Below are 44,584 nucleotides of genomic sequence, written 5' to 3'. Positions count from 1 at the left end.
GGCGGCCACGGCGTAGCGCGGGGGCGGCGGCCGCGCGTAGCGGCGGGGGCGCGTCCGGGAGCGTTCGGACCGCCGGAACCAGGTTCCGGACAGGGCACCGCGGAACGGCACGGTGCGGTGTCCGGAACCTGGTTCCGCGGCGCCGGCCTGGAGGCGCGGATCGCCTAGACCGCTCGGCGTGCGTGCCAGCGGCCCTCCGTGCGCACGATGGCGAGTGGGAAGTCGAAGGCGTGGGACACCGCTGACGACGTGATGACCTCGTCCGCGGTGCCCTGTGCGACCGCGCGGCCGTCGCGGAGCAGCATCGCGTGCGAGGTCGAGGTCGGCAGGTCCTCGAGGTGGTGGGTGACCATCACGCTGCCGAGGTCGGGATGCCGGTGCCGCAGCGCATCGACGGTCTCGAGCAGGTGCTCGCGCGCGGCGACGTCGAGCCCGGTCGCGGGTTCGTCGAGCAGCAGTAGCCGCGGTTCGGCCATGAGGGCCCGGGCGATGAGCGCGCGACCCCGTTCGCCCTGGGACAGCATCGGCCACTGAGCGTCGCGACGTGCCGCGAGGCCGACGTCGGCGACGTGCTGCTCGGCGGCGGCGATCTGCTCGGCCGTCGGGTTCCACCGGAGCATGAGGTCGGTCGTGCCGGTGATGCCGGTCAGGACGGTCTCGAGGACGGTCAGCGGCGACGTCATCCGGTGCCGCGGGTCGACGTGGCCGATGCGCTCGCGGAGTTCCCGGACGTCCACCCGACCGAGTCGACGTCCGAGCAGCTCGACGGTGCCGGCCGTCGGGTGCCCGGTCGCGCCGAGCACGGCGAGCAGGGTGGACTTGCCGGCGCCGTTCGGCCCGAGCAGTGCCCAGTGTTCCCCCTGCCGGACGGTGAGGTCGACGTCGTGCAGGAGGTCACGGCCGGATCGCGTCACCCGGACGCCCGTGGCCTGGATGAGCGTGTCGGTCACCGTCGAGGGCCGATCGTCAGCGCTTCTTCCGACCCTGCTGCGCGAGTGTGCTCTCGGTGGGAGCGACGTCGCGGATGTGGTCGGTGTGCTCCTCGACGGTCGTCGTCAGCGATCGGATCGATGCGCCCGCCGCCTCACCGTCACGCTTCTTCACCGCTGCCCGGAGCGGATCGATGAAGTGCTTGACGTCCCAGAAGACACCGGTCGGGTGCGTCAGCGCGAGGAAGTTCGTGCGCGGCAGGAGCGACGTCGACAGCTGCACGAGCAGTGCGTTGTCCGTCGCGCCGATGAGGAACGTGACGATCGCGCCGACGTGCTGGTTCATCGCCGATCGGTCCTCGGCGGCGGCTGCGTTCCGGAGGGCCTCGAGCATGTCGAGGAGCTGTTCGGCGGCGGCGTCGTCGAGGTTCGGCACGGCCCAGCGTGCGGCGAGCTCGGTGAACCCACCGAGGACCTGCAGGGTGTCGTCGAACTGCTGCAGCGTGGGCGAGGCGATGCGCGTGTAGCGGTTTGCCTCCATCTCGACGAGGCCGTAGTCGACGAGCTTCGCGATGGCCTCGCGGATGGGGGTGCGACTCACGCCGAGCCACGCCACCAGCTCGTCGTCGTTCAGGCGCTCACCGGCCTGGAGCGTGCCGTCCTGGATCGCGGCGAGCATCTTCTCGAGCACCACGTCCCGCAGGAGCTTCCGCGGCGAGTTCTCGACGGTGGACTTCGGGACCGGCATCGGTGCTCCTCACGGATCAGGCGTGTTGTACTCAAATCCTAACGTGTCAATGTGCAAACGTTTGTGAAATGATGGCGTAGCAGTATTCTGCACGTCACGGCGAGGTCACGTCGACGACCGTCCGCCCGTGCACCCGTCCCGCGACGACCTCGCCGGCGACCTCGATCGCGGCGGCCAGGGACACCGTCCGGGTGACGTCGGCGAGCAGCGCCGGGTCGAGGTCGGTCGCGAGCCGGTCCCACGCCCGCTGCCGCAGTGCGTGCGGTGCCTCGACCGAGTTGATGCCGAGCAGCGAGACCGCGCGCAGGATGAACGGCATCACGGTCGTCGGGAGTGCGGAGTCCTGGGCGAGCCCGCACGCCGTCACTGCTCCGCCCCAGCGGGTGGCCGCGAGCACGTTGGCGAGGGTCGCTCCTCCGACGCTGTCCACCGCTCCCGCCCACGTCGCGCGCTGCAGCGGCTTGCCGAGGTCCGACAGGGTGGCCCGGTCGACCACGTCGCTCGCGCCGAGCCGTCGGAGCGACTCCTCGTTCGACGGTCGACCGGTCGATGCGGTGACCGAGTACCCCCGGGCCGCGAGCAGGGCGATCGCCACGGTCCCGACCCCGCCGGAGGCGCCGGTCACGAGCACTGGCCCGTCGTCGGGCGCGACCACCCGTTCGAGTGCGAGGACGCTGAGCTGCGCCGTGAAGCCGGCTGTTCCGATCGCGGCGGCGAAGGAGTCCTCGATGCCGTCGGGCAGCACCACCAGGGAGTCGGCCGGCACCACGGTGTGCGAGGCCCAGCCGCCGTGGCGGGTCTCGCCCAGGCCGGCCCCGTTGCACGTGACCCGGTCGCCGATCGCGACGCCGTGCACACCCGGTCCGAGTGCGGAGACGGTGCCGACCACGTCGATGCCGGGCACGAGGGGGTCGACCCGTGCGACACCCGGGTTCCCGGCGAGCGCGAGCCCGTCCTTGTAGTTGACACTCGACGCCGAGACGTCGACGAGGACCTCGCCCTCGGCGGGGTCCGGGAGGTCGACCTCCGTGACGGCGGGCGGGGTGGAACGGGAGACGAGGACGGCGCGGGTCACCTGTCGGACGCTACCCCGTGCCTCCAGGCCGGGTCGCGCGGCGACGTCCACAGGACGTCAGCCGAACATGATGGCGGCTTCGCACGGGGTGGGCGCAGCCCGGTCCTGCGGCACTCAGCCGAACATGATGGCGGCTTCGCCCCGGGTGGGCGCAGCCCGGTCCTGCGGCACTCAGCCGCGGCACTCAGCCGAACATGATGGCGGCTTCTTCGTACCGGTCCTGCGGAACGGTCTTCAGCTCGCCGAGCGCCTCGTCGAACGAGACGTGCACGATGTCGGTCCCCTTGAGCGCGACCATGCGGCCCCACCGCTCCTCGACGACCGAGTCGATCGCCGCGAGCCCGAGTCGGGTCGAGAGCACCCGGTCGTACGCCGTCGGGGTGCCACCGCGCTGGATGTGGCCGAGGGTCGTGGCACGGGTCTCGATGCCGGTCATCTCCTCGATGAGCGGGGCGAGGCGCTCGCCGATCCCGCCGAGCCGCGGCCGCCCGAACGCGTCGAGGCCGCGCTCGGTGTGCGCGTTGTCCTCGTGGTCGGGGACGAAGCCCTCCGCGACGACGACCAGGGGCGCACGGCCGCGGTCGTACGCGGCGCGCACCCACTGCGCGATCTGCTCCATGCTCGTCTTCTGCTCGGGGATGAGGATCGCGTGCGCCCCGGCCGCCATCCCCGAGTGCAGGGCGATCCAACCGACGTGGCGACCCATGACCTCGGCGACCATGCAGCGCGAGTGCGAGTCACCCGTCGTGCGGAGGCGGTCCATGGCCTCGGTCGCGATCGCGACGGCGGTGTCGAAGCCGAACGTGTAGTCGGTGGCACCGAGGTCGTTGTCGACGGTCTTCGGGACGCCGACGATCTTCAGACCCGCATCGGTGAGGCGCTTCGCGGCGGCCAGGGTGCCCTCGCCGCCGATCGCGACGATGGCGTCGATGCCGTGCCGCTGCAGCGTGCGCTCGATGTTCTCCACGCCGCCGCGCTCGCCCTCGAACGGGTTCGTCCGGCTCGTGCCGAGGATCGTGCCGCCCTGCTTCGCGATGCCCTGGATGTCCTTGCGTCCGAGCGGCACGATGTCGCCGTCGACCACGCCGCGCCAGCCGTCGCGGAACCCGACGAAGTCGTGACCGTAGATCGCGATGCCCTTGAGCACGATCGCGCGGATGACCGCGTTGAGGCCGGGGCAGTCGCCGCCGGAGGTGAGGATGCCGATGCGCACGGGAACTCCATCGTCGGTGGTGGTGGGACACGCCCATCATGACTGACGGTGGTTCCGCATTACCATCCTGGGGTGTCCCTCGCTGCGTCCGCCGTCCCCGTCGGTGGTGTCGACCACGCGGCCGGACGGATCGACACCGTCTACCGGCCGTCTGGTGCGGTGGACGTCCGCGCGACGCTCCGACCCCTGCAGCGCGGCTCCGGAGACCCCGCCTTCCGGGTGGTCGGTGCGGACACCTGGCTCGCGCTCCGGACGCCCGCGGGACCGGCCTCGGTGCTCGTCCGCCGGACCGGACCGGACGCGATCGCCGTCTCGGCGTGGGGCGACGGCGCCGAGTGGGCCGTGACGCACGCCCCCGAGATGCTCGGCCGCGGTGACGACTGGTCGGACCTCGACGTGTCCGCGCACCCGTTCCTCGCCGACGCCCGGCACCGCCAGCCCGGTCTGCGGCTGCTCCGGACGAACGCGGTCGTCGCGGCCCTCGTGCCGGCGATCATGGAGCAGAAGGTGACCTCGCGGCAGGCCTGGCGCGCGTGGCGGTACCTCCTGCGGCGCTTCGGGACACCCGCACCGGGTCCGGCTCCTGCGGACATGTGGGTGCAGCCGACCGCGGCCGGCTGGGCGGCGATCCCGAGCTGGGAGTGGCACCGCGCCGGCATCGAGCCGGGGCGCTCGGCCACCGTCATGCGGGCGATGCGGGTGGCGCCGGCGCTCGAGCGGACCCTGGCCCTCGGTCGCGGCGGCGCGATCGTGTCCGAGCGGCTGCGGTCGGTGCCCGGCATCGGCAGGTGGACCGCGGCCGAGACGGCTCAGCGGGCGCACGGGGACCCCGACGCTCCGAGTGTCGGGGACTACCACGTGCCGGCGCTCGTCGGGTGGGCGCTCACCGGAGGCCCGGTCGACGACGACGGGATGCTCGAGTTGCTCGAACCGTACCGCGGTCACCGGGAGCGGGTCGTGCGGCTCATCGGGGGCTCGGGCTTCCGGAAGCCGTCGTTCGGGCCGCGCATGACGATCCAGGACCACCGGCACCACTGAGGGTCGCTGACGCGACCAGCGGACGGACTGGAGGCCCGTGGCGGCGCCGCCACGGGCCTCCAGTCCGTCCTCGGCCGGGGCGGGCGCGCCGCCGCACGTCAGGGGTGGCGCGTGCCCTCGCCCGCGAGGACTGCGCGGTACCCCTCACGGAAGGTCGGGTACCGCGGTGCCCAGCTCGTGGAGCGCAGGAGCGCGTTCGACAGCCGCTTGTCCCCGCCGGCCTGCCGCCCGTCGCCGTCGCCGCGGACGGGTTCGTCGACCCCGAGCTCGGCGGCGAGGAACCGGAGCACCTCGTCCAGACGTGCCGGCTCGTCGTCGGTCCCGAGGTAGGTCGGCGCGGGGTCCTCGACCGACGCGAGGTGGACCAGCGCCCGGGCGGCGTCGTCCCGGTGGATGCGGTTCGTGTGCGGTGACGTGCCCGGCGCGAGTCGGGCGCTGCCGGAGCGGACCTGGTCGACGAGCCGCTCGCGACCGGGTCCGTACACGCCCGACAGGCGGAGCAGCACGGCACCGGGCGCGCGCTGTCGGAGGAGTTCCTCGGCCTCGACGAGCACCGCGGCCGTCGGGGTCCCACCGCGGACCGGGGTGACCTCGGTGACCTCGCTCCCGTCGTCGACGTCGTACACCGCGGTCGAGGAGACCACGACGATCCGTGGCGCGGCACCGGAGGCGTCGACCCCGTCGAGGACGTTCCGCAGCCCGTCGACGTAGGTCGCGCGGTACTCGTCGACGTCCCGGCTGCCCGCGGCCGTCGCGACCACCACCACCGTGGTGTCGTCCGGGATCGTGGGGACCTCGTTCCGGAGGTCCGTGCTCCGTCCCTCGAGCGGCCACGGCAGGAGTTCGCCGCGCCGCCGCAGGCCGATCACGTGGTGGCCGAGGGCGGCGAAGCGGAGACCGGCTTCGGTCCCCAGGTCGCCGCAGCCGGCGATGACGACGGTTCCGTGGTGCTGCACGCGTCCACTGTGCCAGGCGGGGGCCGTGCGCCGTACCCGCTCACACGGGCTGCAGCGGCTCCTGCGCCCCCTCGGGCAGCGCCACCCGCACCGCATCGCCCGGTCGGACGGTCCCGCCCGTGAGCACGACGGACATCACGCCGCCCTTCCGCTCGACGGTCCCGTCGTCCGCGCGACCGAGCACCGCCTTGAGCAGCCCCGGCTCGAACCCGCTGATCTGCTGGCACGGGTTCCGCAAGCCCGTGACCCGCACGCTGGCGGTCTCGCCGAGGTGCAGGACCGTCCCCGTCGGCAGCCCGAGCAGGTCGATGCCGCGCGTGGTGACGTTCTCACCCATGTCGCCCGGAGCGACCTCGAACCCGGCGCCCGCGACCTCGTCGAACAGCTCCGCGTGCAGCAGGTGCACCTGGCGGAGGTTCGGCTGCGAGGGGTCCCGCGCGACGCGGGAGCGGTGCTGCACGGTCGTGCCGGCGTGGGCGTCCCCCTCGATGCCCCACCCGGCGACGAGCACGACCTCGTCCACGAGCGGCTTGCTGAAGTGGTGACCCCCGTCACGGGCCACGGCGACGACGATCGGTGCGTGTGGTTCCACACCGCCAGCCTGGCACGGTCCGACACGCCGATCGAGCCCGGGTGAACGATCTGTCCGGCTGTCTCGTCGTGAAGGGTATGGGACTCCGCACACGCACCAAGGTCATCATCGGCATCGCCTCCGGCGTCGTGGTCGTCGGCGCCGCCGCAGCGATCGCCGGCCCGGTCATCTACGCGAACACCGTCAACGCGCAGGCCGAAGCCGCCCCCTCGCTCAGCGCCGCACCGTCCGGCGGCACGGGGAGGCTCTCCGCCTCCGAGGCCGACGGCAGCTGGAAGTCCACGGGCGACTCGTTCGCGGGCTACCGGGTGCACGAGAAGCTCCAGGGCCAGGATGTGGACGTGGTCGGACGCACGAAGGACGTCGAGGGCACCGCCGAGGTCAGCGGCGGCTCCCTCACGAAGGCGACCGTCACGGTCCAGGTCGCGAAGATCAGCACGCCCGAGGCCGCTCGCGACGAGTACTTCCGCGACACCGCCCTGCAGACCGACCAGCACCCCACGGCGACGTTCACGCTGACGAAGCCCGTCGACGTCTCCGGTGCGCTCGACGGCTCCACCCAGGACGTCACCCTCACCGGGACCATGGACCTGCACGGCGTCGAGCAGCCCGTCACCGCCGACGCCCAGGTCGCCGTGGCGGAGGACGGGACGGTCCAGGTCGCCGGCAGCATCCCGATCACGTTCGAGGACTACGGCGTCCAGGCGCCGTCGCTCGGCTTCGTCACGGTGGACCCGAAGGGCTCCGTGGAGTTCTCCCTCGACCTGGAGAAGTGATGGTCACCGGACGGTCCGCCGACGAACTGCTCGCGACGCTCCACCGTGAGCACGGCGACGCGCTCACCCGGTACGTCCGCCACCTGACCCGCGACGGCCACACCGTCGAGGACGTCGTGCAGGAGACGATGGTGCGTGCGTGGCAGCGACCGGCCGTGCTGGAGCGGACGCCCGACAGCGTCCGAGCGTGGCTCTTCACGGTCGCGCGGAACCTCGTGGTGGACGACGCCCGCTCGGCACGGAACCGACGCGAGCACGGCACCGAGCACCCCGTCGACCGTGCCGAGGCCGACCGCACCGACGCCGTCCTCGACCGGATCGTGGTCGCGGACGCGCTCGCGTCGCTCAGCCCGGAACACCGTCGAGTCGTGGTGGACGCCTACTGGCTCGGGCACACCGTGCCGGAGATCGCCCGTCGGCACGACATCCCGGAGGGCACCGCCAAGTCGCGGCTGCACTACGGGCTGCGCGCCCTCCGGCTCGCACTGCAGGAACGAGGAGTGACCCGATGAGCGACGACCGCTACGCCGACTGGGATGCTGCGTACGTGCTCGGCTCGCTGCCGGCGGACGAGCGGCTCGAGTACGAGCGCCACCTCGAGACGTGCGACCGCTGCTCGGCCGCCGTCGCCGAGCTGGTCGGCCTGCCCGGTCTGCTCGCGAAGCTGCCGGCCGACCAGGCGGTCGAGATCGCGGAGCCGGACGGGAGGCCCGACACCGGTTCCGAGAGCACCCTCGCCTCCGTGGCGCACCGCGTCCGCCGCCGTCGGCGCCGTCGTCGGGTCTGGGTCACCGCCACGGCGGCGGCAGCAGTGCTCGCCGCGGTGCTCGGAGGGCTCGCGGTCGGGACCGCCCGGATCGACCCGGGGTCCGTGCAGGCCGCCTCGCAGAGCGCTGCCGACCGGTACTCGTTGGTCGGTGCCCGTGGCCTCGACGTCGACCTGGCCGTCAGCGGCGAGCCGTGGGGCACGCGCTTCGACTGGGGCTGCTCGTACGGCGGGAGGTCGTGGGCGGCCGACGGCTCCGTCCAGTACGACCTCGTGGTGGTGCGTGACGACGGAACGGCGGAGACGGTGGCCTCGTGGTCGGCGGCGGGGGAGGACGCCCGCGGGCTGTCCGCCTCGACGACCGTGCCCCGAGCCGACATCGCGAGCGTGCAGGTCCGACTCCGCGGCGACGACCGCGTCCTCGCGGACGTCGACCTCTAACCGGCCTCGGCGTCCACGTCCGCCGGACCGATCGCGGTGTGGACGCGCTCGCTGACGGACCGCAGCGTGCCCGCGTCGGTCCCCACGGGCCTCCAGAACAGGTCTTCCAACGCCGCCGTGTGCGCACGGATCCCGGACAGCACCGCGCGGCGGCCGTCCGGGGTCATCGACACCCAGCTGCCGCGGCCGTCGGTGGGGCAGTCGGCCCGCTCCACGAGGCCCCGGACGACCATCCGCGTGACCTGGTGGCTGACGCGGGACTTCTCCCAGCCGATGCCCGCGGCGATGTCGCGCACCCGCAGCCGGTGGTCCGGGTCGCGGTGCAGCCCGATGAGGATCTCGAACTCCGGGATCGAGATGCCGGCACCCTCCTGCACGGCGTGGTCGAGCGCCCGGTCCAGCCGTCGCCAGGCATCGTGGTAGGTGTCCCACGTGACCCAGTCGTGCCCCTCGTCGTCCTGCGTCGCCATGCTCGACAGCGTATCCACGGCGAGCCTCGACGCCGTCGGTTTTCATCCGCACAGACCCTCCGGCGCCGCCGCGTTCATCCGTCCGGATGACTCACCGGTGACGTGCGGCGCGCTCCGAGGTGGCGTCGGTGCCGCCGCATACGATCGGGTCATGCCCACCCCTCGCATCGCCGACTGCACCGACGACGCCGTGGCCCTCGTGCGTCGCTGGCTGGCGACCTCGGCGGGGACCAAGCCGGACCCGGGCGCCGCGCGGTTGGCGGGGGTGCTCCGCGACGAGCGCGGGCTGGACTTCACGCGCGGCTTCGTCGACCGGGTGATCCGGCCGGAGGACCCCCGGGTCGCCGCCCGCAACCTCGAGGAGCTCAGCCAGGACGTCCCCGAGTTCCTCGCCTGGCACCTCCGCGGCGCGGTCACGCTCGGCGGCGGCTTCGCGACGATGGCGCCGTGGGCCGTGGTCCCGACCGCGCGCCGGATCCTGCGTCGGATGACCGGGCACCTGGTGATCGACGCCACCCCGGCGAAGCTCGGGCCGGCGCTCGCGAAGATCCGCGGCGAGGGCATCACGCTCGACGTCGCCCCGCTCGGCGGAGCCGTCCTCGGAACCGCAGCGAGCGATCGCAGGCTGCAGGGCACCATGGACCTCCTCGCTCGTGACGACGTCGACCACGTGTCGATCACGGCGCGCTCGGTCGTGCCGCAGATGTCCGCGTGGGCGTTCGACCAGACCGTCGAGCGGGTGGTCGACCGACTCGTCCCGCTGTACCGGCTCGCCGCCGCTCCGCTCGCCGAGGGGCGCCCGGCGAAGTCCATCACCCTCGACACGGAGGAGTACCGCGACCTCGACGTCACGCTCGCGGTCTTCACGACGCTGCTCGACCGCGACGAGTTCCGCGGGCTCGAGGCCGGGATCGCGTTGCAGGCGTACCTGCCCGACGCCGCCGGAGCCCTCGACCGCCTGACGACCTGGGCGCAGGCGCGCCGTGCCCGGGGCGGCGCACCCATCACGATCCGGCTCGTCAAGGGCGCGAACCTCGCGTCGGAGCACGTCGACGCGATCCTGCACGAGTGGCCGCTCGCGACGTGGGGCAGCAAGCGCGAGACCGACAGCGCCTACCTCCGGCTGCTCGACACCGCGCTGACGCCCGAGCGCACCGAAGCCGTCCGGGTCGGTGTGGCCGGCCACAACCTCTTCGACCTCGCCACCGCCTGGGTGCTCGCTCAGCGCCGCGGTGTCATCGACGCGGTCCACGTCGAGATGCTGCTCGGGATGGCGTCCGCCCACGCCGACGCCGTGCGCGCCGACGTCGGCCGGCTCCTGCTCTACACGCCCGTCGTGCAGCCGGAGGAGTTCGACTCCGCGATCGCCTACCTCGTGCGCCGCCTGCAGGAGACCGCGAGCCCCGAGAACTTCGTCTCCGGCGCCCTCGACATCGACCGCGACGCCAGCGTCTTCGACCGCGAGCACGGCCGGTACCTGGCCTCCGTCGCCGCACTCGACGAGCCGGTCCCCGCGACGCACCGCACGCAGGACCGCCGTCGACCGCTCGGCGAGCCCGAGCACCGCGACGGCTTCCGGAACGCCCCCGACACCGACCCGTCGATCGCCGCCAACCGCGCCTGGGCGCTCGACGTCCTGCGACGCGTCCCACGGTCGCAGCTCGGGGCGCAGACGATCCGGAGCGCGAAGGTCGTCGACCGCTCGACGCTCGAACGCATCGTCGCCCGGACCGCGCAGGCGGGGGTGAACTGGGGACGGCAGGACCCGACCGACCGTGCCGAGCTCCTCGACCTGATCGGCCACGAACTCGAGACCCGCCGTGCCGACCTGATCGAGGTGATGGCCGCCGAGACGGGCAAGACCTTCAGCGAGGCCGACGCCGAGGTCACCGACGCCGTCGACGCCGCCCACTTCTCGGCCGAGAGCGCGCGTCAGCTGGCCACGCTCGACGGCGACGGGGCCCGGTTCGTCCCGCCTCGGTTGACCGTGGTGGTCCCGTCGTGGAACTCCCCGGTCGCGATCGCCGCCGGTGGGGTGCTCGCCGCGCTCGCCGCGGGCAGCGGGGTCGTGCTCAAGCCCGCGCCCGAGGCCAAGCGGTGCGGCGCGCTCCTCGCCGACGTGCTCTGGGACGCCGGGGTACCGCACTCGCTCCTGCAGCTGGTCGACCTCGACGAGGACGCCCTCGGCCGCGAGCTCGTCGCGCACCCGGCCGTCGACCGCGTCCTGCTGACCGGTAGCGCCGACACCGCCCGCTCCTTCCGGTGGTGGCGCGCCGGCCTCCCGCTGACGGCCGGCACGAGCGGCAAGAACGCGATCGTCGTCACGCCGAGCGCCGACCTCGACCTCGCCGTGCAGGACATCGTGCAGTCGGCGTTCGGGCACGCCGGCCAGAAGTGCTCCTCCGCGTCCCTCGTCGTGCTCGTCGGCTCCGTCGGGGAGAGCGAGCGCTTCCGACGCCAGCTCGTGGACGCCACGCGGACGCTCCGGGTGGCGTGGCCCGACGACCCCAGCGCCGAGGTGGGACCGCTGATCGCCGAGCCGACCGGCACGCTGCTCGCCGGGCTGACCGAGCTCGGCCCGGGGGAGTCCTGGCTCGTCCAGCCGGCACCCCTGGACGACTCCGGACGGCTCTGGTCGCCAGGGATCCGCGACGGCGTCCGACCCGGCAGCGACTTCCACCAGACCGAGTACGCCGTCCCGGTGCTCGGCATCATGCGCGCGGAGACGGTCGAGCAGGCCGTGGCGATCCAGAACGGCACGGACCACGGCCTCACCGCGGGCATCCACTCGCTCGACGTCGACGAGGTCGCGGACTGGCTCGCCACCGTGCAGGCCGGCAACCTGTACGTGAACCGGGACATCACCGGTGCGATCGTCGGCCGGCAGCCGTTCGGTGGCTGGAAGCGGTCCTCGGTCGGCACCGGCACGAAGGCCGGCGGCCCCCTGTACGTGGCGACGCTCGGCCGGTGGGAGCGCACCGAGCGCACCGTCCACAAGAGCATCCAGCTGCACGGGCTCCCGCCGCGGGTCACGGCGCTCGTCGAGGCGGCCCGGAGCGGACTCTCCTTCGAGGAGTTCGACCAGGTGCGTGCCGGCGCCCTGAGCGACGTCCGCGCCCGGGAGTCGCGCTACGGCCGATCGCACGACGACTCCGGGCTCGTGGTGCAGCGCAACGTGCTCCGCTACCGCCCGCAGTCGGTGATCGTCCGGCACGCCGAGGACTCCGCGACGGGTGACCTCGTCCGCGTGCTCGCCGCCGCGACGGCAGCCCGCGCCCACCTCATGCTGAGCACGTCCCGACCGCTGCCCGGACCGCTCACGCAGCTGCTGGCGTCCGCTCGATCCCCGCTCGACGTCGTCGACCACGTGGTCGAGAGCGACGAGGAGTTCCTCGCGCGGGCAGCGTCCGGTGCGGTCTTCGACCAGCGGTGGAGCGACCCCGACGAGGAGCCGCAGGACGCCCTCGACCAGGTGCTGTCCCAGTCGGACGACCGGCCGCGCCACACGGCCTTCGGCGGCCCCGGGAGCCGCATCCGCCTGCTCGGCGGCGACCCGCTCGCCCTCGAGGAAGCCCTCGGCATGAGCGTCGACACCGCGATCCACGACGCACCCGTGGTCGAGTCCGGGGTCATCGAGATGCTCCCGTTCCTGCGCGAGCAGTCGGTGTCGATCACCGCACACCGCTTCGGCGACCTCGACCCCGACTTCCAGGAGCTCCGTGTCTGACGACCGCACGCTCCGCGTCGACGGCCTGGTCAACGCCCGCGACCTCGGCGACCTCCCGCTCCGCGACGGCGGTACGACCCCGCGCGGCAGGGTCTTCCGGTCGGAGAGCGTCGACCGGGTCACCACCGACGGCTGGCGGACGCTCCACGACGCCGGGATCCGGACCGTCGTCGACCTCCGTGCACCGTCCGAGCGGGCGAAGGACACCGGTCCCCGCCCGGAGTGGCTCACGACGGTGGTCGTCGACCACGACGGGCTCGACGACGCCCCGGGGTTCTGGGAGGCCTACTGGGAGACCGGGCTGGTCGGGACGCCGCTGTACTACGGGCCGCACCTCGCGGAACTGCCCGAGCGCACCGGCCGCGCACTCGCCGCGATCGCGGAGGCGCCCCCGGGCGGGGTGGTCTTCCACTGTGCGGGCGGTCGCGACCGCACCGGCATCGTCGCGCTCGCGTTCCTCACGATCGCCGGCGTCGAGTCCTCCGCCATCGTCGACGACTACCTCGTGACGGTCGAGACCGCGCCGGCGTTGTACGAGTCGATCGGCGTGCCGCTCCCGGAGGGGAAGATCGAGGCGCTCTGCGCGGAGCACGGCACGACCGTCGCGAGCGCGTTCCGCGCCGCGGTGGACGGGTTCGACGTCGTCCGCTTCGTCGAACGTTCCGGTCTCGACGCGGACGGCCTGGAGGCACTGCGCACGTTCCGCGCGCACGTCGCCTGACCGACGGGCCGGTTCAGCGGCGGCGTCGCCCGCTCCCGACGGCCGAGATCTCCGCCGCGGTGAGGACGGCGGCGAGCAGGACCTGGACCGCCGCGTAGCCGCGGAGACGCCCGCCGAGCACCGCGACCGGGACCATCGACGCCCCGTGCAGGACGTCGACGAGCGCACTCGCGGTATGGGCGTCGGCAGAGCCCGTCCGTCCGACGAAGGCGGCCTGCACGGTCTGGCGGACGGCGAGGACCCCGTCGAGCACCGGCGTCCCGCTCCGCGTTGCCAGTCGGACCGCGTGCCCGAGGCCGACCGCGAGGCGGAGCGGCTCGACGGTGCTCACTTCCGGCGTCCGGCCGTGAGCGCCACTGCCCCGGCGAGACCGAGCGCCGCGCCGATGATGCCGTTGCCGAGCCGGCGGTGCTCGACCCACCAGGTCTGCGGTGACCAGGCGTGCGCCGAGTCGTCGAAGACTCCGTGCGCACCGTGGTCGCCCGGGATCGGCTCGTAGAGGTTGACGCCGAGAGCGGCACCGTCCTTCTGCGGTGCCTGCTGCCCGGACACGAGGGTCTTCGCGGCGTACCAGTCGGCGAAGCGTCCGCTGATGCGGTTGCCGAGGATCGTGTAGACGGTCGACTCCCCGACCCACGTGCGACGGCGGGGTCGCTCGGCGGTCGCAGCGATCGCCCGTGCGCCCACCTCGGGCTGGTAGATCGGCGCGACCGGCTGCGCCTGGTGCGGCAGCTTCGACTTCACCCACTGGAACTGGATCGTGTTGAGCGCCGGCATGTCGACCCGCGAGATCGCGACCTTGCTGCCCTGCTCCTCGAGCTCGGACACGACGGACTCGGTGAACCCGACGATCGCGTGCTTCGCGCCGCAGTACGCAGCCTGCAGGGGGATCCCGCGGAAGCCCAGTGCCGAGCCGACCTGGATCACCTGGCCGCGATCGCGCGGGACCATGCGGGACAGTGCTGCCCGGGTGCCGTTCACGCAGCCGAGGTAGGTGACGTGGAGCGCCCGTTCGAAGTCGTCGGGGTCGGTGTCGAGGAACCGTCCGAAGACGCCGACCATCACGTCGTTCACCCAGAGGTCGATCGGCCCGAGCTCGGCTTCGACGCGGTCGGCTGCGGCCTCGAGGGCCTCGCGCTCGGAGACGTCCACCAGCACCGCCAGCCCCCGGCGTCCCGCTGCCTCGACCTCGGCGACCGCGGCGTCGACACCGTCCTTCCCGCGGGCGAGGACCGCGACGTCCCACCCCCGGGCGGCGAGCTCGCGCACCGTCGCCCGTCCGAGTCCAGCCGAACCACCGGTCACCACTGCCACACGAGTCATGACCCCGTTGTACCGACACCCGTGCCGTGCCCCACCCAGTTCGCCGTCCCCCGGTCGGCGCTCGGAGAGGTCAGAAGCTCAGGGCCCGGGCGCCGGTGGCGAGCAGGATGGCGGGATGGAGACCCGAGACGAGGACGCGACTGCGGGGATCGAGCCGCGGTGGCTCCGGCGGACGCCGATCCGTCCGGTCGAGTGGTGGGGGCCGCCACTGGCGCAGCTGATCGGCTCGTTCGCGGTCGTGGTGCTCGGGGTCTGGCTCCGACGTGTCGGCGTCCCGGGTGCGCTCCCCGCCGCGGTCCTCGCCGGCGGGGTCGGGCTGGTGGGCGCGGTCGCCCTCGGGCTCGTCGGCCGCGTTCGCCGTCGTGGCGCTGACCGTCCCCGGCGTCCACGAACCCCGCGCGTCGCGCTGGATCGGCTGGGGCATCGTGATCGTGCCCGTCAGCGTCGTCGCCGCCGTCGTGGACCGACGGGCTGCGTCGAGGATCACCGACCCCGAAGTCGACGAGGACCTGCTCAGCGCCCCAGACCGAACCGCGTCGTGACCCCCGGCGCGTAGAGCACCGAGTCCGGCTCGAGCTCCGTCAGCGCGAACGGCAGCCCCGCCGCCGCGACGAGGTCGTCCCGCAGGTGCACGATCGACGCCCGGTGCAGCGGCCACGTCTCGTGCTCGTTCGGCCAGAAGCGCGTCCGGCCGGCCCGGTGCACGTGCATGCCCCAGCGTGCGGTGAGGAAGGTCTCCAGCGCCGTCGGCTCCTCGATCCGCGAGCCGATCCGCACGTCGATCATCGACCGCGTGTGGGTGCCGTGCCGGCGCATCGCGTACGCGGCTCGGTCCGGCTCCGGGCGGCGGAACTCGGCGTGTGCCCACCAGTACGGCAGCGCCGTCGCGGCCCGGGCTCCGAGGGTCGGCAGGAGCTTCCCGGCGTCGAGCGACAGGAACACGACGCCGTGCCGGCCCTGGTCGTCGACGGTGTAGACGCGGACGTTCACCTCGACGAAGTCGCCGACACGTCCGACCCGGACGGGCGGGAACGCGGTCTCGGTGAACCGGAACGCGATGAGCCCCACCCACGTGGTCACGCCGTCGTCGACGCCGTCCGCTCCGAGCGTGTCGGGGCGCACACCGGCCGGCAGGTGCGGGGCGACCGCGGAGACGTCCACCCGCCAGTGCACGAAGACGACGTCGAGCCAGTCCTGCTGGATCCACGGGCGGCCGGGCAACCGCGGCGCGACCGACGAGATCGCGGTCACCGGAGGTCCGCTCCGCCGGTGGGAGCGACGTCGTCCCACCCCTGCTGCGGGGTGTCGCACGTGCCCCGGAAGACGTACTGCGACGGCCGCTTCCGCTCGCTCGACGTCCAGTCGATCGCGGGCCGTCGACGCTCGGGCGGCAGGTACCCGATCCGGTACACGGCCATGAGCTCCAGCGACGGCGGGACCCGGAGCAGCCCCTCGATCTCCTCCCACGCTCCCGGGGTCTCCATCGGGAACGACACGAACTGGATGCCGAGACCGAGCTCGGTGGTGGCGAGCCAGATGTTCTCCATCGCCGCACCCATGCTGAACACCGAGTAGAAGCCGGACAGCTCCTCCTTCCGGTACTCGTGCCGGTCGAGCATCACCCCGAGGAGCAGCGGCGACCCGGCGACGAGCTTCCGGTTCTCCTCACCGAGGGTCTGCGGCACGCGGAGGGTGTTCATGAGCAGCTGGCCGCGCTTCGTGAACACCTGCTTCGTGAACGGCTTGAGCGGCCCGGGGAGCTTGTCGAACAGCATCCCGTCCCGACGTTCGTCCATCTCGGCCTGCGAGAACCGGAAGTACGGCTTGTACCGCTCGAAGAACGTCCCCTCGGCCATCGTCCGCGTCATCGACGACCCGCTGATCTGTGCCACGCGGTCGATGGTCTCGCGCTCCTCGACGAGCACGAACCGCCACGGCTGGCTGTTCAGCTGCGACGGAGCGCGACCTGCGAGCTCCATCAGCAGCCGCTGGTGCTCCTCGGACACGGGGTCGGGCAGGAAGGCACCGTTGGTCGTGCGTCGGCGTCGGATGGCTTCGAAGAGCTCCATGCTCACCTCTCTCGTCGTCCGCCCGCGAGCAGCGCCCCCAGGTAGGACGGTGCGGCGGCGACCGCGACCCTCCAGTGTGCTCCGGCGCGGGGGTTCGTCCTCGGAGCGACGGCCAGCGGCACGAGCGCAGGCAGCAGGAACAGCGCGCTGCGGTCCCGGGTCCAGACCGGCGTGGTGGCCGCGACCCCGGTCAGCGTCGCGGTCACGACGAACAGCCCGTGGTGCACGACCCGGAGCTTCCTCGTCCGGATGAGGCGCACGGCCACCGCCGTGCCCCAGAGGCAGTTGGCCGCGTACGCGGCGCTGGCGGCGGTGACCATCCGCCGGGCCGTCACGGACCGTCCTGGAGGCACGCCGCGCCTCCAGGCTGTCGTCTTCCGTCCCACAGGGGCGAACCTACGCGCCGGGGGCGACCCGCTTCAGGCGGATTCGCGGGTGACCAGCTTCGAGAGCACGATGGCGCTCCTCGTGTGGTCGACCTGCGGCGCGAGGCGCACCTTGTCGAGCGCCTCCTCGAGCGCGGGGAGGTCGCGCGACCGCATGTGCACCACGGCGTCGGCGCTGCCGGTGACCGTCCCGGCGTCGATCACCTCGGGCACGCTGTCGAGCAGGGAGCGCAGTTCGTCGGGGGAGACGGTGCCGCGGCAGTAGAGCTCGACCCAGGCCTCGGTGCCGCGGTCCTCGACGGCGGGGTCGACCTTGATCGTGAAGCCCTGGATGACCCCGTCGGCGACGAGCCGGTCGACGCGACGCTTCACCGCGGAGGCCGAGAGTCCGACCACCGACCCGATGTCGCCGTAGCCGGCACGGGCATTCTCCCGGAGTTGATCCAGGATGCGGTGGTCGAGCGAATCCATTGCACCAATGCTACGCGGACTTCTTGCACGCCAGGTGGGTCCCGCGCACGAAACGTGCGTCACCCGAACGGGTGCCACCCCGTGACCACCTCGTGACTGCACCGGGCGGACTGTCTGTGCCAGACTGCCGAGTGGCGTCGACCTGGTCCGCTACGGCGAGTGAGCCTGCATCTCGCCGGAGCTCTGCAACTCGTCCAGTGGTGGTTCCTGGCAGGCTCGGGCCCCGGTCCCCCAGGAGGACTGATGTCGAACACCGCTCCCGAATCCCTCGCCACCCCGGCCCGCGTCGCCACGAAGCGCACGATCCTCATGTGCAAGCCGACCCACTACACGGTCAGCTACCGGATCAACCCGTGGATGCACCCGGAGGAGCCGACCGACACGTCGAAGGCCGTCGAGCAGTGGCAGTCGCTCGTCGACGTCTACGAGCAGCTCGGCTTCGACATCTCGTACATCGAGCCGATCGAGGGCCTGCCCGACATGGTCTACGCGGCCAACGGCGGCTTCGTGCTCGACGGCGTCGCGTACGGCGCGAAGTTCCAGTACCCCGAGCGCCAGCCCGAGGGTCCCGCGTACATGGACTGGTTCCGCAGTGCCGGCCTGACCGTCGCCGAGCCGGAGGAGACGAACGAGGGCGAGGGCGACTTCCTGCTCATCGGCGACACGATCTTCGCCGGCACGGGCTTCCGCTCGGACAGCACCTCGCACGAGGAGCTCGCGAAGATCTACGGCCGCGAGGTCGTCACGCTCAAGCTGATCAACCCGAACTTCTACCACCTCGACACCGCGATCGCCGTGCTCGACCCGGAGCCCTCCTCGGACGGAACCAGCAACATCGCGTACCTCGAGTCGGCCTTCGACGACGCGTCGCTCGCGATCCTGCGCGAGCGCTTCCCGGACGCGATCATCGCGACCGAGGAGGACGCCGCGATCCTCGGGCTGAACTCCTACTCGGACGGCTACAACGTCGTGATCGCGTCGCGCGCCACGACGTTCGCGGAGCAGCTGCGTGAGAAGGGCTACAACCCGATCGGCGTCGACCTCTCCGAGCTGCTGCTCGGCGGCGGCGGCGTGAAGTGCTGCACGCTCGACCTGCACCCGGTCGGCACCGGCAACTCGGTCGCGCGATGACCACCGCGACCGGCACCGCCACCGCGGCTGCGCTCGCCGTCGAGGACCGTTCCCTCGCCCACAACTACAGCCCGCTGCCCGTCGTCATCGCGTCCGGTTCCGGTGCCACCGTCACGGACGTCGACGGCAAGCGCTACCTCGACGGACTCGCCGCGTACTCCGCGGTGAACTTCGGCCACGGGAACCCCCGGCTGCTCGACGCCGCACGTGCCCAGCTCGACCGGGTGACCCTGACGAGCCGGGCGTTCGTGAACGACCGGCTCGGGCCGTTCGCCGCCGCGCTCGCCGACCTGACGGGTACCGACATGGTGCTCCCGATGAACACCGGTGCCGAGGCCGTCGAGTCCGCGATCAAGGTCTCCCGCGCCTGGGGCTACCGCGTGAAGGGCGTCCCGGCCGACCGAGCCACGATCATCGTCGCGTCCGGCAACTTCCACGGCCGCACGACGACGATCGTGTCGTTCTCGGACGACCCCTCGGCCCGGAACGACTTCGGACCGTTCACGCCCGGGTTCCGCACGGTGCCCTACGGCGACGCCGACGCCCTCCGCGCGGCGATGGACGAGACCGTCGTCGCCGTGCTGCTCGAGCCGATCCAGGGCGAGGGCGGCGTGGTCATCCCGCCGGCGTCGTACCTGCCCGCGGTGCGCGAGATCTGCGACGAGTTCGGCGCGCTGTTCGTCGCCGACGAGATCCAGTCCGGCCTCGGTCGGACCGGGCACACCCTCGCCGTGGAACGCGTCGGCGTCACGCCCGACCTCATCACCCTCGGCAAGGCACTCGGCGGCGGGATCGTCCCCGTGTCCGCCGTGGTCGGTCGCCGCGAGGTCCTCGGTGTCCTGCGCCCGGGCGAGCACGGCTCGACCTTCGGCGGGAACCCGCTCGCGGCCGCCGTCGGCTCCGAGGTCGTGGCGATGCTCGGTGAGGGCACGTTCCAGCAGCGAGCCCTCGACGGCGAACCGCTGCTCCGGGGCCTCCTCGACGACCTTGTCGGGCAGGGCGTCGTGACGCACCGCGTGGCCGGGCTCTGGGCGGGGATCGACATCGACCCCGCGCTCGGCACCGGCAAGGAGATCGCGCACGACATGGCCGACCGCGGCGTCCTCGTGAAGGACACCCACGGGTCGACGATCCGCTTCGCGCCGCCGCTCGTCGTCACCGACGACGAGGTGCGGCACGCGGTCGACGTGCTCGGCGAGGTCCTGCGCGGCCGCAGCTGACGGGGCGGGCGCGCGCCGTGCCTCCCGGCCGGTCGTCCTGGTGCGCGCCCTCCGCACGTTGCACCGCGAAGGCGACATCGAACCAGGTCCGCAGCCCGGTTCGATGTCGCCTTCGTGGTTCGACGCGTCGTCAGCCGCCGCCCCGCCACCGTCACCGCCCCGGGTCAGACCGCCAGCGCTCCGCGAGCTCGTCCATCAGCGCGTCGAGCCGTTCGTCGACGACCTGCTCCTCCGGGTGCGCCTCGTACCAGGCGATGACCTCGCGCACGCCCTGCCGGTAGGGGATCCGCGGCCGGTACCACGGCACGAGCGACCGCACCTTGCTGTTGTCGAACACCGAGCTGTTCGCCTTGTCGCCGAGGAGCGCCGCGCCCCACTCCGGGTCCACCGCGTTGATCGCGTCCGCGGGCACGTGCACGATCTTCAGGTCGGACACCCCGGCCGCGACAGCGATCTCCTCGGCGATCTGGTTCCACGTCGGCGCCTCGTCGCTCGTGATCGTGAAGGCCTCGCCGATCGCCTCGGCCCGGTCGAGCAGCCCGGTGAACCCGACCGCGAAGTCGCGGCTGTTCGTCAGCGTCCAGAGCGACGAACCGTCACCCGTGATGATGACCGGCTTGCCGGCCCGCATGCGCGCGACCGCGGTCCACCCGCCGGTCAGCGGGAGCTTCGTCTCGTCGTACGTGTGCGACGGGCGGATGATCGTGACCGGGAAGTCCTGGTCGCGGTACGCCTGCATCAGCAGTTCCTCGCACGCGATCTTGTCGCGCGAGTACTGCCAGTACGGGTTCTTCAGCGGCGTCGACTCCGTGATCGGCAGGTGCGTCGCGGGGGTCTGGTACGCCGACGCCGAGCTGATGAAGACGTACTGCCGCGTCCTCCCGGCGAAGGTCTCCACGTCGGCCTGCACCTGGTCGGGGGTGAAAGCAATCCAGTTGATCACGACGTCCCACCGGCGGTCGCCGAGCACGTCCGCCAGGGCGGCGCGGTCCGAGACGTCGGCTTGGAGGCGCGTCACACCCTCCGGGATCGGCCTGCCCCCGGTGGTCCCCCGGTTGAGCACCGTCACGTCGAACCCCTGCTCGACGGCCTCGCGCACACACGCGGCGCTGATCACCCCGCTGCCGCCGATGAACAGGACACTCGCTCCGGTCATGGATGCTCCTTCGCTCCCCGCGGCACCGCGTTGCGCCGCACCCCTGCGATCCTGCACCTCAGCCGCTGGGTCGGGTGGTCAGGACGGCGCGGAGCGACGTGGTGTCGGCTGCCCACTCAGCGGCGACCGGGCTGACCCAGCCGAGGAGCTCGAGCGCGTAGTCGTGGTCGCGCTGCAGGTCGCGTGCGTGAATCGGTTCGTGATGTGCGGCGCGGTTCCGGACGAAGTGCAGTTGCTGCAGCCGACGCCGGACTTCCCGCTGGCGTGTCAAGGAGTCTGCGGGACCGTGCGGGAAAGCCCGGTGGAGCGCGGGCGTCCACAGCGCGGTCAGGTACCGCGATTCGACGAGGTACCGCCAGAACCCGAAGGTGAGTTCAGCGATGACCCGGCCGTGGACTTCGCCGCGACGTCCGTCGCGGCTCGCACGTGCTCGAGCGTTCGCCAGGTCTGCGCGGCCACGAGCGTCGAGCGGAGCAACGTCGAACCACGGTGCCCCGGTGCGCCGGTCGGCCCACGCGCGGAGTTCTCGGTCGAGAGCGTTGCGGGCGATCACCTCGACAACGCCGGTGAGTTCCATCACGGACGCCGCGGCTCGCATGTTCCACTCGTACAGCCGTACCGCAGCGGTCGCGGACCCTGTCCGCTCGATGTACGAACGAAGCCGCTCTGCTGTGATCAAGCGCTCGAGCTCGCCTTCCTGCATCACACCCCTGTCTGATAGCGTTGTCCGCGAAGACCCCGGAACGATCACTGGCTGAGCCACATCGCCGGGGTTTCGTCTTGCCCCCGATCGCCGAGCTGATACATCACCCTACAGTTGTTGGTCGCCGTGCGGGCTCGTCGGACTACCGTCACGGTTCGGACCGCACCGACGCGGCCCACGACAGGAGTGACACGCACATGGAGTACCGCTACCTCGGCAACTCGGGCCTCAAGGTGTCCGAGATCACCTACGGCAACTGGCTGACCCACGCCTCCCAGGTCGAGAACGACGCCGCCATCGCCTGCGTCCGGGCAGCGCTCGACGTCGGCATCTCGACGTTCGACACCGCCGACGTCTACGCGAACACCGGCGCCGAGACCGTCCTCGGCGAGGCGCTGAAGGGGGAGCGGCGCCAGTCCCTCGAGATCGCCACGAAGGTGTTCGGGCCGACCGGACCCAAGGGGCACAACGACACCGGCCTGAGCCGCAAGCACATCCTCGAGTCGATCAACGGCTCGCTCGAACGGCTGCAGACCGACTACGTCGACCTCTACCAGGCGCACCGCTTCGACCACGAGACGCCGCTCGAGGAGACGATGATGGCGTTCGCGGACGTCGTGCGGCAGGGCAAGGCGCTCTACATCGGCGTGAGCGAGTGGACGGCGGAGCAGCTCCGCGCCGGACACGAGATCGCCGATGACCTGGGCGTCCAGCTCATCTCGAACCAGCCGCAGTACTCCGCGCTCTGGCGGGTCATCGAGGGCGAGGTCGTCCCGACGTCGAAGGAGCTCGGCATCTCGCAGATCGTCTGGTCCCCGATCGCACAGGGCGTCCTCACCGGGAAGTACCAGCCCGGCCAGCCGCTGCCGGAGGGCTCGCGTGCCACGGACGACAAGGGCGGCGCGAAGATGATCGAGCGCTTCATGAACGACGAGGTGCTGACGGCGGTGCAGGACCTCAAGCCGATCGCCGCCGAGCTGGACCTGTCGATGGCGCAGCTCGCCGTGGCGTGGGTGCTGCAGAACGAGAACGTGGCATCGGCGATCATCGGCGCGTCGCGGCCGGAGCAGGTGCACGACAACGCCGGCGCTGCCGGGGTCACGATCCCCGCGGAGCTGATGTCACGGATCGACGACGCCCTCGGCGGTGTGGTCGAGCGCGACCCGGCGAAGACGAACGACAGCAGCCCGAAGACCCGCGAGGCGTGACGCGTCGAACCACGTTCCCGACGTCGAACCAGGCCCGCTGCCCGGTTCGATGTCGGGAACGTGGTTCGATCCGCGCCGGACGCGAACAGGCGACGCGTACGCACCCGGAACGCGAAAAGGCCCCCTACCGGAGTAGGGGGCCTTTCACCGTGGCTGGACACGGCATCGATCCGTGGACCTTTCGATTTTCAGTCGAACGCTCTACCAACTGAGCTATCCAGCCGTGGCGACCCTGACGGGACTTGAACCCGCGACCTCCGCCGTGACAGGGCGGCACGCTAACCAACTGCGCTACAGGGCCATGTTGAATTACTGTCTTGCTGTCTTGCTCGGTGTTGCGCTGCTTGCCTGCTCACTCACGAAGAGTGACCCCAACGGGATTCGAACCCGTGCTGCCGCCGTGAAAGGGCGGTGTCCTAGGCCACTAAACGATAGGGCCGCAAGCGGTGCAGTGCGCTACCGATGGACAAGCATACGGATGCCCCCCGGGTTTCACAAATCGAACGGCCCCGGCGTGGCATCCCCGGCGTGTCGCGAGGGCGCGGGTGGTCCGCGGGCATTCACTCACCGTGGAGCACCAGGCTCCGATCCGAGCCGTCGGTGCCCGCGTGCGAGCATCGTCGTCGCACGCTGCTGCCCCTCACACGAGGGGTGACCGGCTGCGACACCTGTTGTTACTGTTGCGTCTGTTAACAGTGTTACGTGCGTGAGCCTTGCCGCGCTGTTACGAAATCGAGACACATGTCGACCTCACCGTTCTCCCTCCGCTCCCGCAGCCGCCTCGTCGCCGCAGCGGTCGCCGTCGCGCTCACGGCCGGGACCCTCGCCGCGCTCACGCCGAGCGGGCCGGCCAGTGCCGCGAGCTACCCGAGCTGGGACGACGTGGAGAAGGCCAAGGCCTCCACGCAGGCGCAACAGGACAAGGTCTCCGAGATCAAGTCGCTGATCGAGACCCTCAAGGACGAGGCCGCGTCGAAGCAGAAGGCCGCGGAGGCAGCCGGCACGGCCTACCAGACGGCGCAGACGAAGTACGACCAGGCGACGCTCAAGCAGCAGAAGCTCCAGGGCCAGGCGGATGAGGCGAAGAAGACCGCCGCAGCGTCGGAGGCCCAGGCCGGCCAGCTCGCGGCACAGCTCGGTCGTGCGAGCTCGAGCGACGTCTCGACCGACCTCCTGACGCACCCCGGCAAGTCCGGAGACCTGCTCTACGAGCTCGGGGCGATGTCGAAGCTCAGCGAGCAGGCGGACGGCATCTACGCGCAGGCCTCGCAGGATCGCGGCACGGCCCAGGGCCTCGCCGACAAGGCGGACGTCGCGAAGCGCGCGCTCGGCTCCCTCGCGGACGCTGCCGAGGCGAAGATGCAGCAGGCGCAGGGCGCCGCGGACGCGGCCCAGACCGCCGTCGACGCCCAGAACGACAACGAGGACCGCCTGGAGGCGCAGCTCACCCTCCTCACCACGAAGCAGCAGGGCGTCGAAGCGAAGTACCGCAAGGGGGTCGAGGAGGAGAAGAAGCGGCAGGCACGCATCGCCGCCGAGGCCGCCCGTGCCGCCGCCCGCGCGGCCGCGACGAGCCAGGGAGGCTCGGGCGGTGGGGCGCCGAACTCGTCCGGTTGGGTCCGACCCGCCGGCGGCTACCAGACCAGCGGGTTCGGCATGCGCGTCGACCCGTACACGCACGCCACGGCACTGCACGCCGGCGTCGACCTCGCGCCCGCCTGCTACTCCCCGATCTACGCCGCGCACGACGGCATCGTGACCTTCGCGGGCAACGGCGGCGGGTACGGCAACGAGGTCGTCCTGGACAACGGCGGCGGCATCTCGACCGCCTACGGGCACATCGTCGACGGCGGGATCATGGTCGCGTACGGCCAGCACGTGAGCGCCGGCCAGCAGATCGCGAAGGTCGGCTCGACCGGTTGGTCGACCGGGTGCCACCTCCACTTCGAGACCCGGGTGGGCGGCGCCGCCACCGACCCGGTCCCCTTCATGGCAGCGCGGGGGATCTCGGTATGAGCACGAGCGTCGCCAGGAGGCGTTGACCCGACCCATGAAGCAGCCCGCCCGGTCCCTGACCTGCACCGCGGTCGTCGCCGTCCTCGGCATCGGCCTGTCGATCGCCCTCGCCGCTCCGGCGCAGGCGGCCCCGTCGGCCCCGAGCTGGGACGACGTGCGGGCGGCGAAGTCCGACGCGGCAGCGGCGCAGCGCACGGCGGACGAACTGAACGACCGGCTCGAGACGCTGCAGGACGCGGCGGACTCCGCCGGCGTCCGCGAGATGCAGGCCGGTCAGATCTACGCGCTCGCGGCGTCGCAGCAGCAGCAGGCCCAGCAGACGCTCGACGGACTGCGGGGGCAGGCGAAGCGAGCCGAGAAGCAGGCGGAGGCGTCCGCGGGGCAGGTCGCCTCGCTCGTCGTCGAACTCGCGCGGACCGGCGGCGGCGACCTCTCGACCGCGATGCTCGTGGACGCGAAGGACTCGAAGGACCTGCTGTACCGCGTCGGCACGATGACGCACCTGTCCCAGCACTCGGCCACCGTGCTCGCGGCTGCCGAGGCGGACCAGAACACGGTCGACGCGATCGCCGCCCAGCAGCGTTCCGCGACGAAGGCCCTGGCCGCGGCCACCGCCACCACCAAGCGGGCCCTCGACGACGCGAACGCGGTCGCCGCCGCGGCGCAGCAGCGCGTGCAGAAGGAACAGGACCAGCAGGGGCAGGTCCTCGAACAGCTCGCCTTCCTCAAGGGCACGAGCCTCGCGACCGAGACCGCGTACTGGAGCGCCCAGCAGGCGAAGCAGGCGGCAGCGGCTCTGCCGACGACCTCGGGCGGCTCGTCCTCGGGTGGCGGCAGCGCTGCGTCCGGCGGCGCCTCGTCCTCGGGCGGCGGCGCGCCCGCAGGCGGTGGCTCGTCCGCGGACGCTGGTTCGTCCTCTGGTGGCGGTTCGTCGTCGGGTGGCGGTTCGCCGTCCGGTGGTGGTTCGTCGTCGGGTGCCGGTTCGTCCTCGGGTGCCGGTTCGTCCTCGGGTGGCGGTTCGTCCTCGGGAGGCGGCACGTCGTCCGGCGGGTCGAGCACTCCGAGCCGTCCGTCCCCGAAGCCGACACCGACCCCCACGCCGACGCCGGCTCCGAGCTCGCCGTCACGGGCCGCCGGGGCGATCGCCTTCGCGCGGGCTCAGCTCGGCGACCCCTACGTGTGGGGCGCCGCGGGCCCCAACTCCTGGGACTGCTCCGGCCTCGTGATGGGGGCGTACGGCTCCCAGGGTGTCGCGACCGGCGGGCACAACGTCGTCTGGCAGTACAACTACTTCGCGTCCATCGGCCGACTCGTCCCGCTCTCGCAGCGCCAGCCCGGCGACATCCTCTTCTACTCGAACAACGGAACCCCCAGCGGCGGTTACCACGACTCGATCTACACCGGCAACGGCCAGATGATCGAGGCCGCACGCCCCGGCGTCGGCGTGGTCGAGCGCGCCGTGTGGCTCCCGAACCAGCTGCTCCCGTACGTCGCGCGCCCCACCGGCTCGCTGTAAACGAACGAACGGACGGACGAAGGGCCCCGCACTCACCAGGAGTGCGGGGCCCTTCGTGTGTCGGACGGTCAGTGACCGGCGGGCACGTAGGCCTGCTGGCCGGCCTGCACGATCGCCTCGGCCTCGGCGGCGTCGCCCCAGCCCTCGGCCTTGACCCACTTGTTCGGCTCGAGGTCCTTGTAGCGCTCGAAGAAGTGCGCGATCTCGGCCTTCGTCTGCTCGTCGACGTCCGAGATGTCCTGGATGTGCTGCCAGCGCGGGTCCTTCGCGGGGACCACGAGGACCTTCGCGTCGTTGCCGGCCTCGTCGCTCATCTTGAAGACACCGACCGGGCGGACCTTGACGCCGACGCCCGGGAACACCGGGTACTCGAGCAGGAGGAGCGCGTCCACGGGGTCGCCGTCGTCCGCGAGGGTGTTCTCGAAGAACCCGTAGTCGGTCGGGTACACGAACGAGGTGAACAGCACGCGGTCGAGGTACACGCGACCGGTCTCGTGGTCGACCTCGTACTTGTTGCGGCTGCCCTTGGGGATCTCGACGACGACGTCGTACGCGGCCATGTTGCGCTCCTGAGTCTGATGTGCGGGGGGAAAGCGCGGCTAACGTTACCGGGTGAACACTCCGCGTCCCCGGTTGGACCCCGCCACCGCCGAGACCCGGCGTGCGGTGCGCACCCTGCTCGAGACGGCCCGCGCGGAGCGCATCGTCGCCGACGGTGACCTCGTCCTCGTTGCCCTGAGTGGAGGAGCGGACTCGCTCGCGCTCGCGGCGGCGACCGCCTTCGTGGCGCCGAAGCAGGCGCTGCGCGCCGGCGCGGTGATCGTCGACCACGCGCTCCAGGCGGGCTCCGCGGACGTGGCGATCCGTGCCTCCAGGCAGGGTGCGGAGCTGGGACTCGACCCGGTGACCGTCCGTCGGGTGGCCGTCGGTCCCGTAGGTGGGCCCGAAGGGGCCGCCCGGGAGGCACGGCACGCCTCGATCGCGGAGGTCGCCTCCGACGTCGGGTCACCCCTGGTGTTCTTCGGCCACACGCTCGACGACCAGGCCGAGACGGTCCTGCTCGGGCTCCTGCGCGGGAGCGGTCCGGACGCACTCTCCGGCATGGCGCCGCTCGCCGTGCGCCCGGTGGGCCCGGCGTACGGCCGTCCGCTCCTCGGCGTCCGTCGGCACACGACCCGCGCCGCGTGCGTGTCCGCCGGTCTGGTGCCGTGGGACGACCCGCAGAACGACGACCCCGCGTACGGGCGCGTCCGGGTGCGGAACGCCCTGATGCCCGCGCTCGAGCGGGAGCTCGGGGCCGGCGTCCCCGAGGCGCTCGCCCGCACCGCCGACCAGCTCCGCGAGGACTCCGCCGCGCTCGACCACTTCGCCGAGGAGATGGCCGAGGACGTCGCCGAGCACTCCGAGGCGGGAATCTCGCTCTCGGCGCCCGAACTCGCCGCGAACCCGCCCGCGCTCCGCCAGCGGCTCGTCCGGCTCGCCGTCGAGAGCGAGTTCGGGGTGACGCTCTCGCGGCTGCAGACGCTCGAGGTCTGCCGGCTCGTGACCGACTGGCACGGGCAGGGGCCGATCGACCTCCCGGGGGTACGGGCGTCGCGCGAGGGCGAGCGCGTCCTGTTCGCCGCCCGTTAGAGTGCAGTGGTGGAACTCTCCGACGTCCAGGCAGACCTGTCCGAAGTGCTCTTCACCCCCGAGCAGATCGACGAGAAGCTCGCCGAGCTCGCCGCGGTGGTCGACCGCGACTACGCGGGGAAGGACCCGCTGCTCGTCGGCGTGCTGAAGGGCGCCGTCATGGTCATGGCGGACTTCTCGCGCCACCTCAAGATGCAGGCGCGGATGGACTGGATGGCGGTTTCGTCGTACGGCTCCGGCACGAAGTCGTCCGGCGTGGTGCGGATCCTCAAGGACCTCGACACCGACCTGCACGGCCGTGACGTCATCATCGTCGAGGACATCATCGACTCCGGTCTGACGCTCTCCTGGCTCAAGCAGAACCTCGAGTCCCGAGGTGCTGCGAGCGTCGAGATCGTCGCGCTGCTCCGCAAGCCCGAGGCCGCCAAGGTCGAGGTGGACGTGAAGTACGCGGGCTTCGAGATCCCGGACGCCTTCGTGGTGGGGTACGGCCTCGACTTCGACGAGCGCTACCGCAACCTGCGGGGCATCGGCGTGCTCGCTCCGCACGTGTACTCCTGAGCGCGTCCGGCTGACCCCGGCGGAGCGTGGAGTTCGCCCGCAGAGGACACCCATTCTCGCCACAGATTCGCGGCCGTATGCTGACCTGCACGCAACTTCGGCAGAGAAAGGTGTCGGGCGTCCTGCCCGGATCACATGGACTTCAAGCGAATCCTCCGCGGGCCGTACATCTACATCCTGATCGCGCTCGTGGGGATCTGGATCGGGTGGGCGGTCATCAGTCAGGCCGGCACCCAGCAGATCGACACCCAGAAGGGCCTGCAGCAGCTCGCCGACGACAAGGTCTCGTCCGTCGTCGTGAACTCCACCGAGCAGCGGGTCGACCTCAAGCTCAAGGACGGCGCGACCGAGCAGTTCTACTACGCGACGCCGCGTGGTGCTGACGTCATCAAGGCCGTCGACGACGCCAACCTGCCGGACGGCTACACCGACCGCGTGCAGCAGGGGAACTGGTTCCTCTCCCTCCTCGGCATCGTCCTGCCGTTCCTGATCATCGGCGCGCTCTTCTGGTTCCTGCTCTCGAGCGCCCAGGGCGGCGGCTCGAAGGTCATGCAGTTCGGCAAGTCCCGCGCGAAGATGAACAACAAGGAGAACCCGCAGGTCTCCTTCGCGGACGTCGCCGGCTCGGACGAGGCGATCGAGGAGCTCCACGAGATCAAGGAGTTCCTGCAGGAGCCCGCGAAGTTCCAGGCGGTCGGCGCGAAGATCCCGAAGGGTGTGCTGCTGTACGGCCCTCCCGGAACCGGCAAGACCCTGCTCGCGCGTGCCGTGGCGGGTGAGGCGGGCGTGCCGTTCTACTCGATCTCCGGTTCGGACTTCGTCGAGATGTTCGTCGGTGTCGGTGCGAGCCGCGTCCGCGACCTCTTCGACCAGGCCAAGCAGAACGCCCCGGCGATCGTCTTCATCGACGAGATCGACGCCGTCGGTCGTCACCGCGGCGCCGGCATCGGCGGCGGCAACGACGAGCGCGAGCAGACCCTGAACCAGCTCCTCGTCGAGATGGACGGCTTCGACGGCAAGACCAACGTCATCCTCATCGCGGCGACGAACCGTCCGGACGTCCTCGACCCCGCGCTCCTGCGTCCGGGCCGCTTCGACCGGCAGATCGGCGTCGACGCCCCCTCGCTCGACGGTCGCAAGCAGATCCTCGAGGTGCACGCGAAGGGCAAGCCGCTCGCCGCGAGCGTCGACCTCGAGCTGCTCGCCCGCAAGACGCCGGGCTTCACCGGTGCGGACCTCGCGAACGTCCTCAACGAGGCCGCGCTCCTGACCGCTCGCTCGAACGCCCAGCTCATCGACAACCGGGCCCTCGACGAGGCCGTCGACCGCGTGATGGCCGGCCCGCAGCGCCGCACGCGCATCATGTCGGACCAGGAGAAGCTCATCACGGCGTACCACGAGGGTGGACACGCCCTCGCGGCTGCGGCGATGCGCCACACCGACCCGGTCACGAAGATCACGATCCTGCCGCGCGGCCGTGCGCTCGGGTACACGATGGTGCTCCCGCTCGAGGACAAGTACTCCGTCACCCGCAACGAACTGCTCGACCAGCTCACGTACGCCATGGGTGGTCGCGTGGCCGAGGAGATCGTCTTCCACGACCCCACCACGGGTGCGTCGAACGACATCGAGAAGGCCACCTCGACGGCCCGCAAGATGGTCACCGAGTACGGCATGAGCCGTGCGGTGGGTTCCGTCAAGCTCGGGTCCGGGTCGAGTGAACCGTTCGTCGGTCGCGACATGAGCGGTGGCAGTGGTCGTGACTACTCGGAGAACATCGCCGAGACGGTCGACGCCGAGACCCGCGCGCTGCTCGAGGCCGCGCACGACGAGGCCTACGAGGTGCTCAACGCCAACCGCGACATCCTCGACCGGCTGGCCGGCGAGCTCCTCGAGAAGGAGACGCTCGACGCTCCGGAGCTCGTGGAGATCTTCAAGGACGTCCGCAAGCTGCCCGAGCGCCCGCAGTGGCTGTCGAGCGACAAGCGGCCGGTGTCGAACCTCCCGGCGATCGAGTTCCCCGGCAAGGCGGCCTCGACCGCGGCCGAGCCGAGCGACACCGAGTCGTCGTCGAAGCCCCGTCGTCGCCCGTTCGGCAACCCCGGTATCGCCCCCGCGTAGGCCGGCATGACCGACCTGCCGACGAGACGCTCGCGTCGCCTCGCCGAGGCGGACCGTGCGCGCGCCGCAGAGCACGAGGCACGCGCCGCCGCGGCGGAACCGCCGACGGTCGCGATCGACCTCCGAGCACCCGCACCGGTGCCGGAGATCGTGACCGGCCGTCGGCGCGACCGCGCGTCGGAGCACCCCGCCGAGGACCGCACACGCGTCATGGGCATCCTCAACGTCACCCCGGACTCGTTCAGTGACGGAGGACTGCACCAGGCGTACGACGCCGCCGTGCAGCACGCCCGAGACCTCGTGGCCGCCGGGGCCGACCTGGTCGACGTCGGTGGGGAGTCCACCCGCCCGGGCGCCGACCGCGTGCCGGTCGAGGTCGAGCAGGACCGCGTCATCCCGGTCGTCCGCGAGCTCGTGTCCGAGGGGATCGCGGTCAGCGTCGACACCATGAACGCGAGCACCGCCGAGCGTGCCGTCGAGGCGGGTGCGGCGATCGTCAACGACGTCTCCGGCGGCCTCGCCGACGACGACATGGCCCGGGTCGTCCGCGACACCGGTGCCGGCTTCGTCGTCATGCACTGGCGCGGGCACAGCGACCGGATGTACCGGAACGCCGAGTACGCGCACGCCGTCGAAGAGGTGCGTCGCGAGGTCGAGCACCGGGTCGCCGAGCTCATCATCCTGGGGGTGCGCGAGGAACAGGTGGTCATCGACCCCGGCCTCGGGTTCGCCAAGCAGGGGGTGCAGAACTGGGAGATCCTGGCGGGCTACGAACGCTTCGCCTCGATCGGGCTGCCGGTGCTCGTCGCCGCCTCCCGCAAGCGGTTCCTCGACGGGGTCGGCAGCACTGCCGGTGCACCGCCGCGTGACCGCGACCTCGCCACCGCCGCCATCAGCCTGCTCGCCGCCGAACGCGGCGCGTGGGGGGTGCGCGTGCACGACCCCGCACCGACGCGTGCGGTGCTCGACGTCTGGGATGCCTGGAGGGCTGCACGATCGTGAACGACACCATCCGACTGACCGGGGTCCGTGCCCGCGGGAACCACGGCGTCTTCGACCACGAGCGCGCCGACGGGCAGGACTTCGTCGTGGACGTCGCGGTCGAGGTCGACGCCCGGGTCTCGTCCGGCTCCGACGACCTCGAGGACACGGTCCACTACGGCGTCGTGGCCGAGCAGGTCGTGGCCGAGATCGAGGGCGGACCGGTGGACCTCATCGAGACGTTGGCCGAGCGCATCGCCGCCGCCGTGCTGACGCACCGGGCAGCGCTCGCGGTCGAGGTCACGGTCCACAAGCCGCAGGCGCCGATCACGGTGCCGTTCACCGACGTGTCGATCACGATCCGCCGGGGCCGAGGTGGTGCGCTGCCCGAGGGCGACGAGACCCGTACCGAGGAAGAAGAGTGAGCCGCGCCGTCATCGCGCTCGGCGCCAACCTCGGCGACCGGGGCAGCACCCTGCGTGCCGCGGCGTCCGCGATCGCCGGGCTGCCCGGTGTGACGCCGGTGGCGTCGAGCCGCGAGGTCGAGTCCGTCGCCGTGACGCTCGACGGGCGGGACGAGACGAAGCCGCGCTACCGGAACGCCGTGGTCGTCGTCGACACCGACCTCGACCCGCAGGCGCTCCTCGACGCGCTCCACGGCATCGAGGACGAGCACGGCCGCACCCGCGAGGTGCGCTGGGGCGACCGGACGCTCGACCTCGACGTCGTGGCGATCGACGACCTCGTGCTCGACACGGAGACCCTCACGGTGCCGCACCCGCGCGCAGCCGAGCGGGCGTTCGTGCTCGCGCCGTGGGCCGATGCCGACCCGGACGCCGTGCTGCCCGGCGCCGGAGCGGTGGCCGACCTGCTCGCGGCCCTCGGAGACGACACCGAGCGCGTCGACGAGCCGCGCCTCTTCGACGACCCGAGCCCGCGGCCCGACGCGACCCGGGCCGTCGACGTCAGTCACGCGGACGACGGGACCCGCACGGTCGACCCGACCCGCGCCTCCAGGCCGGGGGAGTCGGCGTGAAGCCCACCCGCGCCTCCGTCCTCGTCAGCGTCGCCGTCGTCGCCGCCGTCGCGGGCTTCGCCGTCGACGCGATCCTCGCCTCGCGCGCCGCACCGACGCTCCTGCTGTCCGTCCCGCTCGGCCTGACCCTCGCGTTCATCGGCGTCGCGGTCGTCCTCATGGCGCGTCCCGTGCGGCGTCACGCCAAGGAGGGCGCGCTCCGGCAGCGCCCGGTCGATCCGCTGTACGCCACGCGGGTGGTCGTCCTCGCGAAGGCCTCCAGCATCGGCGGCGCGCTCTTCGGTGGGTTCGGCATCGGCCTGCTCCTCTACCTCCTGACCCGGAACGCGACCCCTTCGCTAGGCTCGACCCTGCCGAACGCCGTGGCGCTCGGCGGAGCCGTCGTCCTGACGGTGTGTGCCCTGGTCGCCGAACGGATGTGCATCGCCCCGCCCGGCGACGACGACCAGGACGACCACCGCGGCGGCTCGGCGGCCACGAACTGAGGGAGCGGAGCCCGCGATGCCGAGAGAACGACTCGACGAGCCGGGCCTCGGCCTGACCGGCACCACCTGGACGCGGGTGTCCCCGAAGCTCGTGTGGACGGAGCTCGGGACCACGGTGGCCATCGGTGTCGTCGTCACGGCGGGATGCGTGCTCCTCGGTGTCGTGAACGGCGGGTTCGACCGGACCGCCGGCACCGTGTGGACGCTGATCGGCATCGCCGTCGGGATCGTCGCGCTCGTCACGGCCGTGCTCACCCCGCGGCGTGTGCGCTCGATCGGGTACGCGCTCCGGGACGACGACCTCGTCTTCCGCCGCGGCCTGATGTGGCAGCGCTTCACGGCCGTGCCGTACGGTCGCATGCAGCTCGTCGACGTCGCGCGCGGCCCGCTCGACCGGGCGCTCGGCATGAGCGAGCTGAAGTTCGTCACCGCCGCCGCCTCGACGAACGTCCGGATCCCCGGCATCCCCGCGGGCGACGCCGACGACCTCCGCGACCGCCTCGTGGAGCTCGCCGAGTCCCGCCGCGCCGGACTCTGAGGGGCCCGTCGTGACCTTCCGCCCCGGACCTCCGCCGCCGACCCCGCCGAGCCAGGTCGGCAACGCCGCAGCAGCGGCACCCCTGACCGACGGGGAGTGGCACCGGCTGCACCCGCTGACGCCCCTGCTGCGCGGCGGTATCTTCCTCATCGTCGTGCTCGGCTACGTGCTCAACAGCCTCCGCGACCAGCTCGTCGAGTTCTTCATCCCCGGCGGTGGCCCGCCCGACGACGGCGACCCGGTTCGCTACGTGTACGAGCACGGTGCCGTGGGCTGGGTGCTGCTCGGCATCGCGGTGCTCCTGGTGGTCCTGATCGGGCTGTTCTACCTGTCGTGGCGGATGCACGAGTTCCGCGTCACGGGCGAGATCGTCGAGGTCCGTTCGGGCGTGCTCTTCCGCAACCACCGGAAGGCCAGGCTGGACCGCATCCAGGGCATCAACATCTCGCGGCCAGTCGTCCCGCGGCTGTTCGGCACCGCCAAGCTCGAGATCGCGCAGGCCGGCAACGACGCCAACGTGCAGCTCGCGTACCTCGGGTCCAAGCCCGCGGAGGACCTCCGTCGGCGCATCCTCGTGCTCGCCTCGGGCTCCAAGGACGACGAGCGACAGGGGCCGGGCCGGCAGTCGTACGGCGTGCTGCAGGACCGGCTGGACGAGGTCTTCTCGCCCGAGCTCGACCCCGCCGCCGTGCAGGCGACCCGGGTCGTGAAGGTGCACCCGGGCCGATTGATCGCGTCGATGCTGCTCTCCACCACGACCGTGTTCCTCGTCGTGCTCGTCGTCGCGATCGTCGTGAGCATCGCGGTCACGGGCGAGTACGGGATCCTCTTCGCGCTGTTCCCCACCGTCATCGGTGCCGGCGGCTACTACGTCCGGAAGTTCTCGCGGTCGCTGCAGTACACGATCGCGGAGACCCGGGACGGCATCCGGATCGGCTTCGGGCTCGTGTCGACGTCGAACGAGACGCTGCCGCCCGGTCGCATCCACGCCGTGAGCGTCGCGCAGCCGCTGCTCTGGCGGCCGTTCGGCTGGTGGGACATCCGCATCAACCGGGCCACGAACGCCGGCAACGGGCAGTCGACCAACCAGCAGGCGTCGTCGATCGTGCTGCCCGTCGGTCGAGCCGAGGACGTCCGCGAGGTCCTCGACATCATCCTCCCCGGACTCGTGGGCACGGCCGTGGCGGGGCCGCGGGCGTCGCAGGACGAGTTGCGCGAGGGGTCGGCAGAGGCCGTGAACGTCGTCGACGACAGCCTGACGACCTCCGGCGACCGTGGCGGCTTCGTCCACTCGCCCCGCCGCGGCGCGTGGCTCCGCCCGCTGTCCTTCCGCCGCAACGGGTACCGCTTCGTGCAGGGCGCGGTGCTGCTCCGGCTCGGTGCCGTGTGGCGGTCCCTCGTGATCGTGCCGCTGCCCCGCGTGCAGAGCGTCAAGGTGGAACAGGGTCCGCTCGAGCGCGTCCTGCGGCTCGCCTCGGTCCACGTGCACACCGTGCAGGGTCCGGTGAGCGCGCGCCTGGGCGCGATGGACGCGCGCGACGCGCAGCAGCTGTGGTCCGAGACCGCTCACCGCGCCGTCGAGGCCGCTGCGGTCGACACCTCCCACCGGTGGCGCGAACGGGAGGCACGGCTCGCGCCCGGGACGGACCGACCGGACACGCAGGGGGTCGCCCCCGGCGCCGTGCCGACCACCTCGACGCCGCAGCCCGCCTGGCGGGGGCAGGACGGGCCTCCCGGCTGGGACGGCGTCCCCACCCCCGGAGCTGCACGGTGAGGGCGGGGCGACTCGGCGTCGGGATCGTCGGCGCGGGACGGGTCGGACCCGTCCTCGGAGCGGCGCTCGCGAACGCGGAGCACGCCGTCGTCGGCGTGACCGCGGTGTCCGACGCGGGGCGCGACCGCGCCGAGGCGATGCTCCCCGGGGTGCCCGTGCTCGCGACGCCGGACCTCGTCGAACGGAGCGAACTCGTGCTGCTCGCGGTACCGGACGACCAGCTCGGCGGACTCGTGCAGGGGCTCGCGGACGCCGGGATCTGGCAGCCCGGGCAGCTCGTCGTGCACACGAGTCCCGACCACGGCACCGAGGTCCTCCGTCCGGCACTCGCGGCGGGCGCCATCCCCCTCGCGATCCACCCGGCGATGGTCTTCACCGGCACGAGCGTCGACCTCACCCGCCTCCGCGACGCGTACTGCGCGGTCACCGCCCCCGCACCGGTGCTCCCGATCGCGCAGGCGCTCGTGGTCGAGATGGGTGCGGAGCCGTTCGTCGTCGCCGAGCAGGACCGGCCCGCGTACGCCGACGCGGTCCGGGCGGCCGCGAGCTTCTCCACCGCGATCGTCGAGCAGTCCGCCGGGACCCTCGACGGCATCGGGGTCGAGCACCCCGGCCGGGTGCTCGGCGCCCTGGTCCGGAGTGCGGTCGACAACGCGCTCGCCGCGGCCGACGGCCAGGCGCGGCTGTAGACCGGCCGCGGCCGCGGCCGCGTCCGGGTCTGCGTCCGGTCACGGCCGGCCCGCCGGTGGTTCCCGGCCCGGCGCCCGCGCCGGGTAGCATTTCCGCATCCCCCACGACCCCACCGGAGCCGCACCCTTCATGAGCGAAGCAACCGCCGCCGCAGCAGACGACCTGTCCGCCGAGGAGACCAGCGAGCAGCGACAGGTCCGGCTCGACAAGCGGTCCAAGCTCCTCGAGGCCGGGATCGAGGCCTACCCGGCGGCGCTCCCGATCACCACGACGATCCCCGAGGTCCGCGCGCAGTACGCCTCGCTGGAGACCGGCGAGGAGACGCAGGACGTCGTCGGTGTCGCCGGGCGGATCGTGTTCTCCCGCAACACCGGCAAGCTCTGCTTCGCGTCGCTGCAGTCCGGCGACGGCTCACGCATCCAGGCGATGGTGTCGTTGGCCGAGGTGGGCGACGAGTCGCTCGCTCGGTGGAAGGAGTTCGTCGACCTCGGCGACCACGTGTTCGTGCACGGCCGCGTCATCTCGTCGCGCCGCGGCGAGCTGTCGATCATGGTCGACGACTGGGCGATCGCGGCGAAGGCGATCCTGCCGCTGCCGAACCTCCACAACGAACTCAACGAGGAGACCCGGGTCCGCCAGCGCTACCTCGACCTCATCGTGCGCGAGGACGCCCGGAAGACCGTCCGTGCCCGTGCCGCCGTGATGGCTTCGCTCCGGCAGACGTTCGCGTCGCACGAGTACCTCGAGGTCGAGACGCCGATGCTGCAGACCCAGCACGGCGGGGCCTCGGCGCGGCCGTTCGTCACGCACTCGAACGCGTTCGACACCGAGCTGTTCCTCCGCATCGCACCCGAGCTCTTCCTCAAGCGCGCGGTCGTCGGCGGCATCGACCGTGTGTTCGAGGTCAACCGCAACTTCCGCAACGAGGGCGCCGACTCGACGCACTCGCCCGAGTTCGCGATGCTCGAGGCCTACCAGGCGTACGGCGACTACGAGCAGATGGCCGACCTCACCCAGGAGCTCGTGCAGAACGCCGCCCGTGCGGTCACCGGCGGCTCGCTCGAGGTCACCTGGGCCGACGGCACCACGTACGACCTCGGTGGCGAGTGGCCGCGCATCGACATGTACGGGTCGCTGTCCCAAGCGGCCGGTCGCGAGATCAGCCCCGAGACGCCGCTGACCGAGCTGCAGGCGCTGGCCGAGGCCGAGGGCGTCGAGGTCGCGCACGCCACGCACGGCAAGTACGTCGAGGAGCTCTGGGAGCACTTCGTCATCGACTCGCTCGACCGCCCCACGTTCGTGATGAACTTCCCGGTCGACACCTCGCCGCTGACCCGGGAGCACCGCACGCGTCCGGGCATCGTCGAGAAGTGGGACCTGTACGTCCGCGGCTTCGAGCTCGCGACGGCGTACTCGGAGCTCGTCGACCCGGTCGTGCAGCGGGAGCGGTTCGTCGAGCAGGCGAAGCTCGCTGCCGGCGGCGACCCGGAGGCGATGCGCGTCGACGAGGAGTTCCTGCGGGCCCTCGAGCACGCGATGCCGCCGTCGGGGGGCATGGGCATGGGGATCGACCGGCTGCTCATGGCCATCACGGGCCTCGGCATCCGCGAGACGATCCTGTTCCCGCTCGTCAAGTAGCGGGGCGGCTGGGCGCCGGGCGCCCAGTCGTGCTCGGTGCGAGGTTGTGCGTATGGTGCGCGCTTGTCGCCCTCGCACCGTGTTGAGAACCTTGCACCGTCTCAACCGCGCCTCGCACGGTGCGAGCCGCGCGTGCGGTGCGGCGGCGTGGTTCGAGACGCCGGACGGGAGGCGCGTGGCGGCGATGCGCCGTGCCTCCCGTTCGCAGCGTGCGAGGTTGTGCGCACGGTGCGCGCTCGTCGCCCTCGCACCGTGTCGAGAACCTCGCACCGTCCCAGCCGTGCCTCGCACGGTGCGAGTTGCGCCAGCCGTGCCTCGCACGGTGCGAGTTGCGCCAGCCGCGACTCGCACGGTGCGAGGCAGCTCGCGGCCGTGTCGTCGTCGTTCCCTGATCCCGGAGTTATGATGACCCGGTGCCGCATGGAGTCGTGACCGGGATCATCTTCGCCCTGACGCCGACCGTCATCGTCGGCCTCATCTTCTGGTTCGTGATGCGCGCCATCATGCGGGCTGACCGCACCGAGCGCGCCGCCTACGCCAAGGTGGAGGCCGAGGAGCGCGCCCGGTTCGAGCGCGAGCACGGCCGTCCCGCCCCGTCTCCGGCGTCGGCCGAGTAGCCGAGCAACCGCGCAGCCACGGGCTGACCTCGGCAGCGGCCGAGCTGGCGCGCGGTCGAGCTGGTGAGCGGCGGCCCCGTTCACCGGCGGTTCACGCGCCGGTGCTGCACTGACGGCATGACCACCGTCCCGCCGGACCCCGCCGACCTCGACCCGGAGGACGCCTTCGGACACCCGGTGCTCGGCGACCCCGCACGCGACGAGCACTGGGTCGACGGCGACGAGGACGACGTCGACGTCTGACCGCCCGGGCATCGTCACCCACCGTTCACCGCCCCGTCGCGAGCAGGTCGCTCCGCGGGGCGAACATCGTCCGCATGCCCATGCAGCAGTTCCCCGCCGGTCGCAGCCTCGTCGGCGACATCGAGAGCGAGTACGACGAGTTCGACCGTGATGCCGACCTGGAGGTCTCCAAGCGCCGGGACGGGTGGCTCGAACCCTCCTGGTGAACACCTCCCGTTCGGTTTTCGGGGTACGTCGACCGGATCGCCACGATCCGGATCGCCGTACCCCTTTTCCGTGTCCGGAGCACGCGGTCGGCCGGGGTACATGGTCCGAAACGTGCAAGAAACACCGTTGTACCGCCGGAAACTCGGCGACATCCCCTTGCTCTCGGGCGTCCGGCAGCGTGTGACTGTTCGAGGGCCGTACCCCGCGGGGGACGTCTCGGAGGGTGAAGCACGGAGAACCCTGGGAATCGATCAGATCGATTTGTGGGGTACACCTCGCAACCGCTTTACTCATCAGCACCCCCACCTGAGGCCCATCACCGTCGAACGCAGGGAGAACGTCACATGACGATCGCAACGGCAGCACCGACCACGAACGCCACCACCCGCCGCAGCACGACCAAGAAGGCCGCGGCCGCCAAGACCGCAGACGCGACCGTCGAGTCGACCACCCTCGGCACCGAGGTCGAGGCCGACGAGCAGCTCGCCGGAGTCCGCGGCGCCTCCGTCGACCAGGTCGGCGACTACCTCCGCCACATCGGCCGGCTCTCGCTCCTCACCGCCGAGGAAGAAGCGCAGATCGCCCGCCGCATCGAGGTCGGCCTCTTCGCCGAGGAGAAGCTGCACACCGAGCCCGGGCTCGACAAGAACCTCCAGCGCGAGCTCCGCTGGCTCGTCCGCGACGGTGAGCGCGCCAAGGAGCGCATGATCACCTCGAACCTCCGCCTCGTCGTGAGCATCGCGAAGCGGTACTCGCAGCGCGGCCTGCCGTTCATGGACGTCATCCAGGAGGGCAACCTCGGCCTCGTCCGCGCGGTCGAGAAGTTCGACTTCACGCAGGGCTACAAGTTCTCGACCTACGCCACCTGGTGGATCCGTCAGGCCATCTCGCGCGGCCTCGCCGACAAGGCCCGCACGATCCGCATCCCGGTCCACACCGTCGAGCTCATCAACAAGATCAGCCGCACCGAGCGCGACCTCACCGTCGACCTCGGTCGTGCGCCGATGCCCGACGAGGTCGCGGCGGAGCTGAGCATGAGCGTCGAGGAGCTGCTCGACCTCAAGGGCCGCTCGCACGAGCCGGTCTCGATCCACACCGTCGTCGGCGACTCCGACGACAGCGAGCTCGGTGACTTCATCGAGGACGAGGACGCCGCGAGCCCGAACGAGCTCACCGAGACGACGCTGCTGCACCGCGACATCCGGTCGATCGTGGCCGAGCTGCCGAGCGACGAGGCGAACGTGATCCGCATGCGCTACGGCCTCGACGACGACAAGCCGATGACGCTCGACGAGATCTCGAAGATCGTGCACACGACCCGCCAGGCCGTCAGCCGGGTGGAGTCGCGCGCCAAGCTGCGGCTGTTCGCCAAGGCGGTCTCGCAGGACATGCAGCTGTACCTGACCGACTGAGGTCAGCGAGGGACTTCGGCCGGGGCGGATGCTCCGGCTCGGGGAACCGGTCCGCTCTGTGGGAAGACGGACCGGTGGGGTGATGGGAAAGGCCCGTCCCGGCTGGTGCCGGGGCGGGCCACTCGCACGTCCGGGGTCGTGCCCGAGGGTGTGCGACCTACTGCTCGAGGTCGTGCGAGAGCCGCTGCCGCAGGTCCTGCGGGATGAGCTCGATGAGCTGGTCGGGCCGCACCGGCAGGTCGAGCAGGCTGAGCTTCACACGCCCGGTCCGACCGTGCCGCGCCGCGTCGAGCCGCACCACGCTCGACGCGTCCTTCCGGAGTCGGACGTCGATCTGGGCACCCGTCGCGACCTCGCCGACGACGAGCCCGTCCACCTCGAGCGCCGCGCTCCGCGTGCCCTCGGCGATGTCGAGCCGGTACCGCTCCCGCGCCGCGAGCACGACGGACCGGTCGATGCCGGCCATCGGGGCGACCGGGGTGACGACCGAGCCCGAGAGCGCGGGGGAGAGCACCGGCCCGCCCGCCGCATAGTTGTAGGCCGTCGAACCCGCCGGCGTCGACGCCACGATCGCGTCCGCCCGGTAGTAGCCGTACCCGAGGCCGCCCACGCTGAGGTCCGCCGACACCTGCCCGGCTCCGGGACGTCGGACCACCGTGAGGTCATTGAACGCGAGGTACTCCGTGCGGGCACCGCTCCAGGACAGCTTGGCCTCGAGGGCGTGGTGCGGCTCGAGCTGGTACTCGCCGGCGGAGAGCCGTTCGAGCGCCGCCTCGAGCTCGGGTGGCTCGATCTCGACGAGGAAGCCCACGTTGCCGTAGTTCACGCCCAGCACGGGGACGGGCCGTCTGGCGACGAGGCGCATCGCCCCGAGCATGGTGCCGTCGCCGCCGAGTGCCACGACCATGTCGACCCGGTCGGTGAACTCGTCCTCGTCGACGACGTCGATCGTGCCACCGAGGCGCTGCGCGTCCGCACGTCGGGCGATGAGCTCGCCGCGTCCGGAGGCGTTCCAGCGACGCAGGGTCTCGACGGACTCCTGCACGTTCTTGGTCGGGTGGACGACGAGGCCGACGACGGGCTGCTCCATGCCCGGATCGTACCGACTCCCGCCCGACAGCAGCCACGCAGGTCACGGAGTGACCCACCGCCGGACGGGAGGCGCGGGCCGGGCCCGCACCGTCCTCCCTCGCAGGCTCGGTCGGCGCGCCCCGCACGACGCTTCGCATTGCCGCTCAGCGGGGCGCGCCAGGCCGTCCCGTGGCCGCGCCGCGCGCGGGGCGCGACCCTGCCCGTGTGCGGGACCGACGTGGGCCTGTGCGCGGGACGGACGTGGGGTCACGCCCACGGCGAACAGGGGCAGACCACTCGGGGTCCGCTGGTTAGTCTCGATGTACGTCACCGGGCCAGTTCCGGTCCGGCAAGGGAGAGCACATGTTCGAGAGATTCACCGACCGAGCCCGTCGTGTTGTCGTCCTCGCTCAAGAAGAAGCGAAGATGCTCAACCACAACTACATCGGCACCGAGCACATCCTCCTCGGCCTCATCCACGAGGGCGAGGGCGTCGCCGCCAAGGCGCTGGAGTCGCTCGGCATCTCGCTCGATGCCGTCCGCGAGCAGGTCCAGGACATCATCGGGCAGGGGCAGCAGCAGCCGACCGGGCACATCCCGTTCACGCCGCGCGCCAAGAAGGTGCTCGAGCTGTCCCTGCGCGAGGCGCTGCAGCTCGGCCACAACTACATCGGCACCGAGCACATCCTGCTCGGCCTCATCCGCGAGGGCGAGGGCGTCGCCGCCCAGGTGCTCGTCAAGCTCGGCGCGGACCTCAACCGCGTCCGCCAGCAGGTCATCCAGCTCCTGTCCGGATACCAGGGCAAGGAAGCCGTCGCCGTCGGCGGCGAGACCCAGCAGAACGCGCAGCAGGGGTCGCAGGTCCTCGACCAGTTCGGCCGGAACCTCACCCAGGCCGCCCGCGACGCCAAGCTCGACCCGGTCATCGGGCGCGAGAAGGAGATGGAGCGGGTCATGCAGATCCTCTCCCGTCGCTCCAAGAACAACCCCGTCCTGATCGGTGAGCCGGGCGTCGGCAAGACCGCGGTCGTCGAGGGCCTCGCCCAGGCGATCGTCAAGGGCGACGTCCCGGAGACGCTGAAGGACAAGCAGCTCTACTCGCTCGACCTCGGGTCGCTCATCGCCGGGTCCCGCTACCGCGGTGACTTCGAGGAGCGCCTCAAGAAGGTCACGAAGGAGATCCGCACCCGCGGCGACATCATCGTCTTCATCGACGAGATCCACACGCTCGTCGGTGCCGGTGCTGCCGAGGGCGCGATCGACGCCGCGTCGATCCTCAAGCCGCTCCTCGCCCGTGGTGAGCTCCAGACCATCGGTGCCACCACGCTCGACGAGTACCGCAAGCACTTCGAGAAGGACGCCGCACTCGAGCGTCGGTTCCAGCCGGTGCAGGTCAACGAGCCGTCGCTGCCCCACGCGATCAACATCCTCAAGGGTCTCCGCGACAAGTACGAGGCGTTCCACAAGGTGTCCATCACCGACGGTGCGATCGTCGCCGCGGCGAACCTCGCGGACCGCTACGTGCAGGACCGCTTCCTGCCCGACAAGGCCATCGACCTGATCGACGAGGCCGGCGCACGCCTCCGCCTGTCGATCCTGTCGGCGCCGCCGGAGCTCCGCGAGTTCGACGAGAAGATCTCGACGGTCCGCGGGTCGAAGGAAGCCGCGATCGAGGAGCAGGACTTCGAGAAGGCCGCGTCGCTCCGCGACGAGGAGAAGAAGCTCCTCGGCGAGCGTCTCCGCCTCGAGAAGCAGTGGCGTGCGGGTGACGTCGCCGCGTCCGGCACCGTCGACGAGGGCATCATCGCCGAGGTCCTGGCGCAGGCCACGGGCATCCCGGTGTTCAAGCTGACGGAAGAGGAGACCTCGCGCCTCGTCTTCATGGAGAAGGCCCTGCACGAGCGCGTCATCGGTCAGGAGGAGGCCATCTCGGCCCTCTCGAAGACCATCCGCCGCACCCGTGCCGGTCTGAAGGACCCGAACCGTCCCTCGGGCTCGTTCATCTTCGCCGGCCCCACGGGCGTCGGGAAGACCGAGCTCGCCAAGGCGCTCGCCGAGTTCCTCTTCGACGACGAGGGCGCGCTGATCTCCCTCGACATGTCGGAGTTCGGCGAGAAGCACACGGTCTCGCGACTCTTCGGTGCCCCTCCCGGGTTCGTCGGCTTCGAGGAGGGCGGCCAGCTCACCGAGAAGGTGCGTCGCAAGCCGTTCTCCGTGGTCCTCTTCGACGAGATCGAGAAGGCCCACCCGGACATCTTCAACTCGCTGCTGCAGGTCCTCGAGGAAGGCCGTCTCACCGACGGTCAGGGCCGGGTCGTCGACTTCAAGAACACCGTCATCATCATGACCACGAACCTCGGTTCGCAGGGCATCGCGGGTGGCCCGGTGGGCTTCCAGATCGAGGGTGACTCGGGCGTCGGCTACGACCGCATGCGCTCGAAGGTGAACGAGGAGCTCAAGAAGCACTTCAAGCCGGAGTTCCTCAACCGCGTCGACGACACGATCGTGTTCCCGCAGCTCTCGCAGTCCGAGCTGCTGCAGATCGTGGACCTGTTCGTGAAGCGTCTGGCGGACCGCCTGCTCGACCGCGACATGACGGTGGAGCTCACGCTCGCCGCCAAGGAGCAGCTCATCAAGGTCGGGTTCGACCCGGCCCTGGGTGCTCGCCCCTTGCGTCGCGCGATGCAGCACGAGGTCGAGGACCAGCTGTCCGAGCACATCCTGCAGGGTGAGCTCAACGCCGGCGACCACGTGAAGGTCGACTTCCACGACGGTGCGTTCCAGTTCGAGACCGGGCGTCAGCCGGGTCGCGAGGAGGTCCTCACCGGCGCTGCCGAGCCGGCTGGCGAGATCGAGTCCTAGGACGCGACTTCCTGCTGACTGGAGGCCCGGTGCCAGCTGGCACCCGGCCGCCAGTCCGTCGTGGG

The 44,584-nt window shown here is 71.6% G+C and carries 45 protein-coding genes and 3 tRNA genes; 27 read left to right on the top strand and 21 right to left on the bottom strand.

Going from position 1 to position 44,584, the window contains the following annotated elements:
* Positions 1-164: 164 nt before the first annotated feature.
* The 4 genes from ACSW7Y_RS02705 to ACSW7Y_RS02690 form a co-directional block, all read right to left on the bottom strand.
* Positions 165-950 carry an ABC transporter ATP-binding protein gene (locus tag ACSW7Y_RS02705; protein WP_438124803.1) on the bottom strand — a complete coding sequence of 262 codons (786 nt, stop codon included), beginning with the start codon at positions 948-950 and terminating at the stop codon, positions 165-167.
* A gap of 16 nt (positions 951-966) precedes the next feature.
* The gene (locus ACSW7Y_RS02700) at positions 967-1,677 is read right to left on the bottom strand and encodes a GntR family transcriptional regulator (protein ID WP_438124802.1); all 711 of its coding nucleotides are present in this window, start codon (positions 1,675-1,677) and stop codon (positions 967-969) included.
* 94 nt (positions 1,678-1,771) lie between these two features.
* Positions 1,772-2,752: an MDR family oxidoreductase gene (locus ACSW7Y_RS02695; protein WP_438124801.1), complete on the bottom strand. Its 981-nt coding sequence runs from the start codon at positions 2,750-2,752 to the stop codon at positions 1,772-1,774.
* 184 nt (positions 2,753-2,936) lie between these two features.
* Complete coding sequence (locus ACSW7Y_RS02690) at positions 2,937-3,965, bottom strand: 6-phosphofructokinase (RefSeq protein WP_438124800.1); 1,029 nt, start codon at positions 3,963-3,965, stop codon at positions 2,937-2,939.
* A gap of 72 nt (positions 3,966-4,037) precedes the next feature.
* On the opposite strand from ACSW7Y_RS02690, the gene ACSW7Y_RS02685 reads away from it, so the two are divergent.
* A complete protein-coding gene (locus ACSW7Y_RS02685) occupies positions 4,038-5,003 on the top strand; it encodes a DNA-3-methyladenine glycosylase family protein (protein WP_438124799.1) in 966 nt (321 codons plus the stop codon).
* Positions 5,004-5,101: 98 nt separating this feature from the next.
* Here the strand turns inward: ACSW7Y_RS02685 and ACSW7Y_RS02680 are convergent, their stop codons facing one another.
* Together ACSW7Y_RS02680 and ACSW7Y_RS02675 are read right to left on the bottom strand one after the other, a co-directional pair.
* Positions 5,102-5,959 carry an NAD-dependent epimerase/dehydratase family protein gene (locus ACSW7Y_RS02680; protein ID WP_438124798.1) on the bottom strand — a complete coding sequence of 286 codons (858 nt, stop codon included), beginning with the start codon at positions 5,957-5,959 and terminating at the stop codon, positions 5,102-5,104.
* A gap of 40 nt (positions 5,960-5,999) precedes the next feature.
* Positions 6,000-6,551 carry an MOSC domain-containing protein gene (locus ACSW7Y_RS02675; protein WP_438124797.1) on the bottom strand — a complete coding sequence of 184 codons (552 nt, stop codon included), beginning with the start codon at positions 6,549-6,551 and terminating at the stop codon, positions 6,000-6,002.
* A 77-nt stretch (positions 6,552-6,628) separates the two neighbouring features.
* Here ACSW7Y_RS02675 and ACSW7Y_RS02670 point away from each other — a divergent pair, with 77 nt between their 5' ends.
* From ACSW7Y_RS02670 to ACSW7Y_RS02660, 3 genes are read left to right on the top strand one after another with little or no spacing between them, the layout of a single operon-like run.
* Positions 6,629-7,327: a YceI family protein gene (locus ACSW7Y_RS02670; protein ID WP_438124796.1), complete on the top strand. Its 699-nt coding sequence runs from the start codon at positions 6,629-6,631 to the stop codon at positions 7,325-7,327.
* Positions 7,327-7,839, top strand: a complete 513-nt coding sequence (locus ACSW7Y_RS02665; protein ID WP_438124795.1) for a sigma-70 family RNA polymerase sigma factor — start codon at positions 7,327-7,329, stop codon at positions 7,837-7,839. Before ACSW7Y_RS02670 ends, ACSW7Y_RS02665 begins: the two co-directional genes overlap by 1 nt.
* A complete protein-coding gene (locus ACSW7Y_RS02660; RefSeq protein ID WP_438124794.1) occupies positions 7,836-8,534 on the top strand; it encodes an anti-sigma factor family protein in 699 nt (232 codons plus the stop codon). The genes ACSW7Y_RS02665 and ACSW7Y_RS02660 overlap by 4 nt, the downstream gene beginning before the upstream one ends.
* Here ACSW7Y_RS02660 and ACSW7Y_RS02655 read toward each other — a convergent pair.
* A complete protein-coding gene (locus tag ACSW7Y_RS02655; RefSeq protein ID WP_438124793.1) occupies positions 8,531-9,004 on the bottom strand; it encodes a MarR family winged helix-turn-helix transcriptional regulator in 474 nt (157 codons plus the stop codon). The two genes, ACSW7Y_RS02660 and ACSW7Y_RS02655, sit on opposite strands and share 4 nt — an antisense overlap.
* Before the next feature lie 151 nt (positions 9,005-9,155).
* On the opposite strand from ACSW7Y_RS02655, the gene ACSW7Y_RS02650 reads away from it, so the two are divergent.
* Both ACSW7Y_RS02650 and ACSW7Y_RS02645 read left to right on the top strand, forming a co-directional pair.
* A complete protein-coding gene (locus ACSW7Y_RS02650; protein ID WP_438124792.1) occupies positions 9,156-12,731 on the top strand; it encodes a proline dehydrogenase family protein in 3,576 nt (1,191 codons plus the stop codon).
* Complete coding sequence (locus ACSW7Y_RS02645; protein WP_438124791.1) at positions 12,724-13,452, top strand: tyrosine-protein phosphatase; 729 nt, start codon at positions 12,724-12,726, stop codon at positions 13,450-13,452. Before ACSW7Y_RS02650 ends, ACSW7Y_RS02645 begins: the two co-directional genes overlap by 8 nt.
* 13 nt (positions 13,453-13,465) lie before the next feature.
* Here ACSW7Y_RS02645 and ACSW7Y_RS02640 read toward each other — a convergent pair whose 3' ends face one another.
* From ACSW7Y_RS02640 to ACSW7Y_RS02610, 7 genes are all read right to left on the bottom strand, one after another.
* Positions 13,466-13,783, bottom strand: coding sequence for a hypothetical protein (locus ACSW7Y_RS02640; RefSeq protein ID WP_438124790.1), 318 nt, complete (start codon positions 13,781-13,783; stop codon positions 13,466-13,468).
* Positions 13,780-14,775, bottom strand: a complete 996-nt coding sequence (locus ACSW7Y_RS02635) for an SDR family oxidoreductase (RefSeq protein WP_438124789.1) — start codon at positions 14,773-14,775, stop codon at positions 13,780-13,782. The genes ACSW7Y_RS02640 and ACSW7Y_RS02635 overlap by 4 nt, the downstream gene beginning before the upstream one ends.
* 70 nt (positions 14,776-14,845) lie before the next feature.
* Positions 14,846-15,262, bottom strand: coding sequence for a hypothetical protein (locus ACSW7Y_RS02630; protein WP_438124788.1), 417 nt, complete (start codon positions 15,260-15,262; stop codon positions 14,846-14,848).
* Positions 15,263-15,288: 26 nt separating this feature from the next.
* The gene (locus tag ACSW7Y_RS02625) at positions 15,289-16,026 is read right to left on the bottom strand and encodes a YqjF family protein (protein WP_438124787.1); all 738 of its coding nucleotides are present in this window, start codon (positions 16,024-16,026) and stop codon (positions 15,289-15,291) included.
* Complete coding sequence (locus ACSW7Y_RS02620) at positions 16,023-16,844, bottom strand: nitroreductase family protein (RefSeq protein WP_438124786.1); 822 nt, start codon at positions 16,842-16,844, stop codon at positions 16,023-16,025. Before ACSW7Y_RS02620 ends, ACSW7Y_RS02625 begins: the two co-directional genes overlap by 4 nt.
* 2 nt (positions 16,845-16,846) lie before the next feature.
* Positions 16,847-17,179 (bottom strand): hypothetical protein, encoded by a 333-nt coding sequence (locus ACSW7Y_RS02615; protein WP_438124785.1) that lies wholly within the window; start codon positions 17,177-17,179, stop codon positions 16,847-16,849.
* A gap of 84 nt (positions 17,180-17,263) precedes the next feature.
* Entirely contained in the window at positions 17,264-17,701 is a 438-nt protein-coding gene (locus ACSW7Y_RS02610; protein WP_290133239.1) for an Lrp/AsnC family transcriptional regulator, read from the bottom strand.
* Positions 17,702-17,944: 243 nt separating this feature from the next.
* Here ACSW7Y_RS02610 and ddaH point away from each other — a divergent pair, with 243 nt between their 5' ends.
* Positions 17,945-18,832, top strand: coding sequence for a dimethylargininase (gene ddaH, locus ACSW7Y_RS02605; protein ID WP_438124784.1), 888 nt, complete (start codon positions 17,945-17,947; stop codon positions 18,830-18,832).
* A complete protein-coding gene (gene rocD / locus ACSW7Y_RS02600) occupies positions 18,829-20,052 on the top strand; it encodes an ornithine--oxo-acid transaminase (RefSeq protein WP_438124783.1) in 1,224 nt (407 codons plus the stop codon). Before ddaH ends, rocD begins: the two co-directional genes overlap by 4 nt.
* Before the next feature lie 151 nt (positions 20,053-20,203).
* Here the strand turns inward: rocD and ACSW7Y_RS02595 are convergent, their stop codons facing one another.
* Complete coding sequence (locus ACSW7Y_RS02595; protein WP_438124782.1) at positions 20,204-21,208, bottom strand: SDR family oxidoreductase; 1,005 nt, start codon at positions 21,206-21,208, stop codon at positions 20,204-20,206.
* A gap of 58 nt (positions 21,209-21,266) precedes the next feature.
* A complete protein-coding gene (locus tag ACSW7Y_RS02590; RefSeq protein ID WP_438124781.1) occupies positions 21,267-21,887 on the bottom strand; it encodes a hypothetical protein in 621 nt (206 codons plus the stop codon).
* Between the two features lie 221 nt (positions 21,888-22,108).
* Between ACSW7Y_RS02590 and ACSW7Y_RS02585 the strand changes: the two genes are divergently transcribed.
* Positions 22,109-23,119, top strand: coding sequence for an aldo/keto reductase family protein (locus ACSW7Y_RS02585; RefSeq protein ID WP_438124780.1), 1,011 nt, complete (start codon positions 22,109-22,111; stop codon positions 23,117-23,119).
* Positions 23,120-23,269: 150 nt separating this feature from the next.
* On the opposite strand, the gene ACSW7Y_RS02580 is transcribed toward ACSW7Y_RS02585, so the two are convergent.
* The 3 genes from ACSW7Y_RS02580 to ACSW7Y_RS02570 form a co-directional block, all read right to left on the bottom strand.
* Positions 23,270-23,342 (bottom strand) — tRNA-Phe (locus tag ACSW7Y_RS02580).
* 1 nt (position 23,343) lies between these two features.
* Positions 23,344-23,420, bottom strand: a tRNA-Asp gene (locus tag ACSW7Y_RS02575).
* Between the two features lie 65 nt (positions 23,421-23,485).
* A tRNA-Glu gene (locus tag ACSW7Y_RS02570) sits at positions 23,486-23,558 on the bottom strand.
* A 302-nt stretch (positions 23,559-23,860) separates the two neighbouring features.
* On the opposite strand from ACSW7Y_RS02570, the gene ACSW7Y_RS02565 reads away from it, so the two are divergent.
* Together ACSW7Y_RS02565 and ACSW7Y_RS02560 are read left to right on the top strand one after the other, a co-directional pair.
* Positions 23,861-25,135: a peptidoglycan DD-metalloendopeptidase family protein gene (locus ACSW7Y_RS02565; RefSeq protein WP_438124779.1), complete on the top strand. Its 1,275-nt coding sequence runs from the start codon at positions 23,861-23,863 to the stop codon at positions 25,133-25,135.
* Positions 25,136-25,169: 34 nt separating this feature from the next.
* Complete coding sequence (locus ACSW7Y_RS02560; RefSeq protein ID WP_438124778.1) at positions 25,170-26,651, top strand: NlpC/P60 family protein; 1,482 nt, start codon at positions 25,170-25,172, stop codon at positions 26,649-26,651.
* A gap of 68 nt (positions 26,652-26,719) precedes the next feature.
* On the opposite strand, the gene ACSW7Y_RS02555 is transcribed toward ACSW7Y_RS02560, so the two are convergent.
* Positions 26,720-27,211, bottom strand: a complete 492-nt coding sequence (locus ACSW7Y_RS02555; RefSeq protein WP_058724103.1) for an inorganic diphosphatase — start codon at positions 27,209-27,211, stop codon at positions 26,720-26,722.
* A gap of 52 nt (positions 27,212-27,263) precedes the next feature.
* Between ACSW7Y_RS02555 and tilS the strand changes: the two genes are divergently transcribed.
* From tilS to ACSW7Y_RS02480, 15 genes are all read left to right on the top strand, one after another.
* Positions 27,264-28,283, top strand: coding sequence for a tRNA lysidine(34) synthetase TilS (gene tilS, locus ACSW7Y_RS02550; RefSeq protein WP_438124777.1), 1,020 nt, complete (start codon positions 27,264-27,266; stop codon positions 28,281-28,283).
* Positions 28,284-28,292: 9 nt separating this feature from the next.
* Positions 28,293-28,844 (top strand): hypoxanthine phosphoribosyltransferase, encoded by a 552-nt coding sequence (hpt, locus tag ACSW7Y_RS02545; protein ID WP_031272831.1) that lies wholly within the window; start codon positions 28,293-28,295, stop codon positions 28,842-28,844.
* Positions 28,845-28,979: 135 nt separating this feature from the next.
* A complete protein-coding gene (gene ftsH, locus ACSW7Y_RS02540; RefSeq protein ID WP_438124776.1) occupies positions 28,980-30,965 on the top strand; it encodes an ATP-dependent zinc metalloprotease FtsH in 1,986 nt (661 codons plus the stop codon).
* A gap of 6 nt (positions 30,966-30,971) precedes the next feature.
* Positions 30,972-31,967, top strand: a complete 996-nt coding sequence (gene folP, locus ACSW7Y_RS02535; RefSeq protein ID WP_438124775.1) for a dihydropteroate synthase — start codon at positions 30,972-30,974, stop codon at positions 31,965-31,967.
* Complete coding sequence (gene folB, locus ACSW7Y_RS02530; RefSeq protein WP_438124774.1) at positions 31,964-32,371, top strand: dihydroneopterin aldolase; 408 nt, start codon at positions 31,964-31,966, stop codon at positions 32,369-32,371. Before folP ends, folB begins: the two co-directional genes overlap by 4 nt.
* Positions 32,368-32,982, top strand: a complete 615-nt coding sequence (gene folK, locus ACSW7Y_RS02525) for a 2-amino-4-hydroxy-6-hydroxymethyldihydropteridine diphosphokinase (RefSeq protein ID WP_438124773.1) — start codon at positions 32,368-32,370, stop codon at positions 32,980-32,982. Before folB ends, folK begins: the two co-directional genes overlap by 4 nt.
* A complete protein-coding gene (locus ACSW7Y_RS02520) occupies positions 32,979-33,467 on the top strand; it encodes a DUF3180 domain-containing protein (RefSeq protein WP_438124772.1) in 489 nt (162 codons plus the stop codon). Before folK ends, ACSW7Y_RS02520 begins: the two co-directional genes overlap by 4 nt.
* A gap of 16 nt (positions 33,468-33,483) precedes the next feature.
* Entirely contained in the window at positions 33,484-34,005 is a 522-nt protein-coding gene (locus ACSW7Y_RS02515; RefSeq protein ID WP_438124771.1) for a PH domain-containing protein, read from the top strand.
* A 10-nt stretch (positions 34,006-34,015) separates the two neighbouring features.
* Complete coding sequence (locus ACSW7Y_RS02510; protein ID WP_438124770.1) at positions 34,016-35,779, top strand: PH domain-containing protein; 1,764 nt, start codon at positions 34,016-34,018, stop codon at positions 35,777-35,779.
* Positions 35,776-36,468 carry a Rossmann-like and DUF2520 domain-containing protein gene (locus tag ACSW7Y_RS02505; protein ID WP_242862922.1) on the top strand — a complete coding sequence of 231 codons (693 nt, stop codon included), beginning with the start codon at positions 35,776-35,778 and terminating at the stop codon, positions 36,466-36,468. Before ACSW7Y_RS02510 ends, ACSW7Y_RS02505 begins: the two co-directional genes overlap by 4 nt.
* Before the next feature lie 130 nt (positions 36,469-36,598).
* The gene (gene lysS / locus ACSW7Y_RS02500) at positions 36,599-38,107 is read left to right on the top strand and encodes a lysine--tRNA ligase (RefSeq protein ID WP_438124769.1); all 1,509 of its coding nucleotides are present in this window, start codon (positions 36,599-36,601) and stop codon (positions 38,105-38,107) included.
* Between the two features lie 413 nt (positions 38,108-38,520).
* Positions 38,521-38,724 carry a hypothetical protein gene (locus ACSW7Y_RS02495; RefSeq protein WP_031273270.1) on the top strand — a complete coding sequence of 68 codons (204 nt, stop codon included), beginning with the start codon at positions 38,521-38,523 and terminating at the stop codon, positions 38,722-38,724.
* A gap of 117 nt (positions 38,725-38,841) precedes the next feature.
* Positions 38,842-38,967, top strand: a complete 126-nt coding sequence (locus ACSW7Y_RS02490; protein WP_438124768.1) for a hypothetical protein — start codon at positions 38,842-38,844, stop codon at positions 38,965-38,967.
* A 74-nt stretch (positions 38,968-39,041) separates the two neighbouring features.
* Positions 39,042-39,173, top strand: coding sequence for a hypothetical protein (locus ACSW7Y_RS02485; RefSeq protein ID WP_275935013.1), 132 nt, complete (start codon positions 39,042-39,044; stop codon positions 39,171-39,173).
* Positions 39,174-39,518: 345 nt separating this feature from the next.
* Positions 39,519-40,586 carry a sigma-70 family RNA polymerase sigma factor gene (locus ACSW7Y_RS02480; protein WP_438124767.1) on the top strand — a complete coding sequence of 356 codons (1,068 nt, stop codon included), beginning with the start codon at positions 39,519-39,521 and terminating at the stop codon, positions 40,584-40,586.
* Between the two features lie 157 nt (positions 40,587-40,743).
* Here ACSW7Y_RS02480 and ACSW7Y_RS02475 read toward each other — a convergent pair whose 3' ends face one another.
* A complete protein-coding gene (locus tag ACSW7Y_RS02475) occupies positions 40,744-41,676 on the bottom strand; it encodes an NAD(+)/NADH kinase (protein ID WP_400411247.1) in 933 nt (310 codons plus the stop codon).
* 344 nt (positions 41,677-42,020) lie between these two features.
* Here ACSW7Y_RS02475 and ACSW7Y_RS02470 point away from each other — a divergent pair, with 344 nt between their 5' ends.
* Positions 42,021-44,519, top strand: coding sequence for an ATP-dependent Clp protease ATP-binding subunit (locus tag ACSW7Y_RS02470; protein WP_290133218.1), 2,499 nt, complete (start codon positions 42,021-42,023; stop codon positions 44,517-44,519).
* The last annotated feature ends 65 nt before the right edge of the window (positions 44,520-44,584 follow it).

The organism is Curtobacterium flaccumfaciens (genome assembly GCF_051548005.1).
Taxonomy (GTDB): domain Bacteria; phylum Actinomycetota; class Actinomycetes; order Actinomycetales; family Microbacteriaceae; genus Curtobacterium.
The sequence above is the reverse complement of the archived record's forward strand: the minus strand, read 5'-3'. Positions and strand labels throughout refer to the sequence as shown.

What these genes read in the sequence shown, in the direction of transcription:
- ACSW7Y_RS02700 (WP_438124802.1), bottom strand. Translation starts at nt 1,677, where the DNA reads ATGCCGGTCCCGAAGTCCACCGTCGAGAACTCGCCGCGGAAGCTCCTG.
- ACSW7Y_RS02670 (WP_438124796.1), top strand. Translation starts at nt 6,629, where the DNA reads ATGGGACTCCGCACACGCACCAAGGTCATCATCGGCATCGCCTCCGGC.
- ACSW7Y_RS02665 (WP_438124795.1), top strand. Translation starts at nt 7,327, where the DNA reads ATGGTCACCGGACGGTCCGCCGACGAACTGCTCGCGACGCTCCACCGT.
- ACSW7Y_RS02660 (WP_438124794.1), top strand. Translation starts at nt 7,836, where the DNA reads ATGAGCGACGACCGCTACGCCGACTGGGATGCTGCGTACGTGCTCGGC.
- ACSW7Y_RS02655 (WP_438124793.1), bottom strand. Translation starts at nt 9,004, where the DNA reads ATGGCGACGCAGGACGACGAGGGGCACGACTGGGTCACGTGGGACACC.
- ACSW7Y_RS02650 (WP_438124792.1), top strand. Translation starts at nt 9,156, where the DNA reads ATGCCCACCCCTCGCATCGCCGACTGCACCGACGACGCCGTGGCCCTC.
- ACSW7Y_RS02635 (WP_438124789.1), bottom strand. Translation starts at nt 14,775, where the DNA reads ATGACTCGTGTGGCAGTGGTGACCGGTGGTTCGGCTGGACTCGGACGG.
- ACSW7Y_RS02620 (WP_438124786.1), bottom strand. Translation starts at nt 16,844, where the DNA reads ATGGAGCTCTTCGAAGCCATCCGACGCCGACGCACGACCAACGGTGCC.
- ACSW7Y_RS02610 (WP_290133239.1), bottom strand. Translation starts at nt 17,701, where the DNA reads ATGGATTCGCTCGACCACCGCATCCTGGATCAACTCCGGGAGAATGCC.
- ddaH (WP_438124784.1), top strand. Translation starts at nt 17,945, where the DNA reads ATGTCGAACACCGCTCCCGAATCCCTCGCCACCCCGGCCCGCGTCGCC.
- rocD (WP_438124783.1), top strand. Translation starts at nt 18,829, where the DNA reads ATGACCACCGCGACCGGCACCGCCACCGCGGCTGCGCTCGCCGTCGAG.
- ACSW7Y_RS02595 (WP_438124782.1), bottom strand. Translation starts at nt 21,208, where the DNA reads ATGACCGGAGCGAGTGTCCTGTTCATCGGCGGCAGCGGGGTGATCAGC.
- ACSW7Y_RS02585 (WP_438124780.1), top strand. Translation starts at nt 22,109, where the DNA reads ATGGAGTACCGCTACCTCGGCAACTCGGGCCTCAAGGTGTCCGAGATC.
- ACSW7Y_RS02565 (WP_438124779.1), top strand. Translation starts at nt 23,861, where the DNA reads ATGTCGACCTCACCGTTCTCCCTCCGCTCCCGCAGCCGCCTCGTCGCC.
- ACSW7Y_RS02560 (WP_438124778.1), top strand. Translation starts at nt 25,170, where the DNA reads ATGAAGCAGCCCGCCCGGTCCCTGACCTGCACCGCGGTCGTCGCCGTC.
- ACSW7Y_RS02555 (WP_058724103.1), bottom strand. Translation starts at nt 27,211, where the DNA reads ATGGCCGCGTACGACGTCGTCGTCGAGATCCCCAAGGGCAGCCGCAAC.
- ftsH (WP_438124776.1), top strand. Translation starts at nt 28,980, where the DNA reads ATGGACTTCAAGCGAATCCTCCGCGGGCCGTACATCTACATCCTGATC.
- folP (WP_438124775.1), top strand. Translation starts at nt 30,972, where the DNA reads ATGACCGACCTGCCGACGAGACGCTCGCGTCGCCTCGCCGAGGCGGAC.
- ACSW7Y_RS02515 (WP_438124771.1), top strand. Translation starts at nt 33,484, where the DNA reads ATGCCGAGAGAACGACTCGACGAGCCGGGCCTCGGCCTGACCGGCACC.
- lysS (WP_438124769.1), top strand. Translation starts at nt 36,599, where the DNA reads ATGAGCGAAGCAACCGCCGCCGCAGCAGACGACCTGTCCGCCGAGGAG.
- ACSW7Y_RS02490 (WP_438124768.1), top strand. Translation starts at nt 38,842, where the DNA reads ATGACCACCGTCCCGCCGGACCCCGCCGACCTCGACCCGGAGGACGCC.
- ACSW7Y_RS02485 (WP_275935013.1), top strand. Translation starts at nt 39,042, where the DNA reads ATGCCCATGCAGCAGTTCCCCGCCGGTCGCAGCCTCGTCGGCGACATC.
- ACSW7Y_RS02480 (WP_438124767.1), top strand. Translation starts at nt 39,519, where the DNA reads ATGACGATCGCAACGGCAGCACCGACCACGAACGCCACCACCCGCCGC.
- ACSW7Y_RS02475 (WP_400411247.1), bottom strand. Translation starts at nt 41,676, where the DNA reads ATGGAGCAGCCCGTCGTCGGCCTCGTCGTCCACCCGACCAAGAACGTG.
- ACSW7Y_RS02470 (WP_290133218.1), top strand. Translation starts at nt 42,021, where the DNA reads ATGTTCGAGAGATTCACCGACCGAGCCCGTCGTGTTGTCGTCCTCGCT.